This window comes from Acidovorax sp. SUPP3434, from assembly GCF_030159015.1.
Lineage (GTDB): Bacteria > Pseudomonadota > Gammaproteobacteria > Burkholderiales > Burkholderiaceae_C > Paracidovorax.
The window spans coordinates 1-57671 of the sequence record NZ_BQXL01000020.1 but is presented as its reverse complement, the minus strand read 5'-3'; the positions used below and the strand labels follow the sequence as shown (position 1 = coordinate 57671).

General features: G+C 68.5%; 49 protein-coding genes (1 of these 49 running past the window's edge). 16 read left to right on the top strand and 33 right to left on the bottom strand.

Annotation, left to right across the window (positions count from 1 at the left end; genetic code table 11):
• From AVKW3434_RS21605 to AVKW3434_RS21590, 4 genes are all read right to left on the bottom strand, one after another.
• Positions 1–1325: the 5' portion of an ABC transporter substrate-binding protein gene (locus AVKW3434_RS21605; RefSeq protein ID WP_284407463.1), read on the bottom strand. Its footprint begins 295 nt before the window's first position; the window shows 1325 of its 1620 coding nt (coding positions 1–1325); its start codon is at positions 1323–1325; its stop codon lies off the left edge, out of view.
• Between the two features lie 93 nt (positions 1326–1418).
• On the bottom strand, positions 1419–2708 hold the full coding sequence (locus AVKW3434_RS21600) for an NAD(P)/FAD-dependent oxidoreductase (protein ID WP_284407462.1): 1290 nt from the start codon (positions 2706–2708) through the stop codon (positions 1419–1421).
• Positions 2709–2750: 42 nt separating this feature from the next.
• Complete coding sequence (locus tag AVKW3434_RS21595) at positions 2751–3416, bottom strand: haloacid dehalogenase type II (protein ID WP_272568388.1); 666 nt, start codon at positions 3414–3416, stop codon at positions 2751–2753.
• Between the two features lie 215 nt (positions 3417–3631).
• Positions 3632–5125 carry an aldehyde dehydrogenase family protein gene (locus AVKW3434_RS21590; protein WP_284407461.1) on the bottom strand — a complete coding sequence of 498 codons (1494 nt, stop codon included), beginning with the start codon at positions 5123–5125 and terminating at the stop codon, positions 3632–3634.
• Positions 5126–5358: 233 nt separating this feature from the next.
• Here AVKW3434_RS21590 and AVKW3434_RS21585 point away from each other — a divergent pair, with 233 nt between their 5' ends.
• The 7 genes from AVKW3434_RS21585 (at position 5359) to AVKW3434_RS21555 (ending at position 12393) form a co-directional block, all read left to right on the top strand.
• On the top strand, positions 5359–6258 hold the full coding sequence (locus AVKW3434_RS21585; RefSeq protein WP_284398936.1) for a GNAT family N-acetyltransferase: 900 nt from the start codon (positions 5359–5361) through the stop codon (positions 6256–6258).
• 38 nt (positions 6259–6296) lie between these two features.
• The gene (locus AVKW3434_RS21580) at positions 6297–7232 is read left to right on the top strand and encodes a 2-hydroxyacid dehydrogenase (protein WP_284407460.1); all 936 of its coding nucleotides are present in this window, start codon (positions 6297–6299) and stop codon (positions 7230–7232) included.
• Positions 7233–7424: 192 nt separating this feature from the next.
• Positions 7425–8828 (top strand): aspartate aminotransferase family protein, encoded by a 1404-nt coding sequence (locus AVKW3434_RS21575; protein ID WP_284407459.1) that lies wholly within the window; start codon positions 7425–7427, stop codon positions 8826–8828.
• An 88-nt stretch (positions 8829–8916) separates the two neighbouring features.
• On the top strand, positions 8917–9411 hold the full coding sequence (locus AVKW3434_RS21570) for an Lrp/AsnC family transcriptional regulator (RefSeq protein WP_272553201.1): 495 nt from the start codon (positions 8917–8919) through the stop codon (positions 9409–9411).
• Positions 9412–9428: 17 nt separating this feature from the next.
• Positions 9429–9803, top strand: coding sequence for a (2Fe-2S)-binding protein (locus AVKW3434_RS21565; RefSeq protein WP_284407458.1), 375 nt, complete (start codon positions 9429–9431; stop codon positions 9801–9803).
• Positions 9800–11224 carry an FAD/NAD(P)-dependent oxidoreductase gene (locus AVKW3434_RS21560; protein ID WP_284407457.1) on the top strand — a complete coding sequence of 475 codons (1425 nt, stop codon included), beginning with the start codon at positions 9800–9802 and terminating at the stop codon, positions 11222–11224. The genes AVKW3434_RS21565 and AVKW3434_RS21560 overlap by 4 nt, the downstream gene beginning before the upstream one ends.
• Entirely contained in the window at positions 11221–12393 is a 1173-nt protein-coding gene (locus AVKW3434_RS21555; protein ID WP_284398949.1) for an NAD(P)/FAD-dependent oxidoreductase, read from the top strand. Before AVKW3434_RS21560 ends, AVKW3434_RS21555 begins: the two co-directional genes overlap by 4 nt.
• Positions 12394–12488: 95 nt before the next feature.
• On the opposite strand, the gene AVKW3434_RS21550 is transcribed toward AVKW3434_RS21555, so the two are convergent.
• The 13 genes from AVKW3434_RS21550 to AVKW3434_RS21490 all read right to left on the bottom strand — a co-directional run bounded on the left by AVKW3434_RS21550 (position 12489) and on the right by AVKW3434_RS21490 (position 25860).
• The gene (locus AVKW3434_RS21550; protein ID WP_284407456.1) at positions 12489–13028 is read right to left on the bottom strand and encodes a hypothetical protein; all 540 of its coding nucleotides are present in this window, start codon (positions 13026–13028) and stop codon (positions 12489–12491) included.
• 52 nt (positions 13029–13080) lie between these two features.
• Positions 13081–13830 (bottom strand): PoNe immunity protein domain-containing protein, encoded by a 750-nt coding sequence (locus AVKW3434_RS21545; RefSeq protein ID WP_284407455.1) that lies wholly within the window; start codon positions 13828–13830, stop codon positions 13081–13083.
• Positions 13831–13843: 13 nt separating this feature from the next.
• Positions 13844–15385 carry a PAAR-like domain-containing protein gene (locus AVKW3434_RS21540; protein WP_284407454.1) on the bottom strand — a complete coding sequence of 514 codons (1542 nt, stop codon included), beginning with the start codon at positions 15383–15385 and terminating at the stop codon, positions 13844–13846.
• Positions 15378–16496, bottom strand: a complete 1119-nt coding sequence (locus AVKW3434_RS21535) for a DUF2169 family type VI secretion system accessory protein (protein WP_284407453.1) — start codon at positions 16494–16496, stop codon at positions 15378–15380. Before AVKW3434_RS21535 ends, AVKW3434_RS21540 begins: the two co-directional genes overlap by 8 nt.
• A gap of 16 nt (positions 16497–16512) precedes the next feature.
• Positions 16513–18861 (bottom strand): type VI secretion system Vgr family protein, encoded by a 2349-nt coding sequence (locus AVKW3434_RS21530; protein ID WP_284407452.1) that lies wholly within the window; start codon positions 18859–18861, stop codon positions 16513–16515.
• Between the two features lie 251 nt (positions 18862–19112).
• On the bottom strand, positions 19113–19472 hold the full coding sequence (locus tag AVKW3434_RS21525) for a cupin domain-containing protein (protein ID WP_284407451.1): 360 nt from the start codon (positions 19470–19472) through the stop codon (positions 19113–19115).
• Positions 19473–19552: 80 nt separating this feature from the next.
• Entirely contained in the window at positions 19553–20773 is a 1221-nt protein-coding gene (locus AVKW3434_RS21520; RefSeq protein ID WP_284407450.1) for a M20 aminoacylase family protein, read from the bottom strand.
• Positions 20770–21468 carry an HAD-IA family hydrolase gene (locus AVKW3434_RS21515; protein WP_284407449.1) on the bottom strand — a complete coding sequence of 233 codons (699 nt, stop codon included), beginning with the start codon at positions 21466–21468 and terminating at the stop codon, positions 20770–20772. The genes AVKW3434_RS21520 and AVKW3434_RS21515 overlap by 4 nt, the downstream gene beginning before the upstream one ends.
• 206 nt (positions 21469–21674) lie before the next feature.
• Positions 21675–22784 (bottom strand): PA0069 family radical SAM protein, encoded by a 1110-nt coding sequence (locus AVKW3434_RS21510; protein ID WP_284407448.1) that lies wholly within the window; start codon positions 22782–22784, stop codon positions 21675–21677.
• Between the two features lie 185 nt (positions 22785–22969).
• Positions 22970–23230: a hypothetical protein gene (locus AVKW3434_RS21505; RefSeq protein WP_272568362.1), complete on the bottom strand. Its 261-nt coding sequence runs from the start codon at positions 23228–23230 to the stop codon at positions 22970–22972.
• A gap of 340 nt (positions 23231–23570) precedes the next feature.
• On the bottom strand, positions 23571–24644 hold the full coding sequence (locus tag AVKW3434_RS21500) for a S1 family peptidase (protein WP_284407447.1): 1074 nt from the start codon (positions 24642–24644) through the stop codon (positions 23571–23573).
• A 91-nt stretch (positions 24645–24735) separates the two neighbouring features.
• On the bottom strand, positions 24736–24951 hold the full coding sequence (cspE, locus tag AVKW3434_RS21495; protein ID WP_272552015.1) for a transcription antiterminator/RNA stability regulator CspE: 216 nt from the start codon (positions 24949–24951) through the stop codon (positions 24736–24738).
• A gap of 204 nt (positions 24952–25155) precedes the next feature.
• On the bottom strand, positions 25156–25860 hold the full coding sequence (locus tag AVKW3434_RS21490) for a Crp/Fnr family transcriptional regulator (RefSeq protein WP_284407446.1): 705 nt from the start codon (positions 25858–25860) through the stop codon (positions 25156–25158).
• Between the two features lie 265 nt (positions 25861–26125).
• Here AVKW3434_RS21490 and AVKW3434_RS21485 point away from each other — a divergent pair, with 265 nt between their 5' ends.
• From AVKW3434_RS21485 to AVKW3434_RS21475, 3 genes are all read left to right on the top strand, one after another.
• Positions 26126–26380 carry a DUF1488 family protein gene (locus AVKW3434_RS21485; protein ID WP_284407445.1) on the top strand — a complete coding sequence of 85 codons (255 nt, stop codon included), beginning with the start codon at positions 26126–26128 and terminating at the stop codon, positions 26378–26380.
• Positions 26381–26486: 106 nt separating this feature from the next.
• Positions 26487–35015: a glycoside hydrolase family 94 protein gene (locus AVKW3434_RS21480; protein ID WP_284407444.1), complete on the top strand. Its 8529-nt coding sequence runs from the start codon at positions 26487–26489 to the stop codon at positions 35013–35015.
• Between the two features lie 160 nt (positions 35016–35175).
• On the top strand, positions 35176–35580 hold the full coding sequence (locus AVKW3434_RS21475; RefSeq protein ID WP_272568355.1) for a hypothetical protein: 405 nt from the start codon (positions 35176–35178) through the stop codon (positions 35578–35580).
• Positions 35581–35644: 64 nt separating this feature from the next.
• Here the strand turns inward: AVKW3434_RS21475 and AVKW3434_RS21470 are convergent, their stop codons facing one another.
• From AVKW3434_RS21470 to AVKW3434_RS21435, 8 genes are all read right to left on the bottom strand, one after another.
• Positions 35645–36787, bottom strand: coding sequence for an acyltransferase family protein (locus tag AVKW3434_RS21470; protein WP_284407443.1), 1143 nt, complete (start codon positions 36785–36787; stop codon positions 35645–35647).
• A 160-nt stretch (positions 36788–36947) separates the two neighbouring features.
• A complete protein-coding gene (locus AVKW3434_RS21465) occupies positions 36948–37904 on the bottom strand; it encodes an NAD(P)H-dependent flavin oxidoreductase (protein ID WP_284399013.1) in 957 nt (318 codons plus the stop codon).
• Between the two features lie 106 nt (positions 37905–38010).
• Positions 38011–39801: an acyl-CoA dehydrogenase gene (locus AVKW3434_RS21460; RefSeq protein ID WP_284407442.1), complete on the bottom strand. Its 1791-nt coding sequence runs from the start codon at positions 39799–39801 to the stop codon at positions 38011–38013.
• Positions 39802–39880: 79 nt separating this feature from the next.
• Positions 39881–40813 carry an electron transfer flavoprotein subunit alpha/FixB family protein gene (locus tag AVKW3434_RS21455; protein WP_284407441.1) on the bottom strand — a complete coding sequence of 311 codons (933 nt, stop codon included), beginning with the start codon at positions 40811–40813 and terminating at the stop codon, positions 39881–39883.
• Positions 40814–40815: 2 nt separating this feature from the next.
• A complete protein-coding gene (locus AVKW3434_RS21450) occupies positions 40816–41565 on the bottom strand; it encodes an electron transfer flavoprotein subunit beta/FixA family protein (protein ID WP_272568347.1) in 750 nt (249 codons plus the stop codon).
• A gap of 140 nt (positions 41566–41705) precedes the next feature.
• On the bottom strand, positions 41706–43028 hold the full coding sequence (locus AVKW3434_RS21445; RefSeq protein WP_284407440.1) for a mechanosensitive ion channel family protein: 1323 nt from the start codon (positions 43026–43028) through the stop codon (positions 41706–41708).
• A gap of 110 nt (positions 43029–43138) precedes the next feature.
• Entirely contained in the window at positions 43139–43939 is an 801-nt protein-coding gene (locus tag AVKW3434_RS21440) for an enoyl-CoA hydratase (RefSeq protein ID WP_284407439.1), read from the bottom strand.
• A gap of 25 nt (positions 43940–43964) precedes the next feature.
• A complete protein-coding gene (locus tag AVKW3434_RS21435; RefSeq protein WP_272552001.1) occupies positions 43965–44924 on the bottom strand; it encodes a histone deacetylase family protein in 960 nt (319 codons plus the stop codon).
• Between the two features lie 37 nt (positions 44925–44961).
• Between AVKW3434_RS21435 and AVKW3434_RS21430 the strand changes: the two genes are divergently transcribed.
• The 4 genes from AVKW3434_RS21430 (at position 44962) to mltB (AVKW3434_RS21415) (ending at position 50270) form a co-directional block, all read left to right on the top strand.
• The gene (locus AVKW3434_RS21430; protein ID WP_284407438.1) at positions 44962–45882 is read left to right on the top strand and encodes an AAA family ATPase; all 921 of its coding nucleotides are present in this window, start codon (positions 44962–44964) and stop codon (positions 45880–45882) included.
• 79 nt (positions 45883–45961) lie between these two features.
• Complete coding sequence (locus AVKW3434_RS21425; protein ID WP_284407437.1) at positions 45962–47002, top strand: DUF58 domain-containing protein; 1041 nt, start codon at positions 45962–45964, stop codon at positions 47000–47002.
• A gap of 128 nt (positions 47003–47130) precedes the next feature.
• On the top strand, positions 47131–49179 hold the full coding sequence (locus AVKW3434_RS21420; protein ID WP_284407436.1) for a transglutaminase TgpA family protein: 2049 nt from the start codon (positions 47131–47133) through the stop codon (positions 49177–49179).
• Between the two features lie 8 nt (positions 49180–49187).
• Positions 49188–50270, top strand: a complete 1083-nt coding sequence (mltB, locus tag AVKW3434_RS21415; protein WP_284407435.1) for a lytic murein transglycosylase B — start codon at positions 49188–49190, stop codon at positions 50268–50270.
• A 288-nt stretch (positions 50271–50558) separates the two neighbouring features.
• Here mltB (AVKW3434_RS21415) and AVKW3434_RS21410 read toward each other — a convergent pair whose 3' ends face one another.
• From AVKW3434_RS21410 to AVKW3434_RS21400, 3 genes are all read right to left on the bottom strand, one after another.
• Positions 50559–51797, bottom strand: coding sequence for a hypothetical protein (locus tag AVKW3434_RS21410; RefSeq protein ID WP_284407434.1), 1239 nt, complete (start codon positions 51795–51797; stop codon positions 50559–50561).
• Positions 51798–51891: 94 nt separating this feature from the next.
• A complete protein-coding gene (locus AVKW3434_RS21405) occupies positions 51892–52134 on the bottom strand; it encodes a hypothetical protein (RefSeq protein ID WP_272551992.1) in 243 nt (80 codons plus the stop codon).
• Positions 52135–52221: 87 nt separating this feature from the next.
• Complete coding sequence (locus tag AVKW3434_RS21400) at positions 52222–52389, bottom strand: hypothetical protein (RefSeq protein ID WP_284407471.1); 168 nt, start codon at positions 52387–52389, stop codon at positions 52222–52224.
• Between the two features lie 24 nt (positions 52390–52413).
• Between AVKW3434_RS21400 and mltB (AVKW3434_RS21395) the strand changes: the two genes are divergently transcribed.
• Positions 52414–53301 (top strand): lytic murein transglycosylase B, encoded by an 888-nt coding sequence (gene mltB, locus AVKW3434_RS21395; protein WP_284407470.1) that lies wholly within the window; start codon positions 52414–52416, stop codon positions 53299–53301.
• A 59-nt stretch (positions 53302–53360) separates the two neighbouring features.
• Positions 53361–53924 (top strand): histidine phosphatase family protein, encoded by a 564-nt coding sequence (locus AVKW3434_RS21390; protein ID WP_284407433.1) that lies wholly within the window; start codon positions 53361–53363, stop codon positions 53922–53924.
• A 73-nt stretch (positions 53925–53997) separates the two neighbouring features.
• Here AVKW3434_RS21390 and AVKW3434_RS21385 read toward each other — a convergent pair whose 3' ends face one another.
• The 5 genes from AVKW3434_RS21385 to AVKW3434_RS21365 form a co-directional block, all read right to left on the bottom strand.
• Entirely contained in the window at positions 53998–54891 is an 894-nt protein-coding gene (locus AVKW3434_RS21385; protein ID WP_284407432.1) for a hypothetical protein, read from the bottom strand.
• 270 nt (positions 54892–55161) lie between these two features.
• A complete protein-coding gene (locus tag AVKW3434_RS21380; protein ID WP_284407431.1) occupies positions 55162–55473 on the bottom strand; it encodes a hypothetical protein in 312 nt (103 codons plus the stop codon).
• Positions 55474–56174: 701 nt separating this feature from the next.
• Entirely contained in the window at positions 56175–56573 is a 399-nt protein-coding gene (locus AVKW3434_RS21375) for a DUF6258 family protein (RefSeq protein ID WP_284407430.1), read from the bottom strand.
• Between the two features lie 251 nt (positions 56574–56824).
• Entirely contained in the window at positions 56825–57139 is a 315-nt protein-coding gene (locus tag AVKW3434_RS21370; RefSeq protein ID WP_284407429.1) for a hypothetical protein, read from the bottom strand.
• Positions 57136–57671: hypothetical protein (locus tag AVKW3434_RS21365; protein WP_284407428.1), on the bottom strand; the 536-nt coding region annotated here is incomplete at its 5' end. The genes AVKW3434_RS21365 and AVKW3434_RS21370, both read right to left, overlap by 4 nt.

The window sequence follows — 57671 nt, the reverse complement described above, 5'->3', positions numbered from 1 at the left end:
GCACTGGGGCGCGGGTTCACGTTGCCGAAGCCCACCGGGCTGTTGAGCCAGTGGTTGGACCAGTAGCCGTCGGCCGGCATGCGCTTGATGTCCAGGTCCAGGCCGATGCGCTGCCCCGACTGCTGCAGCAGCAGCGCGGTTTCGGTCGAGTACATGGCGGCCGGCGAGGTGACCACGGGCACCTTGCCCGTCACGCCCGACTTCTGCAGGTGGAACTTGGCCTTGTCCAGGTCGAACGTGCGCTGCGGCAGGTCCTTGAAGTAGAACCGGTTGGTCGGGTCGATGGGCTGATCGTTGGCGATGACGGCGTAGTCGAGCGCGATGCTCTTTTTCATCTGCTCGCGGTCGAACAGGTACTTCATCGCCAGGATGAAGTCGGGGTTGGCGCCCGGGCCCATGTCCTTGCGCAGGATGAGGTCGGAGTATTGGCCCGACTGCGTGGTGAAGATGGCGTAGCCGGGCGTGCCCTTGACCCGTGCCACGGCGCGCGGGTTGACCGAGGCCACCAGGTCCATGCCGCCCGACAGCAGCGCGTTCACGCGGGCGCTCTCGTCGCCAATGCCCACGAACTCGATCTCGTCCAGGTAGGGCTTGCCGGGCTTCCAGTAGGCGTCGTTGCGCACCATCAGCGACCGCACGCCGGGCTTGAACTCCTTGAGCTTGTAGGGGCCGGTGCCGATGCCGGCGTTGAAGTCGGTGGTGCCTTCCTTGACGATGTGGAAGTGGAAGGTGCCCAGGATGACCGGCAGGTCGGCGTTGGGCGCGCTCAGCTCGATGGTCACCTCGTTCGGGCCCGAGGCCTTGACGGTCTCGATCTGGTCGGCCAGCACCTTGGCCTTGGAGGCGGTGGCCGGGTCCTTGTGGCGCAGGATGGAGAACACCACGTCGGCCGGAGACAGGGCCTTGCCGTCATGGAAGGTGACGCCCTTGCGCAGGGTGAACACCCAGGTCTTGGCGTCCTGCGTGGCGGACGATTCGGCCAGCGCGGGCTGCGGCGTGAGCGAGCCGTCCAGCACGAACAGGCCGTTGTAGAGCATGGTGCCGCGCGAATAGTCGGTCTGGTTGGACTGCTTGGCCGGGTCCAGCGTGTCGGTGGCCGCGGCCGTGGCGCCGGCCACGCGGATGCGGCCGCCGCGGCGGGGCGTCTGCGCATGCGCGGTGACCGCCATGCCCGCCAGGCCGCCGGCCAGCGTGGCCTGCATGCCGCCCGCCACCAGCATGGCGAGCACGTCGCGGCGCGTGGCGCCCCGCCGCAGCGAGTCCATCACGCGAAGGCTTTCTTGGGGACCGACGAGGGTGTCGAACGGGGTGCGGCTGTCGCTCATGGTGATGCTCCTGTGACGGGTGGCAGTGGGGGGGTGAACGGGGATCTTGGAATGGTGCGAATCAAGGGAAGGTGGCAGGCGCCCGCTGGGACGTCAGGCCAGCCGGTCCTTCAGGCGGTAGTACAGCCCCACCGCCGGCAGGAACCACGGCGGGCCGAAGTGGCCGGGCACGGCGGGCCAGTCGCGGCCGCGCCAGGGATTGGCCTCAGCATCGCCGGCCATCACGGCGGCCATGCGCTCGCCCATGTGCACCGACATCTGCGTGCCGTGGCCGCTGTAGCCCATGGAATAGAACAGGCCATCGCGCTCGCCGGCGTGCGGCAGGCGGTCCTGCGTCATGTCCACCAGGCCGCCCCAGCAGTGGTCGATGCGCACGCGGCCCAGTTGCGGGAAGGTTTCCGCCAGGCCGGCGCGCAGGATCTCGCCGCTGGCGGCGTCCTGCTGCGGGCTGGAGATGGCAAAGCGCGCCCGGCCGCCGAACACCAGCCGGTGGTCCGCCGTGAGGCGGAAATAGTGGTGGATGTTGGCGATGGTGACGTAGGTGCGCCGCTCGGCCAGCAAGGCCTGCGCGCGCGCCGCGCCCAGCGGCTCGGTCACCACGATGAAGCTGCCGATGGGCACGATGCGCCGGCGCAGCCAGCCGAACGTGCCGTAGCCGCCGTGGCGCGAGGCGCCGGTGGCCAGCAGCACCTGGCTGGCCTGCACCGCGCCGCGCGCGGTGTGCAGCCGGTGCACCTGGCCCTGCACGCGCTCGATGCGGTCCACGCAGGTGCCGGTGTGGATCTGTGCGCCCTGACGCTGGGCGGCCAGGGCCAGCCCCTGGGCGAACCGCCCCATGTGCATCTGCGCGCTGCGCCGGTACAGCAGCCCGCCTTCGAACCGGTCGCTCTGCACCTCGGCGCGCACCCGGGCGGCGTCGAGAATCTCCACGTCGGTATCCACCCCGTCGGCGATGAGCCGCTCGGCACTGCGCCGCAGCGCCTCCAGGTGGTGGGGCCGAGTGGCGAGCTTGAGCTTGCCGTGGCGCAGGAAATCGCAGTCGATGGCCTCGTCGCGCACGATGCGGTCCACGGTGTCCACCGCCGCGTCGTAGGCGTGGTACCAGGCCCGGGCCTGCGCCACGCCGACCTTGGCGGCCACCTCGGCATAGTCCACCGCCAGGCCGTTGTTGACGTGGCCGCCGTTGCGGCCCGATGCCTCGGGCGCCACGCTGGCGCCCGCCTCCAACACCGCCACGCTCGCGCCGCGCCGGGCCAGGGCCAGGGCGGCCGACAGGCCGGTGAAGCCCGCGCCGACGATGGCGACATCGACCTGCCGCGGCAGATCGTGCGGTGCCAGCGCCAGCGGCGGGACCGAATCGTTCCAGTAGGACTCGAGCTTCATGGCAAGGGGCGTGCGGGCTGTGGGAAGGAAGGTAAAGATCGCTCAGAGGCCGACGACGCCCGGCAGGCCGCCGATGTCTTCGATCTGCACGTAGTGGTAGGCCGGGTTGCCCGGGCCGTGGCCGCGGTTCACGAACACCTTGTTCTTGATGCCGATGTCGTCGGCCGACATCAGGTCGTAGCGCAGGCTGGAGGACACGTGCAGCACGTCCTGCGGGCCGCAGCCCAGCGAGTCGAGCATGTATTCGAACGCCTTCAGGCGCGGCTTGTAGGCCTGGGCCTGCTGCGCGGTGTACACGCGGTGGAACGGCGCGCCGAGCATGGCGACGTTCTTCTGGATCTGGTCGTCGGAGGCGTTGGACAGGATCACCAGCGGGATCTCCTTGGCGACCTTGGCCAGGCCTGCGGGCACGTCGGCATGCGGGTCCCAGGTGGGAACGGCGTCGTAGAACTTCTGGCCGTCGGCGTCCAGGTACTGGATCTTCCACTGCTTGCACAGGCGGCGCACGGCGTTCTTGAGCACCACTTCGTAGGGCTTCCAGTCGCCCAGCACTTCGTCGAAGCGGTAGGCGCTGAAGTCGGCGATGAACTGCTCCATGCGCTCGGCCGGAATGCGGTCGGCGAAGAGTTCACGCGTCATCTCGCCCATGCGAAAGCGGGTGAGCGTGCCGTAGCAGTCGAAGGTCACGTACTTGGGACGGAAGGTCATGGTCTCGGAATCCTCGGGTTGGGCCGGTCACCGACCGGGGCGGTTCGCAGCGCCTTATTCGGCGTTTGCGACAGTGTCATTACGAAGTGATTGAAGCACGCGGTTTCGCGGGTGTCATAGGGAAATGCAGGGGTGCGGCGCGCGAAAGCTGCGGTTTGCCGGGGGCCTTGCGGCATGCCATGCGGTCTGCACCGCCGGCGTGCGGCAACGCACCGTTAGTGCGCTGCAGCAAAGTCGATGAGCACGCTTTTGAAGCGCAGGTTGGCCTCCACGGCCTGGCGGCCCAGGTCCTTGCCGATGCCCGACTGGTGATAGCCGCCGGTGGGAATGACGAAGTCCGCGCTGCGCCCGTAGCGGTTGATCCAAACCGTGCCCGCGCTGATGCCGCGCATGGCGCGCAGCGCGCGGCCGATATCGGCGGTGTGCACGCCGGCCGCCAGGCCGTAGTGCGCGTGCGCGGCCAGGGCCAGGCCCTCTTCCTCGGTGTCGAAGGTCTGCACCGTGAGCACGGGGCCGAAGATCTCTTCCTGCACGGCGGGGCTGTCGGCCGCCACGCCTTCGAGCAGCGTGGGCTGGAAGTACGCACCGGCCGCCACGCCGCCGGCCACGTCGTCGAACAGCCCCCCGCCGCAGCGCACCTGCGCGCCCGCGTCGCGCGCGCGCTCCACGATGTCCAGGATGCGCGCGGCCTGCGGCGCCGAGATGATGGGCGGCAGCGTGGCGGTGTCGTCCCAGGTGGCGCCGGGCCGCAGCGCGGCGAACCGCGCGCCGATGCGCTCCACCAGCTCCGGCGCGATGCCGCGCTGCACGATGAGCCGCGACCCCGCCACGCACACCTGGCCCGCGTTGCCGGTGATGGCACCGGCGATGAGGCCGGCCAGCCGGTCGATATCGGGTGCGTCGTCGAAGACGAGCTGCGGGCTCTTTCCGCCCAGCTCCAGCGTGACGGGCTTGGGGCCCTGCAGCGCACAGGTGGCCATGATGGCGGCGCCCGTGCGCGTCGATCCGGTGAAGGTCATCTTGGCGATCCGGGGGTGCCGCGTGAGGGCATCGCCGGTGGTGCGGCCATCGCCCTGCACCACGTTGAAGAGCCCGGGCGGCACGCCCGCCTCCACCGCCAGCTGGGCCAGCCGCACGGCGGAAAACGGCGTCATCTCGGACGGCTTGAGCACCACCGCGTTGCCTGCGGCCAGCGCGGCGCCCACCTTCCACGACATCATCACCAGCGGGAAATTCCACGGCGTGATGGCGCCCACCACGCCGTAGGGCTCGGCTACCACCATGCCCAGGTGGTCGTGCCGCGTGGCGGCTACCTCGCCGCCGAGCTTGTCGGCGTACTCGGCGAAAAAGCGCAACCCTTCGGCGGTAAAGGGCACGTCCCACGCAGCGGCATCGCGCACCGGGCGCGTGGAGCACACGGCCTCCAGCGGCGCCAGTTGCGGGCCGTCGGCCTCGATCATGTCGGCCCAGCGGCGCAGCACGCGGGCGCGTTCCCGCGGGGCGCGCCGCGCCCAGTCCGTGGTGCGCCAGGCCTGCCACGCATCCTGCACCGCAGCGTCCACGGTGGCGGCATCGGCCAGCGGCAGGTCGGCATGCCATTGGCCATCGGAGGGGCGCAGCACGGCGATGCGGCCGGCATCGGGCACGAGGTGCCCGCCGATGAAGTGGCCGGCAGGAACGGCGATGGACCGGGGATCGAAAAGCAGCATGGAACGGGGGCGCGCAAGGGGCTGCGCGCAGTTGGAAAAAGGTGCTTCGATGCTAGGCAGGAAGGTCCAGCATTTGTGCCCGTAACGCCCCGCGTCACCGCAGCGAATTGCAAAACGCACGCGCCCGGCAGACGAAGCTTGCAAGTTGCGGGCAAACCCGAATTCGGGGTGGTGCGGCCTGCCGATGTCGTCCAAGATAGACGCCCAATCCCTTCGCAACGAGGACGCCGCCCATGCTCTCCACCGCCCTGCCCGCCACCCCTGCCACCGCCGAGGACGGCGTGCTGCTGCGCCCCATGACGCCCGACGACCTGCCGCAGGCGCAGGCGCTGTCGGCCGAACTGCGCTGGCCGCACCGGCTGGCCGACTGGGAGCAGGTGTTCGCGCATTCCGAGGGCCTCGTGGCCGAGCGCGACGGGCAGACCATCGCCACCGCCCAGCGCTGGAAGTGGGGCGATCGGCACGCCACCATCGGGCTGGTGCTCGTCACCCCGGCCTGCCAGGGCCGCCGCATCGGCCACCGCCTGATGACCACGCTGCTCGACGGCCTGGACGGCCACACGGTGCTGCTGCATGCCACCGCCGAGGGGCGCGGCCTGTACGAGCGCCTGGGCTTCGTGCGCACGGGCGAGGTGCGCCAGCACCAGGGCGTGGCCCGGCCCACGCCGCTGATCGCCCTGCCCCCCGGCTGGCGCCTGCGCCCCTCCGGCCTGAACGAGGCGGCCGCATTGCACCGGCTCGACGCCCAGGCGCGCGGCATGCCGCGCGATGCGCTCATCGACGACCTGCTGGCCCGCAGCGATGCCTGCGTGGTGCTGGACCACGACGGCGAGCAGCGCGGCTTCGCGCTGCTGCGGCGCTTCGGCCGCGGGCATGCCATCGGCCCCGTCGTGGCGCCGGATGCGGAAAGCGCCAAGGCGCTGATCGCCCACCTGGCCGGCATGAACGCCGGCCACTTCACGCGCATCGACATCGATTTCGACAGCGGCCTGGCCGAGTGGCTGGAGAGCATCGGCCTGCTGCGCGTGGACGCGCCCACCACCATGGTGCGCGGCGGCACCCTGCCCACCGCATCGGACGCCCCGCACGGCGCCCCGCGGCTGTTCGCCCTGGTCACCCAGGCGCTGGGCTGAGCCCGCCCCTTCGACGATCCACCCTGCCGGGCCTTGCCGTGACCCCCACCACCTTTCTCTACAAATCCGACCCCGTGCGCGGTCGCCAGTGGGCCGGCGTGTTCCGCGACCGCGCGCCCGAGATCGACTTTCGCATCTGGCCCGACATCGGCGACCCGGCCCAGGTGCGCTTTCTCGCGGCCTGGGAGCCGCCGCAGGACCTGGCCACGCGCTTTCCGCAGCTGCAAGTGCTGTTTTCATCGGGCGCGGGCGTGGACCAGTTCGACTTCGCCGCGCTGCCGCCCGAGTTGCCCGTGGTGCGCATGGTGGAGCCGGGCATCGTGCAGGGCATGGTGGAGTACGTGACGCACGCCGTGCTGGGCCTGCACCGCGACATGCCCCAGTACCGCCGCCAGCAGCAGCAAGGCGAATGGCGCGTGCTGCCGGTGCGCCCGGCCAGCGAACGCCGGGTGGGCGTGCTGGGCCTGGGCTCGCTGGGGCAGGCGGTGCTGGCCCAGTTGCGGGGCTTGGGCTTCGACTGCGCGGGCTGGAGCCGCTCGCGCCACCAGTTCGCCGGCGTGCACTGCTACGCGGACCGGCATGAACTGCCGGCCTTCCTGGCGCGCACCGACATCCTGGTGTGCCTGCTGCCGCTGACCGATGCCACGCGGGGCTTTCTGAACAAGGACCTGTTCGCGCAATTGCCGGCCGGTGCCGGGCTGGTGCACGTGGGGCGCGGGCCGCAATTGATCGACACCGACCTGCTGGCCGCGCTGGCCGTGGGGCAGATCGGCGAGGCGGTGCTCGACGTGACCGACCCCGAGCCCCTGCCGCCGTCGCACGCCTTCTGGCGGCACCCGCGCGTGCAGCTCACCCCGCACATCGCGAGCATGACCCAGCCCCTGAGCGCCGCCAACGTGGTGGTCGACAACCTGCGCCGGTTCGAGGCGGGCGAGCCCATGGTGGGGCTGGTGGACCGCTCGCGCGGCTACTGACGCATGGCGGCGGGCAGCCAGCTTCCCCGGGGGCACCGCACGATCTGCTGCCACCGCGCCAACAACCGCAGCGTGCTGCGCGAAACCCCGCCAAAGCAGCACCACGCGCAGCGGCCCCTGGCCTAACCTTGGGGCCATCGACAGACGCCTCACCACCGCCACCGAACCCTTGGCCCGCGACCGGACCCCGCCATGACCCAACTCACCGACCTGCCCCAGCTCGCCTCGCTCGATGCCATCGACCGGGCGCATTTGATCCACCCCGTCTCGCCCTGGCGAGCGCACGAGCGCCGCGGCCCGACCGTGCTGTCCTCGGGCCGGGGGGCATGGCTCACCGATGCCAGGGGCAACGAGCTGCTGGACGCCTTCGCCGGCCTGTGGTGCGTGAACGTGGGCTACGGCCAGGAGAGCGTGGTCCAGGCCGCCGCCGAGCAGATGCGCCGCCTGCCCTACGCCACGGGCTACTTCCACTTCAGCAGCGAGCCGGCCATTCTTCTGGCCGAAAAGCTGGTGCAGATCACGCCGAAATCGCTGAACCACGTGTACTTCACGCTGGGCGGCTCCGAAGCGGTGGATGCCGCCGTGCGCTTCATCGTGCAGTACCACAATGCCATCGGCCAGCCGGCCAAGAAGCACTTCATCGCGCTGGAGCGCGGCTACCACGGCTCGTCGTCCACGGGCGCCGGGCTCACCGCCCTGCCCGCCTTCCACCGCGGGTTCGACCTGCCGCTGCCCACACAGCACTACATTCCCTCGCCCAACCCCTACCGCGCCACAGACCCGTCGGACGGCCCGGCCATCATCGCAGCCTCGGTGGCGGCGCTGCGGGCCAAGGTGGCCGAGCTGGGCGCCGACAACGTGGCGGCCTTCTTCTGCGAGCCCATCCAGGGCTCGGGCGGGGTGATCGTGCCGCCCCAGGGCTGGCTCAAGGCCATGCGGGAGGCCACGCGCGAGCTGGGCATCCTGATGGTGGTGGACGAGGTCATCACCGGCTTCGGCCGCACCGGCCCGCTGTTCGCCTGCGAGGCCGAAGGCGTGTCACCCGACATCCTCACGCTGGCCAAGGGCCTGACGGCCGGCTACGTGCCCATGGGGGCGACGGTGATCTCGGACGCGCTCTACGCCGGCATCGCCGACGGTGCACCCGAGGGCGCGCCCATCGGCCACGGCGCCACCTACTCCGCCCACCCGGTGAGCGCGGCGGTGGCGCTGGAAGTGCTGCGGCTGTACGAGGAAGGCGGCATCCTCGCCAACGGCCAGCGCGGCGCCGCGCCTTTCGCGGCCGGGCTGGATGCCTTGCTGGCGCACCCGCTGGTGGGCGACTCGCGCCACCGCGGCCTGCTGGGCGCGCTGGAGCTGGTGAGCGACAAGGCGACCCGGCGCGGGTTCGATCCGGCGCTGGGCCTGTCCGAGCGCATCGCGGCTACGGCGTACCGCAACGGCATCGTGTTCCGCGCCTTCGGCGACAACATCCTGGGCTTTGCGCCCGCACTCACCTACACCGAGGACGAGTTCGCCGAAATGTTCAAGCGCCTGCGAAAGACGCTGGACGACGTGCTGGACGCGCCCGACGTGCGCGCCGCGCTCAAGGGCTGAAACCGGCGGCAACGCCCCAGCAACGCCAACACAGCGACCGCGCGCCGCCGCAGAATCGAAGCCTCCTTCACGTCCCGATGCCGCCATGATGAACGAAGCCTTCAAGATCGACCGCCTGGACCTGCGCATCCTCGCGCAGCTGCAGAAGAACGGGCGCATGACCAACGTGGACCTGGCGGACGCGGTGGGCCTGTCGCCCAGCCCCTGCCTGATCCGCGTCAAGCGCCTGGAGCAGGCGGGCTACATCGCCGGCTACGGCGCCCACCTGCGCCTGGAAAAGCTGGGCGACACGCTCACCGTGTTCACCGAGGTCACGCTCACCGACCACCGCCGCGAGGACTTCACGCGCTTCGAGGCCGCGATCCGCGAGGTGGACGAGGTGCTCGAATGCCACCTGGTGAGCGGCGGCTACGACTACCTGCTGCGCTTTCTGACGCGCGGCGTGAACCATTACCAGGAGGTGATCGAGGACCTGCTCGAACGCAACCTCGGCATCTCCAAGTACTTCAGCTACATCGTCATCAAGACGCCGTTCATCAAGACGCACTGTCCCATCGAGCGGCTTTTTCCCCACCAGCGCTGACCGCCCTCCGGACGCCCATGCCCGACACCGCCCACCGCCCGCCGGCCCGCTTCGTGCGGCTGGCCGAGACCGATCGCCCCCCGATCGCCCTGACGATCGATGGCCTGCCTGCCGCCGCGCTCGCTGGCGACACCCTGCTGGTGGCTCTGCTGCAGCACGGGCGGCGGGTGCGCGACAGCGAGTTCGGCGACGGCCCGCGCGCGGGTTTTTGCCTCATGGGCGCCTGCCAGGACTGCTGGGTGTGGACGCCTTCGGGTGATCGGCTGCGCGCCTGCTCCACCCCGGCCGAAGCCGGCATGGAGGTGCTCACCCACCCGCCCGCGGCGCACTGGCCGGTGACGCCGGACCTGCGCGAATCGCTGGCGCGCCATGCGCAAGGGGACGCGGCATGAGCACCCCCACCGCCACCCCAATCACTAACCCTACCGGCTCGCCCCGCATCGTGGTGGTCGGCACCGGCCCGGCCGGCGTGCGCGCCGCCCAGGCGCTGGTGCAGGCCGGCCTGCGCCCCACCGTGGTCGATGAAAGCCGGCGCGACGGCGGGCAGATCTACCGCCGCCAGCCCGAAGGCTTCAAGCGGCCCTACGCCAAGCTCTACGGCAGCGAGGCCGGCAAGGCCCAGGCGCTGCACCGCGACTTCGACGCCCTGCGCGCATCGGTCGATTACCGGCCCGACACCCTGGCCTGGAACGTGACCGCCGGCGAACTGCACGTGGTGCATGCCGGCAAGCCGCAGACGCTGCCGTTCGACGCGCTTCTGGTGTGCTCCGGCGCCACCGACCGACTCATGCCCGTGCCCGGCTGGCACCGCGCCGGCTGCTACAGCCTGGGCGCCTCGCAGATCGCGCTGAAGGCGCAGGCCTGCGCCATCGGCTCGCAGGTCGTCTTTCTGGGCAGCGGGCCGCTGCTGTACCTGGTGGCCTCGCAGTACGTACAGGCCGGCGCGCGCGTGGCGGCAGTGCTCGACACCGCGCCCGCATCCAAACCCTGGGCCGCCATCGCGGGCCTGCTGGCGCGGCCCACGCTCGCGCTGCGCGGCCTGGGGCTGATCCGCGGCCTGCGGGCGGCGGGCGTGCCGGTGCTGCAGGGCGTGGCGCCGCTGTCCATCGACGGCGACGACCGCCTGGGTGTGCAGGCCGTGGCCGTGCGGGATTCGCAGGGCCAGGAACGACGCTTCGAATGCGATGCCGTGGGCCTGGGCTGGCACCTGCGGGCCGAGACGCAACTGGCCGATCTGGCGCGCTGCGCGTTCGCCTTCGAACCCGTGAGCCGCCAGTGGCTGCCCAGCATCGACGCGGACGGCCGCAGCAACACGCCGGGCGTGTACCTGGCGGGCGACGGCGTGCGCATCCTGGGGGCCGACGGGGCCGAGGCCGCGGGCCGCCTGGCCGCCCTGGCGGCGCTGGCCGACCTGAAGCATCCCGCCGGCAGCGCCCGCTACGGCCAGGAGGCGCCCGCGCTGCGCCGCACGCTGGGCCAGATGGACCGCTTTCGCCAGGGGCTGGCGCGGGCCTTTCCCTGGCCGCATGCGCAGGCCGCGGCGCTGCCCGATGCGGCCGTGGTGTGCCGCTGCGAGGCCGTCACCGCGGGCGAACTGCGCCGCTGCGTGACCGAGATGGACAGCCAGGAAGTGAACCGCGCCAAGGCCTTCAGCCGCGTCGGCATGGGCCGCTGCCAGGGGCGCTTTTGCGGCCATGCCGCGGCGGAGATCGTCGCGAGCGCCTGCCACGTTCCCGTGGAACAGGTGGGCCGCCTGCGGTCGCAGGCACCGGTCAAGCCTTTGATGATGAACACGCGCGAGGTGCAGGCATGAACCACGGCAGCCAGAACGCCACGACGCACGACACCGACGTGCTGGTGCTGGGCGGTGGCCTGATGGGCACCACCACGGCCTTCTTCCTGCGCCAGCACGGCCTGTCCGTCACGCTGCTGGAGCGCGAGCTGGTGGGCCGCCAGGCCAGCGGCACCAATTTCGGCAACGTGCGCCGCCAGGGGCGCGAGCTGCACCAGATGCCGTTGGCCAACCGCGCGCGCGCCGTGTGGGGCCGCATCCGGTCGCTGCTGGGCGAAGACGCCGAGTTCGTGCCCTACGGCCACCTGCGCGTGTGCTACACCGAAAAGCAGGCTGCGGTGCTCGAAAAGCACGCGCACGACGTCAAGCCCCTGGGGCTGGATCTGCAGCTGTTCACCGCCGAGCAGTTGCGCCAGCGCTGGGGCATCTTCGCGCCCGGCGTGGTGGCGGGTTCCTACTCGCCCCAGGACGGCCACGCCAACCCCCGCCTGGCCGGCCCGGCCTTCGCCCGCGCGGCGCGGCGTGCGGGCGCGAACATCGTCGAGCATGCCGAGGTGATGCAGGTGGAGCGCGACGCCAACGGCTTCGTCGCCCACACGGCCGATGGCCGGCGCTTTCGCGCCCCGCAGATGCTGGTGGCCTGCGGCGCGTGGTCCAACCGCATGGCCGAGCAGTTCGGCGAGCCCGTGCCGATGGAGGCCCGCGGCCCGCAGATGGGCGTGACCGAGCCCCTGCCCTACGCGCTCGGGCCGTCCATCGGCCTGTCGTCCCCCATCGAGACCGAGGGCCTGTACTTCCGGCAGATTGCGCGCGGCAACATCGTCTTCGGCGGCGGCCTGAAAGGGCCCGCGCATGCCGACCGCATCCGCGCCTATGTGAAGCCCGACAACGTGCTGCGCCAGCTGCGCGAGCTGCGCCGCTTCGTGCCGGCGTTCGAGCACGTGCAGCTGATCCGCGTGTGGAGCGGCATCGAGGGCTACACCCCCGACTGGCAACCGGTGATGGGGCCGAGCGCCAAGGTGGCGGGGCTGCACTACGCCTTCGGCTTCAACGGCGAGGGCTTCGCCATCAGCCCCGGCGTGGGCGAGACCATGGCCGAACTGATCGCCACGGGCCAGACGTCGATTCCGCTGGCGCCCTACTTCATCGGCCGGTTCGCGGCATCGCAGAAGGCGCAGAAGGCGGCTTGACGGAAATCACCTTCATGCCAGGGTAAGCGTCAGCCCCCCGTAACGGGGAACTGCCGCAAAACGCTATAAAATAGATAGCAACACGCCCTAGTGAATCATGCGCTGGAAGCCGATTTTGGCAACAAGGACGCCCCGACCCATTCCCCCACCCGGACCAGGCTCAGGGTCTTCAGCGTCTTGCCCGGCCCGTCGAACACGCATTGCACTGCCCAGGTCTGTCCATCGAAACCCGGCACCCGAAAGCACGCCATGCCCGGCAAGGCCAGCACGGCTTCGTCGTCTTTATCGGCCAGCAAGGCCACCACGTCACCAGCCGTGGCGACGGCGGTATCCAGCCCCCGCGGCCAGTCCCCTTGCCAGGGTTTCGCCGGCCGCGACAGCGGCGTGTGGAAGGTCAGCGCATGCACGCCCCAGAGCTGCTCTTTCTCGGGCAGTGACGGGTCCATGCACTGCAGCATCAAGTCGAGTCCCTGGCTCTCCACACCCACGGGATACGGGTCGATGCCATGGCCCTGGCGCAGGTCCAGGACCGGCGGATCGAGCGACCGCAGCACCCGGTTCAACAGGTGCTGGCGGTTGTATCGCCCGATGCTGCGCAGCAACAAATCGGGCAGGGGGTGGAATCGGGACGGCATCGATGCCCTTTCTTCTTACGTATATCCAGCGCTACCAGCGCTGCCGCCACGCTCACTTCGCCCTGGCCGCATCCACCAGGTCCTTGGGGTAGTAGGGGTTGTCGCGCAGCTTCTCGTCATCGATTCCCAGCACGATGGCGGCGAGCGCAACATCAAAGCACCAGTAGCCAAAATATGCACCATCCGCACCGTTCAAGCTGTCGGACCAGTAGATCGGCTTGATCTTCTTCTTCCATACCTTGGAGAAGGCGAGCAGCTTGGCCGGCCGCTCCGATGGATCGCAGCGCCAGACCTCCAGCAGGGGGTCATAGACCTTGGGGAATTTGCAGGCTTCGGCGACGGGGCGCTGCGCATCGCCCAAGGCTCGCGCTGCTTCGTCGATCAGTGCGTCCTCGCCCGGATGCCCGATGGCGTTGATGAGGCGCTTCATTTCTTCGGGCTTGAAATGCAGGGCTTTGGCGAAGGCCATCATGGTCAGCGCGTCGTACACCGTGTCCAAAGTCACTCTCTCATACATGACCTTGTCCTCGTGCTTTGGTGGAAGTGATGCAAGTACGCGCTGCTGCAGTTCACTAGCTTCAACCCATTGCAAGACGCTCGCCTTGATGGCTTGGTTCTCGTCCCCCGCGCTGTAGCGAAGAATGACGATCTGCAAGGCATAGAGCACTAGGTCGTGCGCCCTCCCCGGGCGCCCCTCGATCCTCGGAAACTGCTCCGTGTCCTGGAAACGCTTCAACATCGCTTTCGTCGCAAAGCTGATGTTGTCGGCAAAGTAATCGGTAGTCTTCTGTGTGTCACGCATGTAGTAGTCCTCGTCATGGGAATCCGGGAACTTTCCCGGCTTTTCCCCTTAGTACATTGCCATTTTTCCCAATCTTGGTGGCAGTGGTTGTTCCATTTTCTTTCACCCGCACCAACCATTTCTCAACCTTGCCCGCATCCATCGCTTCCTTGATGGCATCGGCCTGCTCCTTACCGACTTTGTCGAGTAGACGCTTCTTTACCCACTCGTCGTCCATCTGGTTCGTCCCATCAGCAAGTCCCTTATCCAGCTTTGCAGAGCCGTACTTGTATTCAGCGACCACGTAGTCCGGCGGCGGATTGGGATTCTTGTACACCCCGTCAATGCCGTTCTTTCCGGGTTCGTAGACGCCATCCGTTTTCCCAACGGGCTCCAACTTCTTGTCCACTAACGCTTCGTGCCCCGTCTTTTCGCCGATCGCAGCCTTCTCGTTACTGGTGAGTTGCTTGATCTTGACACCGTTGCCCTTGGCCGCGTCTCCTGCTTTCGCTGCGTCGGCGGCCTCCGCGGCCTTGGCTCCCTCGGCAGCCTTTGCAGCTTCAGCGGCTTTCGCGGCCTCTGCAACCTTGGCTGCCTCCGAAGCTCTCGCGCCGGCGTTCGCTGCTTCCGCCGCCTTGGCGCCTTGGGCGGCCTTTGCAACGTCGCCAATCGCAAAGACGATGCCTCCGATCTCCAGGCCCGCACGGGTCACGGACTCGACGTAGTCGCCCTTCTCCCACGGGTCGGTCACCGGCTTGATGACTTCGTTCACGGCAGCCGCCGCGCCTTCCTTGACCGACGCCAGGCAGACATTGCCCAGCGCGATGTTCTCCCCCAGGATCGCCGCGTCCAGGTTGCTGTGAATCGCGCCCGCCAGGTTGACCTTCTTGCCCACGGTATAGGCCAACTCGCCCAGTCCCAGGCCGATGTCCTTCACGAAGCCCAGCACGCCGCGCAGGGCCTGGGTGCCGTAGTTGCCCGCCTTGGACCAGCCGCCTTCGTTCTTGACGTTGATCGAGGCAATGCCGCCGTCCGCCATCTTGTTCAGGTCTCCGAACCGGACGAACTCGTCCAGCTGGTCCGGATTCATGAAGCTCAGTTCCTCTTTGTACTGCTGCAGCTTCCTGAGCCTGTCGGAGGTCTTGGGCGTGTCGTTGCAGGGCAGCTTGCCGTTCTTGACGGTCCCGGCCGGTTCGCCTTGCTCCGTGACGAGCTTGCCCACCGTGTTCGGGCCACCCGGTCCCACGTTCATCTGCACCACGGTGTCGTGCCGCGCGCAGACCAGGCCGTTCACCTTCACGCTCGTGTTGTCGCCGATCAGCCGGACATGCCCAGGCTGCTGGGAGGTCTGCGACACCACGCCCTGGCCGGCATTCGCCTCGGTCCCGCGGACCCAGTCCGTGAGCCGATACACGGGCTTTCCGCGCGCATAGACATTCGGCGAAGTCCGCAACTGGTTCGACAGATCGCGAAAGCTGTCGAACGGCACCGGCGTGTTGCCCACCTTGCACACGTCGGGCGCGGTGCAGATGGCCCGCCACACGGCCTCCGCGCAGGCGATATGTTTCCTAGCCATTCGCCACCTCGGCAGGGGAATGGCCGCGATGGATGTGAATCCGCTGCTCTGCGCCGCGTTGCGCCGGCCCTGCGGGGATGGCCGCCAGCAAAGCCCTGCGCAGGCCCCATTCCTTGGGCACTGCACGCCGCCAGACCAACTGCACACACTGCGCGTCCAGGTCGATGGTCACCGTGTCCAGCCGCAGCGGCACGGCTTGGGTCAGCCCGCCCTGGTCCGTGAGCAGCGCCAGGAGATCGATGCCCGGCAACCGGGTGTCGATGCGGCCCGTTGGGTCGCAGCCGACCAGGGTGATCGGTTCATCGCCTTTCAGCCAGCCGGGGGCGATCAGGTCGGGCTGCGCGGACTGATAGAACGCGAAATCGAAGTCCGGCGGCAGAAACGGCAAGTACTCCGCGCGCCATGCGTCGTCGTAGGTTCCGGCATAGCGGGCACGCTGCGGGCTCCAGCGCGGCAGGGGACCGAAGCAGACGGGCGCAAGCCGTTCTCGGATGTCGCGCAGCGGCTTCTGCACCTCCTCGATCTGCGGGGCCATGTAGAACTGGGCACGGTCCAGTTCCGCATCGCCCAGATAGCCCCGGCCCACCGGATTGGGCTGATAGGTGTCGAAGGCCTGCTCGTTATGAATGTCGTCGGTGGCCGGGCCGCGGTAGCGAGTCCGGCGAACCGCGCCGCCATATGCCATGCCTGCGTGCAGGGGCACGGCGGTCGTCGGTTCGGGCTTCGTCAGGTGCCAGCCACGCAGCGGCGTCCAGTGCCACGCACGCAAGCCAGTGACCATCGCGGTCTTCAACACCGGCCCCACCCTCACCCCAACGGGCCATTGCGGCAGCGGCTTGCCGTCCAGGGACCGCGCATGGCCGATCAGGTGGATGTCGGTGCGCTGCTTGCCCACCACAAGATGGGTTTCCTCCAGGAAGGGCGTGCTCTCGGGCGCGTCGACGTAGCGGTCGATGCACTGGATGGGCATCTGCTCATCCATGGCCGGCATGGGCTGCCCATGCGTGAGGTTGAAGCTGCCTGCAACGATGACGACATCGAAGTAGCGACCCTTGGTGGTCGCTTTCTCGATGACCATGTGCGGAAATGGGCTGTGGTTTTCGACGTCCATACCGAGCTGATTGACTTCAGTTCAGATGGATGTCTTCGCCGCTGATCACCACGTTGTCGCCCTCGGCAGTGATCTGGATCAGTTTTCCGTTGAGGTTGACGGTGCCGTCATCCTTCATCTCCAGCACCGATTTGCCCACCTTCAGCGTGATGCTGCTTTCGTCCATGACGAGGCTGGAACTCTTTTTCGCGCCACCTCCACCACCGCTGGACGGTGCGGTGATGTTCATGGGCGCGGCGCCGGGCGCGCTGCCACCGCTACCGCTACCGCCCACGGTGAGCGCGTATTTCTTGCCGGCCGTGTGGGTGTGCTCCATGCCAATGGCATCGCTGCGGTTCATGCCCACGTTGGTCATCATCGTGAAACCCACATTGAGGTTGTAGGCCACCCCGACGTTGGCCATCTTGAAGATGCCCGTGGTCTGGATGCAGCCGACACCGATGGTTTCGGTTTTCAGAATACCCACCGTGGTGGTCCAGTTCTTGGCAATGGAGTCGGTTTCGCTTCGCCCCACCGTCTTGCTTCGGTTCCTTCCGATGCGGATGTCTTCGTTGATCCCCACGGTTTCATCGCGGTTGTCGCCGATGTCGATTTTCTCGTTGTGATCCACGCGCTCGGTGCGATTGGAATGGATGGTGATGGTCTCGTCCCCATCGACTTCCTCGGTGCGCCAGCCGTGCACGGTGATCTTTTCGTTGCGGTCCACCGTCTCGGTGCGGTCGCGGTGGATCACATTCGTCTCGTCCCGGTCCACGGTCTTGCGCCGGTCGCGGCCCACCCACTTGTCCTCGTCGTTCTCCACTTCGGTGAGCTGGTCCTTTTGCGCATGCAGCCACAGCTGCTCGGCCCCGGCCTTGTCCTCGAAGCGGATGGCGTTGGCATCGCCCGCGCCGTTCTTCAATCCGTCGCCGAAGGCACCACCCTTGCTCGATTTGGTCTTGATGCCCGACTGCGTGGCGTTGGCCGGCAGCGCCCACGGCGGCATGTTGTCGGCGTTGTAGACGCAGCCGGTGATGATCGGGTAGTCCGGGTCGCCATTCAGGAAATCCACGATGACTTCTTGGTTGATCCGCGGAATGAAGACGGCCCCGAAGCCGGAGCCCGCCCAACTGCTGGACACCCGCACCCAGCAACTGGAGTTCTCGTTCATGGCGCCGATGCGGTCCCAGTGGAACTGCACCTTCACGCGGCCATACTGGTCGGGCCAGATTTCCTCGCCGGGTGGGCCGACGACCACCGCCGTCTGCGGGCCGGTGGTGCGAGGCTTCGGCGTGGTGCGCTCAGGCGTGTACGGCAGGCTGGTGGGCTGGGCTTGCAGGGTGAACTTCTGGAACGAGCCTTCTTCCTGCGGCGTGCCCTTGGGGCCGGGTGCGGCGGCGCTGACCTGGGGGTTTTCCTTGAAGTGGTATTCGATGCCGGTCAGCAGGTACTGCTGGTTCTGGTCCTCGCGCGGGTAGTTCTCCAGCGTGAAGGTGTAGCCGGGGGCGAGCGCCCGGTGGCGCGACTGGCCCCGGACGGTGCTGTGCCCGGTGAGGCTTTCCTGCAGCCGCACCCGGGCATAGGCTTCGCCATCGCCGAATTCGGTGTACCCGCCCGGCCATTCGTAGATTTCGTGGGCGTCGTGCGCGTGCCCCGGCGGGGTCTGGCGCATGTTGGACAGGTCCGCGCGCGGTTTCTGGAAGTCGTAGTCGTCGTTGTAGTGCCGCCCGGAGTGGATCGCCTGGTGCAGTTCCCAGGCGTGGATGTTCTCCTTGTCGGCGACCGCCGCCTTCTCCGGGGGATAGAACGGGATGACCGCCGCCCCCGGTAGCGGGCTGTGCGAGGCGACGATGTCGTCGGCCAGGATCAGCGTGTGCTGGCCCGCGGCATGCTCGAAGTAGTAGTACGCCCCTTCGTGCTCCAGCAGCCGGGACACGAAGTCGCAATCGCTCTCGCCGTATTGCACGCAGTAGTCCCAACTGCGGTAGCTGCGGGTGAGCTTCTTTTGCAGGGGGTAGCCGTATTTGCCCAAGACCTCTTCGACGATCTCCGGCGCGGTCTTGTTCTGGAATATCTTGAAATCGGTCTTGCGGGTCGCCAGCCACAGCCAGGGCTGCAGGCGCAGGCGGTACGAGTAGGAGCGGTGATCCTCGCCCTGCATGCCGAAGCGGGTGACGATGCCGTCCAGGTAGCGCCGGCCGCCGCCTTGCGTTTCCACCACGACCGTGGCGTTCTTGCCCAGGAGTGCCTTCGGGTCGATGCTTTTGCTGTCGCAGAGCAGGTCCAGGTCGAGGCAGAACAACTGGCTGATGGCTTCCTTGCCCTGCAACTGCCGGAACTGCAGTTGCTCTCCCAGGGGCGTTTGGATCGTGACTCGGCGGGTCATGTTTGGCAGGCCCGCGTACCGGGCCGTTACATTGAAATGGCCGCGATCATATATCCGCTGTGCGGAAAGTTTGAAAAAATCTCCAGCTTATTCATGAAAAATTTGCGCAATGGTTGCGTTACTTTTTCGCAATCATGCGAGCAGTGCCCATGCGTGCACCCAATAGGTGACGTGATCGTTTTGGCCCCGTAGCCAGGACCCGTCTCTTTAGCCCAATTCCGGATGCACACCGGAAACAGACCATGGAGGCTTCACCGCTCACCAGCCAGCACCACGAACACCTTGCGCAGCGTTTGCGTCACATGCCACTCGCCCGTCGTGTTCGACGGGAAGAACAGCGTGTCTCCGGCTCGAATGGATTGCGGCTCGCCGCCCGTGGGCGTGAAGGTGCAGGCCCCGGCCAGGATGTGCATGACCTCGGCATTGGCCAACTGGCGCTCGAAGCGGCCGGGAGTGCATTCCCACAGGCCCGAGCGGTTCTCGCCCGCGCCCTGCAGATCGACGTCGATGCCGCTGAACTCGCACGGCGGCAGGGTCAGCGGACGGGCGGGCGTGCCCTGGTGTTCGAAGCCGCCGAGGGTGGCGGACTGGCGCAGCACGGTGATGCTCATGGGATGGTCCCTTGGGTCGATGAAGTGGATGGAAGGAATCAAAGTGCGGCGCCGGGGCGATGCCAGGCTTCAAGCCCGCATCAGGCCGGCGCCAGGGCGCGCGCCGCCACCTCGCAGAACCAGCGCACGCCCAGCGGCAGCGCGTCGTCGTTGAAGTCGTAGCACGGGTGGTGCAGCGCGCGCTCCCCGTCGGGTCCGGGCTCGGCGCGGCCCTGGCCGAGCCACAGGTAGGCGCCCGGGCGGCGCTGCAGCATGAAGGCGAAGTCTTCCGAGGTGAAGGCCGCGCGCGGTGCCACGCCGGCCTGCAGGCCGATGGCGCGTGCAGCCTGCAGTGCCAGATCCGCCTCGGCCGGGGTGTTCACCGTCGCGGGGTAGTAGCGCAGGTAGGTCACCTCCACCTGCGTGCCGCTGGCCAGGGCGATGCCCTCGGCGGTGGCGCGCAGCGCGGCCTCGATGCGGTCTTGCGATGCGGCGTCGAAGCTGCGCACCGTGCCGGTGATCTGCACCTCGGCCGGCAGCACGTTGTGGCTGTGTCCGCCCTCGATGCGCGTGACCGACAGCACGGCCGACTCGCCGGGGTCGATGCGGCGCGCCACGATGGTGTTGAGCTGGGCCACCAGCTGGCTCGCGGCCAGGATGGCATCGGGTGTGTGGTGCGGCTGCGCGGCATGGCCGCCGCGCCCGCGCACGGCGATGTCGAAGCGGTCGGCCGCGGCCATGATGGGCCCGGGCCGGGTCTGGGCGTGGCCCAGCGGCAGGTCGGGCCAGTTGTGCAGCGCGTAGACGCTGTCGCACGGAAAGCGCTCGAACAGGCCGTCCTCGATCATCTTGCGCGCGCCGCCCTGGCCTTCCTCGGCGGGCTGGAAGATGAAGTGCACGGTGCCGCCCCACCCGCGCGTGCGCGCCAGCTGGCGCGCCGCGCCGATCAGCATGCTGGTGTGGCCGTCGTGCCCGCAGCCGTGGTGTGCGCCCGGGTGGCGGCTGGCATGGGCGGCCGTGCCCAGTTCCACCATGGGCAGCGCATCCATGTCGGCGCGCAGGCCCACGCTGCGGGGCCCGCTGCCGCAGCGCAGCGTGCCGACCACGCCCGTGCCGCCGATGCCTTCGTGCACCTCCAGGCCGAGCAGCCGCAGCGACTGCGCCACGATGCCGGCCGTGCGCCGCTCCTGAAAGGCCAGCTCGGGGTGCGCATGCAGGTCGCGCCGCAGCGTGACGAGCTCGGGCAGCAGGTCGGCCACCGGCCGGGCGATGCGCTCCAGGCCCTCCAGCGCCGGCAAGCGCTCGTGGCCGTCCAGGCTCATTGCCCCGCCTCCACCGCGTCGGCCAGCTGGGCCAGCGTGTGGAAGTGGTAGTCCGGCACGGTGTGCTCGGATTCGATGGTGCCGCCCGAGTCCTTCATGCCGTGCCGCCGTTCGATCCAGCAGGTGGTGATGCCCAGCCGCTTGGAGATGCCGATGTCGTGGTACTGGCTCTGCGCCACGTGCAGGTTGTCGGCCTGCCGGTAGCCCCAGGCGCCCTCGTAGCGGCCGCGGGCATAGGCGAAGTAGCGCGCGTCGGGCTTCTCGCACAAGGCGTCGTCGCAGCTCAGCAGCAGGTCGAAGGGCGAGCCCATCGCTTTCTGAAAGTGCTCCAGCGCCCAGGTCTGGGCGTTCGTCATGGTCACGAGCTTGAAATGCCCGCGCAGGCGCTGCAGCGCCTGCGCCGAGTCGGGGAACGCCGGCCAGTCTGCCACCGAGTCGCGCAGGCCGCGCGCCAGCGCCTCGCTGTCGGGCAGGCCAAGCGACGGCGCGATCGCATGCCAGCAGCGCTCCAGGTCGTCGGGATAGGCCCAGGTGTCGCCGCTCTTGCGCGCGGCGCGGTAGGCCGCGAGGAACGCCTCGTCGGTCACCGCGCTGCCGGGTACGGCCCGGCGCAGATAGGCGAGCATGCCGCCCTCGAAGTCGATGAGGGTGCCGACCACGTCGAAGGTCAGCACTTTGAAATCACGCAAGGCCATGGGTCGCACTCCAGACAGCAGGAAATGGCGGAAAGCCGGCCACCGCAGGAAACGGCAGCGGCCACAGAACATTCACGGCCGAGCTTAGAACCGTGGCCGCCCCGCGTGGCACTGAAGCGGGGGCCGGCGACAGCAGCAAGTTGCGTTGTCCGGCGCATTGCGAAAGATTGTTTGCAGCCCCCCCGGCCGCGCCGTCCTTCGCGGCGTCAGAACAGGCTGCCCTGCCCCCGCGCCAGCCCGGGCCGGTACTGCGACAGGTCCAGCTCCACGCGCTGGCGGTTCAGGCCCAGGCGCCGGCACGCGGTGGCGAACCGCTGGCGCACCAGGTCGGCCCACAGCCCCGTGCCCTTCATGCGCGTGGCGAAGTCGCTCTGGTAGCTCTTGCCCGCCGCGCGGGCCTCAGCGCTCAGGCCGTGCAGGTCCTGGATGCGGGCCATCACGCGCGCCGCGCGCTGCGGGTAGTGCAGCGCCAGCCACTCGCGCATGAGCGGCGCCACCTCCCAGGGCAGGCGCACCACGGTGTAGAAGGCGGTCGTGGCGCCGGCGTCACGCGCGGCCTCCAGCACCTGTTCCATGTCTTCGGTGATGAACGGGATCTGCGGCGCCACGCTCACGCCCACGGGCACGCCGGCCTCGGCCAGCGCGCGGATGGTGCGCAGGCGCCGGTGCGGCGCGGCGGCGCGCGGCTCCAGGCGGCGGGCGAGCGCGGCGTCCAGCGTGGTGATGGTCACGTAGGCGGCGGCCAGGTGGTCGCGCGCCAGGGGGGCGAGCAGGTCGAGGTCGCGCTCCACCCCGCTCGACTTGGTGATGACCGAAAACGGATAGCGGGCCTCGCCCAGCACTTCGATCAGCCCCCGCGTCAGGCGCAGCTCGCGCTCCACGGGCTGGTAGCAGTCGGTGGCCGATCCGATGTTGAGCAGCTGCGGCACGTGCCCGGGCCGGGCCAGCTCGCCGCGCAGCACCTCGGCGATGTTGTGCTTGGCGATGATCTGCGTCTCGAAGTCCAGCCCCGGCGACAGGTTCAGGTAGCTGTGCGTGGGCCGCGCATAGCAGTAGATGCAGCCGTGCTCGCACCCGCGGTAGGGGTTGACCGAGTGCTCGAAGAAGATGTCCGGCGAGTCGTTGGCGCAGATGGCGCTGCGCGCGGTCTCCAGCACCACGCGCGTGGCCTGGGGCTCAGCAGCGTCCGGCCCTTCGCCGGGTTCGGCCCAGCCATCGTCGAAGGCGTCGCGCGCATCGCGCAGGAAACGGTGCGGGATCCGCGTCGCGGCGCCCCGGCCCTTGATGGCGTGCAGTGGGATCTGGAATTCGGACATGGACGGCGCCTCGGCTGCGGGCTGGGCCAGGGGCGGCGCCGGTTCGACGCCTGCCTGCGGCCAGCCAAAGACTGTATATAAACACAGATTTTAGCGCCGTTCGCTCGGGATGTCTTCCGCCCCTTCGCCGGGCGCCGTTGGCCCCGATGCCGTGGGCCTGCCCTGGCCCGGGCCGCCGCCCGCGGTCAGGCGGCCAGGGAGAGGCGGCGCAGGAGGCCGCGCAGGTGCATGCGCTGCAGTTGCACATCCAGCGCCTGCAGCGCGCGGCCTTCCTCGGTGAAGCCCGTGATCCGGGCGCAGACCGGGCCGCCTTCCTCCTCCACGGCGGTGGTGCCCGTCAGCAGGCCGGCGGCGCGCAGCAGCTCGAAATGCTGGATTTCCTCGGGGTCGGAGGTGGTGAACGGCAGGGGCTGTTCCGCCACCTTGCCCAGGAACACGACGTTCATATGCGCACTTTCTTCACAGGGCTGGCGCGCGCACCGGCCGGAACTCGGGGATCGAATCCGTGGCGCCAAGGCTGCCGCCCTCAGGGAAGGCACACGGTAGGCGACAACGCGGTGCAGCACAAGCACGGCCGGACAGGAGGTCACGGTGCTGCCCTCGGCAACGGTTTCGGTGTTTTTGGCCTCCAGCACAATCAACACTAGGGCATGTCGCTATTAATTTAATAGCAAAATGAAAAACAGCCGCACCCGGTGGCCTCCTGCTGCGCCCATCCCGTGGCCCCTGCGTTGCGGGCCCGCCACCCCGGGCGTCCTGCCGATGCGCCGTTCGGCGCGCCGTGGCTCAGTCGGCCGCAACGGGCGGGGCGGCCGCCGGCCCCGGGCCGGTGAGCGCCATCAGCACGTCGGCATACCAGGCGCAGTTCAGGCCCAGCGATTCGTCCTGCACCAAGTCGCGGGTGCTCATGTCCATGCGGGTCGAGTGCACGCCCAGCAGCTGCCACGGCAGCGGCACCGGCCCGGCGTCCACGCGCCGGCGCAGCACCGGGGCGCCGCTGCTGCCGCGGTGGGTGCGGGCATCGGTCAGGAAATAGCCCTGCTGCTGGAACCGCACGCCGTAGGCCGAGGCCACCGAGGCCGAGCGCACCACGGGCAGGCGGTGCACCGTGTCGTGAAACCCCAGCGGAAACCCGATCACGACCAGCGCATCGCCGACCTGGGGCGGATCGCCCGCGGCCTGCAGGTGGCTGGCGTCGAACGCCTCGAAGACGCAGCCCTCGGGCATGCGGGCGGTGTCGATCTCGATCGCGGCCACGTCCACCTCGCCCCCGCTGTCCACCGCCTGGCGCCACAAGCCCAGTCCGTCGCGGTACAGCGGCAGCGAGAACACGGCGACGCGCGTGAGGTCCTGCGGATGCAGGTGCAGGTCGATTTCGATGCGGTCCGGAAAATGGGCGCTGGGCGCGTCGGCCAGCACGTGCCGGCTCGTCACTAGGAAAAGCCGCCCGTCGCGCCGAAAGAAGAAGCCGCTCGCGCCCGTCAGCGAGCGCGGCCCGTCGAACGTGCTGATGCGCGTGGTGGTGAGCAGCACGGATTCGGTGGCCGGGGCCTGGGACTGCGCCACGGGTCCGGACTCGGACTCGGACTCGGCCAGCGGCGCCGGCGTGCCAGGCAGCGCGGCGATCACGCCGTGCATGCGGGCGGCGTCGCGCTCGAAGGTGGACAGCACATGGTCGGAGATGGGGGCGTGGAGCATCACGGTCCGGGCCGCTTCGACGTGCGCGTCGAACGACCGCGCCAGCGTGCCCTGCGCTCCGGACGGCAGGGCATCGAGCAGGGCCGGCAGCAGCGCGTCGATGGCGATGAGGCTGCCCTTGAGTTCGCAGATGCGCTCGGTGACGTCTTGCAGGTTTTTCATGGGGATGCGCCTTCCAAAAAAAGAAAACGCGGCCGGGGCCGCGTTTCGGGAGAGGGTGCGGCCGGGGCGGACACCGCCCGGGCCTGGCGCCTTATTCGACGGCGCGGATGTTGGACGCCTGCGGTCCCTTTTCGCCTTGCGTCACTTCGAACTGCACGCGCTGGCTTTCCGCCAGGGTCTTGAAGCCGCTGCCACCCTGGATTTCGCGGAAGTGGGCAAACAGGTCCTTGCTGCCGTCATCGGGAGCGATGAAGCCGAAGCCCTTGCCATCGTTGAACCATTTCACGGTGCCGGTTTGTGTCGTCATATCGATTCCTTTTCAAGTTGCCGCGGCGCGAACGTGCCTGCGGCGCAGAGACGCCAAGAAAATCATCGATGGGATATTCGACAACATCCACCGGCAGGGCGCCGGCGGGCAACTGGGGAGCGACCTAGGGAGTGACGGTCTTGCACATGTCTACGCGACCCATGGTACACCCGTTCCCGCAACCGCCCTGGCACAGCGACGCGCTCACGGCAAAAGCCGCTCGTATTCGCGCTGCACGAGCCGGTGGCATTCGCAGCTTCGGCGCAGCAGTCCATCGATGTCCAGCACGGTGATGCGGCCACGGCGGTAGCGGATCAATCCGGCTTGCTGTAGATTCCCCGCCGCTTCCGTCACCCCTTCGCGGCGAACGCCCAGCATGTGGGCGATGAGCTCCTGGGTCACCACGACGTCCGGGCCCTCCAGGCGATCAAGGCTGGTCAGCAGCCAGCGGCACAGTTGCTGGTCCAGCGAGTGGTGGCGATTGCACACGGCCGTCTGCGCGATCTGCGCCAGGAGCGCCTGTGCGTAGCGCAGCAACTGCCGCTGCCACGCGGCGGACTGCTGCAGCACGTCCAGCAGCGCATGGGCCGGCACGCGCCAGCCGCGGCCTGCGCACTGCACCACGGCGCGGTGGGGCATCGATTCGCCGCCCAGCACGATGCACGCGCCGACCATGCCCTCGAAGCCGACCACGGCGACCCCCGCGCAACCGCCGTCTTCCAGGCGATGCAGCAGCGAAACGATGGCGGTGGTGGGAAACACCGCATGGCCCACGCGCTCGCCCGGCTCGCCGAGCACCTGGCCCACGCCGAGGCTCACGGATTCGAGGTCGGGGTGCAGGCGCTGCCATTCGGCGTCGCCCAGTGCGGCGAGCAGGCGGTTGCGCCGGGGTTCTTCACGGTGGGGCATCGCATTCTCCAGAAAGCCGGATGCATCAGCGATGGAACAGCCACCGGCAACGATTCGCCCGGTTCAGTATAGGGTGCGGCCCGCGCACGGCCTGTGTGTGCCAGCGCACAGACAGGCGGGCGATCCGGCCATAGCCTCGCAGGCCAAGCGGCGCCAAGTCTTTCGCCGCCCTTTTTTGCTTTTCTTGCGCGCTCCCCCCATGCCCGCGCCGGTGCACCCACCGCCCGGCGGCATGCGATCACCCCCCACCTTTTCGGAGTTCCCCATGTCACAGCCTCCCTTTTTCCACGAAGCCTCGGGAACGGTGCGCTTCTGGGTCGAGGTCCAGTCGCAATGGATCGGTGCCAGTGTCGGCAAGGATGCCCTGCACTACCGCTACAGCCCCGGCACCGCGGACGAGGACCCGATGGACACCTACCGCAGCCACGTCCCCGAGATCGAGGCCGCGGCGCGCCGCCGCGTGGACCAGGGCGCCATCGAGCCCGTGATGCTGCGCGAGTTCGACCTGCGCGCGCCCTAGAGCGGCCGGCCGCGCACGCGCGCCCTCCTTCGCCCCGCCTTCCGTTGCCCGATCCGCCGTTCAGTCGCCTGGGCGCACCACCGCCCACAGCCCACCGAAAGGCACCATGACCCCCTTCCTCCAACGCCTCCTGTTTCGCGGCAGCGATGCATCGCTGTGGTCCGGCTCGGCGCCGGTGCGCGGCGAACTGTTCGGGCTGGAGCGCCTGGAGCAGCACGCCCAGAGCCTGGCCGCCGCGCAAGCCGTCAGCGCCAGGCCCCCGGCCGTCGCCCCGCTGCGCCGGCGCCTGGACGACAACGCCCGGGTGCTGCTGGCCGCCTACCGCGCCAGCGCGGCCGAGCTGGAGGCGGGCCGGCGGGTCGTGCCCGCCGCCGAGTGGCTGCTGGACAACTACCACCTCGTCGAAAAGCAGGTGCGCGACATCCGGGGCGATCTGCCGGCCGACTACTACCGGCAGCTGCCCAAGCTCGCATCGGGCCCCTTCGCGGGCTATCCCCGGGTGCTGGGCCTGACCTGGGCCTTCGTGGCCCACACCGACAGCCATGTGGATGCGGGCACGTTGCGGGCCTTCCTGCAGGCCTACCAGCGCGTGCAGCCGCTGACCATCGGCGAGCTGTGGGCGGTGGCGATCACGCTGCGCATCGTGCTGATCGAGAACCTGCGCCGGCTGGTGGACCAGATGACTGTGGGACGCGCCGCGCGGGCCGATGCCGACCGGCTCGCCACGCACCTGATGGCCCTGGGCTCCGCCCGCTCGGCGCTGGACGAGGACATCGCCGCGCGGTCGCCCCTGGCGCTGTCCGAGCTGTTCGCCGCCCAGCTCGCCAAGCGGCTGCGCGACCACGACCCGCGGACCATGCCGGCGCTGGGCTGGCTGCAGGAACGCCTGCAGCAGCAGGGCACCACCATCGACGAAGTGGTGTCGCATGCCCAGCAGCGCCAGGGCGCCTCCAACGTCACCGTGCGCAACGTGATCACCAGCCTGCGCCTCATGTCCGACATCGACTGGGCCGACCTGTTCGAAAGCGTGAGCCTGGTGGACGAGCGGCTGCGCGAAGGCAGCCACTTCGCCGCGATGGACTTTCCCACGCGCAACCTCTACCGCGACGCCATCGAGCAGTTGGCCCGCCGGTCCCGCCATTCGGAACTGGATATCGCCGAGCACGCGCTGGCCGCCGCGAAGGCCGCCGCCAGGGCCCCGGGTGCAGAGCGCAGCGACGGCGCCGACGACCCCGGCTACCACCTCATTTCCGGGGGGCGCAGGGCGCTCGAGCAGGCCATCGGCTTCCATGCGCCGCTGCACTGGCGCCTGGCGCGCCTGCGGGGCGAGCACAGCCTGCGCGGCTACGTGGGCGCCATCGCGCTGACCACGGGTGCGCTGTGCGCCGCGGGCTGGCTCGTGCTGCCCGTGGGCGCGGGCGCGTGGCTGACCGCACTGTGGCTGCTGGGCCTGCTGCTGCCCGCCTCCGAGGTCGCCACCAGCCTGGTGCACCGGCTGGTGGCCTGGCGCCTGGGCGCGGCGCCCCTGCCCGGGCTGGAGCTGGCCGGGGGCATTCCGGCCTCGATGCGCACCCTGGTGGCCATGCCCACGCTGTTCACCAGCGCGGCGGACCTGCTGGAGCAGATCGAGCGGCTGGAGGTGCACTACCTGGCGGGCGGCGAGGGCGACATCGCCTTCGCGCTGGTGGCCGATGGCGTGGATGCGCCCACGCAGGACCTGCCCTCCGATGCCCCCCTCGTCGCACTGGCCGAGCAGGCCATCGCGGCGCTGAACCTGCGCCACGGCCCCGCGCCGCAGGGGCCGCGATTCCTGCTGCTGCACCGCAGCCGCCTGTTCAACGCGGCGGAGAGCACCTGGATGGGATGGGAGCGCAAGCGGGGCAAGCTCCATGAGCTGAACCGGCTGCTGCGCGGCGCGGCGGACACCAGCTTCGTTTCCACCCCGGCCGTGCCGCAGGGCGTGCGCTACGTGATCACGCTGGACGCCGACACGCGGCTGCCGCGCGACGCGGCGCTGCGCCTGGTGGGCAAGATGGCCCACCCGCTCAACCGCCCCCGGTTCGACCCGGTGTCGCAACGCGTCGTGGGCGGCTACGCCATCTTGCAGCCGCGCATCACGCCGTCGCTGCCCACCGGCAGCCAGGGCTCGTTCTACCAGCGGATCTCCTCCAGCCCGGGCGGCATGGACCCGTATGCGATGGCCATCTCGGACGTCTACCAGGACCTCTTTGGCGAAGGCTCGTACACCGGCAAGGGCATCTACGACGTGGATGCCTTCGAGGCATCGCTGCAGGGCCGGGTGCCGGACAACACCCTGCTGAGCCACGATCTCTTCGAAGGCACTTTCGCGCGCGCCGGCCTGGCCTCCGACATCGAACTGATCGAGGAAGCCCCGGCCCGCTACGACGTGGCCGCGCGGCGCCAGCACCGCTGGACCCGGGGCGACTGGCAGCTGCTGCCCTGGATCGCCGGCCACTGGAGCGGGCCCCAGGCCGTGTCCGCCGTGGGGCGCTGGAAGATGATCGACAACCTGCGCCGCTCGCTGCTGGCGCCATCGGCGCTGCTGGCGCTGGGCATGGCCTGGGCGATGCCCACGGCACCCGCCGCCGTCGCCATGCTGCTGGTGCTGCTGGTGCTGGCCATTCCTTCCTGCCTGCCGGTGCTCTCCAGCGCCTGGTCGCACCGGCCGGGCGTGCGGCTGCGCAGCCAATGGCGGGTGCTGGCCACCGATGCGCGGATGGCCTGCGCCCAGACCGTCCTGGCCTGGAGCCTGCTGGCGGACCAGGCCTGGCGCATGGGCGATGCCCTGGTGCGCACGCTGGCCAGAATGTTCGCCACCCGCCGCCACCTGCTGGAATGGACGACCGCGGCGCAGTCCGGCCAGCGGCCCCGGCCGGGCGTCATTGGCTTTTACCGCCAGATGGCCCCGGGCATGGCGCTGGGCCTGGCAGTGGCGGGGGCCGCCATCGCGCTCGCGCCATCGCACTGGGCCGCCACGCTGGCGCTCCTGCTGCCGATGCTGTCGCTGTGGCTGGCGGCGCCCGCCCTCGCCGCCTGGGCCAGCCGGCCGCCGGGCATGGCCCCGCTGCTGGCACTGCAACCGGCGCAGGCCCTGGCGCTGCGCCGGATCGCGCGGCGCACCTGGCGCTACTTCGAGACCTTCGTGACACCGGCGGACCACATGCTGCCGCCCGACAACTTCCAGGAAACGCCCCGGCCCGTGGTGGCGCGCCGCACCTCGCCGACCAACATCGGCCTGTACCTGCTGGCGACGGCCGCAGCGCGCGATTTCGGCTGGGCCGGCACGCTGGAGACGGTAGTGCGCCTGGAGGCAACGTTCGCCACGCTGCAGCAGCTGCAGCGCTTTCGGGGCCACTTCTTCAACTGGTATGGCACGGCGGACCTGCGCGCGCTCGATCCGCCCTACGTGTCGTCGGTGGACAGCGGCAACCTCGCCGGCCACCTGATCGCCCTGGCCAACACCTGCGACGAGTGGAGGGCCCAGGGCGGCCCCTGCGCGGAAGTGCGCACGGGCATCGGCGACGCGCTGCAGCTGGCGCGTGCGGGCCTGCCGGGCCTGGCCAGCGCGCGCGGCGTGCCCCTGGCGCAGCGCATGGGCGAGCTGCTGGACGGCATGGCCGCCCTGATCGATGGCCCCCTGCCCCTTCGGGAACTGGCGCCCGCGCTGGGCCGCCTGGCCGACAAGGCGGCCGGCGCGGCGAAGGAGGCGGGCTCGGTGGACGGCGATCCGGGCGTGGACGAAATGCTGTTCTGGACCCGCGAGATCGCCCGCGTGGCCGCGGCGCACGCCGACGATGCCCTGGCGCCCACCTCGGCGCCGGCCCTGGCCCAGCGGCTGCAGGCGCTGGCCGGCACGGCGCGTGAGATGGCCCTGGCCATGGATTTCGCGTTCCTGATGGACCCGGAGCGCAAGCTGCTGTCCATCGGCTACGCCCTGGCGGAGCAACGCCTGGACGAGAACTGCTACGACCTGCTCGGGTCCGAAGCCCGGCTGGCGAGCCTCTTCGCCATCGCCAAGGGCGATGCACCCACCCGCCACTGGTTCCGCCTGGGGCGTGCTGCCACGCCGCTTGCGGGCGGCTCGGCGCTGATCTCCTGGTCCGGCTCGATGTTCGAATACCTGATGCCCTCGCTGGTCATGCGGGCGCCCGCGGGCAGCCTGCTGGAGCAGACGAACCGCCTGGTGGTGCAGCGGCAGATCGCGTACGGGCAGGCGCTCGGCATTCCGTGGGGCATCTCGGAGTCCGCCTACAACGCGCGCGACCGGGAGTTCACCTACCAGTACTCCAACTTCGGCGTGCCGGGCCTGGGCCTCAAGCGCGGGCTCGGCGACAACCGCGTCATCGCGCCGTACGCCACCGGCCTGGCCGCCATGGTGGAGCCGCGCGCGGCGCTGCTGAACTACGAGCGCCTGGCCGCCCTGGGCGCGCTGGGCCACCATGGCTTCTACGAAGCGCTGGATTTCACGCCCACCCGCCTGCCCGAAGGGCAGCCGGTGGCCATCGTGCGCAACTACATGGCCCACCACCAGGGCATGACCATCGTGGCCCTGCTCAACGTGCTGAAGGACGGCCGCATGCGGGAGCGCTTTCACCGCGAGCCCATGGTCCAGTCCAGCGAGCTGCTCCTGCAGGAGCGCACGCCGCGCAACGTGGCGGTGGACCGGCCGCGCGCCGAAGAGGTCAAGGCCTCCCTGGACGGCGGCGTTGGCCAGCCGCCCACCGTGCGCCGCCTGGCTGCCGGAGCGCCGGGGCCGGTCACGCACCTGCTGTCCAACGGCAGCTACACGGTCATGCTCACGGCCGCCGGCGCGGGCTACAGCCGCTGGCGCGGAGTGGCGGTGACCCGCTGGCGCGAGGACGCCACGCGGGATTCGCACGGCAGTTTCATCTACCTGCGCGATGTGCAAAGCGCCCAGCTCTGGTCCCCCACCACCCAGCCCCTGGGCGCCAGCCACCACCACGGCGACGTGCTGTTCGGCGAGGACCACGCCACGTTCTCGCACCACGACAAGGGCCTGCTCACCACGCTGGACGTGCTGGTGTCCGGCGAGACCGACGGCGAAGTGCGCCGCATCTCGCTGGCCAACAGCGGGCGCCGGGCGCGCGAGATCGATGTGACCTCCTATGCCGAGGTGGTGCTGGCGCCGCAGGCCGCGGACGACGCGCATCCCGCGTTCTCCAAGCTCTTCGTGCTGACCGAGTACCTGCCGGAATTCGGCGCGCTGATCGCCACGCGCCGGCCGCGCACGCCGCACGAGCCGCAGGCATGGGCCGGGCATTTCGCGGTGCTGGAAGGCGAGATCACCGCGGCGCCCCAGTACGGATCCGACCGCGCGGGCTTCCTGGGCCGGGGGCGCGACCCCGCCACCGCCGCCGCCGTGCTGCAGGACCTGCCGCTGTCGGGCGCCGTGGGCACGGTGCTGGACCCGGTCTTCGCCCTGCGCCAGCGGGTGCGCGTGGCACCGGGTGGGCTGGCGCGAATCGCCTTCTGGACGGTGGTGGCATCGACCCGCGCGGGGTTGCTGGACCTGATCGATCAGCACCATGAGCGCAGCGCCTTCGACCGCGCAGCCACGCTGTCGTGGACGCAGGCCCAGGTGCAGCTGCGCCACCTGGGGGTGGACGGCGAGGAAGCCGCCGACTTCCAGCGCCTGGCCGCCCCGCTGCTCTATGCCGACCGCCGGTTCCGCGCCCATCCCGAGACCCTGCTGCAGGGCGCCGGGCCGCAGTCGGGGCTGTGGCCGCACGCGGTCTCCGGCGACCTGCCCATCGTGGTGCTGCGCATCGACGACATCGAGGACATGCCGCAGGTGCGGCAGTTGCTCACGGCCCACGAATACTGGCGCATGAAGCAGCTGAGCGTGGACCTGGTCATCCTCAACGAACGCGCGTCTTCCTACGTGCAGGACCTGCAAGTGGCCATCGAGACCGCGGTGCGCAGCAGCCAGGCGCGCCCGGCCATGGCATCGGGCCTGGCGCAGGGCGCGGTCCATGTGCTGCGGGCAGACCTGCTCGGGGTCCAGGGGCGCGCGCTGCTGCAGTCGGCGGCGCGCCTGGAGCTCGTCGCGCGCCAGGGTCCGGTCGCCGACCGGCTCGCCCGCATGGCGCCGCCCGCCCCGGGCGTGGGACCAGCCCCCGCCAGACCGGCCTGGGCGCCGCCGCCCTCCCAGCTGGCGCCTGGTGCGGCACCCGCCGCAGCGGCATCCGACGACCTGGAGTTCTTCAACGGCCTGGGCGGATTCGCCCTGGACGGGCGGGAGTATGTGGTGCGGCTGGGCCCGGGCCAGGCCACCCCGGCGCCCTGGATCAACGTCATCGCCAATCCGGGGTTCGGGTTCCAGGTGTCCGAGCGCGGCAGCACCTGCACCTGGTGCACCAACAGCCGCGAGAACCAGCTGACCCCGTGGTCCAACGACCCGGTGAGCGATCCGTCCGGAGAAGCGATCTACGTGCACGACGAAGCCACGGGCGAAGCGTGGACCGCCACGGCACAGCCCCTGGGCGACGATGGCGTGTACGAAGCGCGCCATGGCCACGGCTACAGCCGGTTCGCGCACGCGGCACGCGGCCTGGGGCTGGAGTTGCTGCAGTACGTGCCCGGCGAAGACCCCGTCAAGATCTCGCGCCTCACGCTGCGCAACACCTCGGGCAAGGCCCGGCGCCTGACCGTCACGGCCTATGCCGAATGGGTGCTGGGCACCTCGCGCGGCGCGTCGGCGCCGTTCATCGCGACCGCGGTGGATGCCGGCAGCGGCGCCCTGCTCGCCCACAAGCCCTGGGACATGGCCTTTCCCGGCCGGGTGGCCTTCGCGGACCTGCGCGGGCAGCAGACGGCGTGGACGGCCGACCGCACGGAGTTTCTGGGACGCCACGGCGGGCCCGGGGCACCCGCCGCGTTCGCCAGCAACGACCCGCTGTCGGGCCGCACGGGCGCCGGGCTCGACCCCTGCGCGGCGCTGCAGTGCGTGGTCGAACTGGCCCCGGGGGCTTCGGTGGAGGTCGTGTCCCTGCTGGGGCAAGGCGACTCGCTGCAGGCCACGCAGGCGCTCATCGCCCGCTACCGCACCTGCGATCTCGATGCCGTGCTGGCGCAGGTGACCGCAGGCTGGCGGCAGACGCTGGGTGCGGTGCAGGTGCGCACGCCCGACCGGGCCATGGACATCCTGCTCAACGGTTGGCTGCTCTACCAAACCATCGCCTGCCGGCTCTGGGCCCGGGCGGCCTTCTACCAGGCCAGCGGCGCCTACGGGTTCCGCGACCAGTTGCAGGACGGGATGGCGCTGCGCTTCACCCACCCGGAGCAGACCCGCGCGCACCTGCTGCGCGCCGCCGGCCGCCAGTTCCCGGAAGGCGACGTGCAGCACTGGTGGCTGCCGCACTCCGGCCAGGGCGTGCGCACCCGCATCTCGGACGACCGCGCCTGGCTGGCCTATGCGGCGGCGGAGTACGTCGCCACCTCGGGCGATCGCGCCGTGCTGGACGAAGCCGTGCCCTTCCTCGAAGGCCCGGCGCTGCAGCCCGGCGAACACGATGCGTTCTTCCAGCCCATGCCGTCCGGACAGTCGGCCTCGCTGTTCGAGCACTGCGCCCGCGCGCTGGACCAGTGCATGGCGCTCACGGGCCGGCAGGGGTTGCCGCTCATCGGCGCCGGCGACTGGAACGACGGCATGAACCGCGTGGGCGCCGAAGGACAAGGCGAAAGCGTGTGGCTGGGCTGGCTGCTGATCCGCACCGTCGCCCTCTTCGCGCCGCTGGCCGAAGATCGGGACGACGGCCGGGCCGCGCTCTGGCGCGCGCACGCGGAATCGGTGCGTGCCGCCATCGAGGCGGTGGCATGGGACGGCGCCTGGTATCGCCGCGCCACCTTCGACGACGGCACCTGGCTGGGCTCGCAGGACAGCGGGGAGTGCCGCATCGACGCCATCGCCCAGGCCTGGGCCGTGCTGTCGGGTGCCGCCGACCCGGCGCGGACCGCCCAGGCCATGGATTCGCTGGAGCGGCACCTGATCCGCCAGGACGACGGGCTCGCGCTGCTGCTGGCCCCCCCGTTCGACCAGATGCCGCGGGACCCGGGGTACATCAAGGGCTACCCGCCCGGCCTGCGCGAGAACGGCGGTCAGTACAGCCACGCCGCCATGTGGTCCATCCTCGCCTTCGCCCAGCAGGGCGATGGCGACCGGGCCGCCGCGCTGTTCCGGCTGGTGAACCCCATCCTGCACGCCAGCACGCCCGAGCAGGTCGCCCGCTACCGGGTCGAGCCCTACGTGGTCGCGGCCGACGTCTATGCCGTGCCCCCGCATGCCGGGCGCGGCGGCTGGACCTGGTACACCGGCTCGGCCGCCTGGATGTACCGCGCGGGCATCGAAGGCATCCTGGGGCTGCGCCGCGAAGGCACGGCGCTGCGGGTGCGGCCCTGCATTCCTGCGGACTGGCCGGGGTTCGAGGCGACGGTCACCATCGGCACCAGCCACTGCGCGATCCGCATCACCCGTGCCCCGGATGCCGGCGGCCCGCCGCAGGCCTGGCTGGACGGTGCCTCCGTGCCCTGCGAAGACAGCGGCGTACGCGTGCCGCTCGACGGTGGAGGGCACGATTTGCTGCTGACGCTCTGATCGCGGCGCGCCCCGTGCACCGAAGAAAGCCGCCCATACTGTATTTAAATACAGACACTCAGTACACTCTGGCCCACCATGGATTTCGCTCTGTGGCACAGTCGGAGGGCACGCCTGCAGGCAACCCGCCCGGCACTGCGCAGTGAACGCCCCCCAACCCATGAACACCGCTTCTCCCCACGATCCGGAGCCCCCGCTTCCGCCCGATACCGCCCTGACGCAGGCGTCCGATCCCGCCTCCGCCGCGGCCCTGCAGCGCCGCGTCGAGTGCGCACCGGAGTGGTTCTGCGCCTTCCTGGCGGGCAGCAACCGGGAGAAGAACCGCTTCCTTAAGGAGCTGGCCACCATGAAGGGGTCGGTGACATGGCTGGTGCAGCAGCGCCGCCAGGGGCTGTGGACGGCCGAGGAGCGCGACCGGCTGCGCAGCGTGATGCGCTCGGCCTCGTCGGTCAGCCCCTACCTGCTGGTGTGGGTGGTGCCCGGCTCTATGCTCATCCTGCCGTTCATGGCCTGGTTCATCGACTGGCGCCGCCGCGGGCGCGAGGTGGCGAAGGACCCCGCCTGAGCGTCATCCGGCCTGGCATTGCGGGGCCCCGGGCCTGAGCACCCAGGCCCACCGCCGGGCCTGATCAGCCGAAGCGCCCGGCCGCGAACGCCACCACCACGCCGGTGCCCACGAGCCCGGCCTGCCAGCGCAGCGCCACCGTCCACGACGGCACGTGGCGCTCCACCCGCCAGTACAGCAGGCGCCCCGCGGCCAGCGACAGGCCGAAGGCGGTGGCCATGCCCAGCAGGTTCATCGCGGCGGAGTCCCGCCAGGCCTGCTGGAACGCGGCATTCACCAGCAGGCACACGGGAAAGTGCACGAGGAACACCGAATACGACATGCGCCCCAGCCGCTCCAGGGGATGGGGCACGGCACTGGATGCCCCGGCGGGCCAGCGCGCCGACAGCCAGGGCTGCCCCCAGCGCAGCCACAGCACCAGCACCAGCGCGGCCACCCAGGCCACCGCGATGCGTTCGCGGAACTCCACCGCCAGCGCAACTACCCCCAGCGCGGCGATGGCCAGCAACCCCGCCCGGGCACGGGGCGCGCGTACGGTCCAGCACGCCAGCATGCCCAGGCCGTACGACCCGAAGAAGTAGCAGGCCCACATGTCCAGGCCCGCCTCCCGGTTGAGCCACAGCAGGGACAGCGCCGTGCCGGCCAGCACCAGCGCCTTGCCCAGGCGCTCCGCCTGCGGCCGGCTCACTCCCGGCCAGCGGCGCACGGCCGAGAACAGCAGCGCCGCCAGCGCGAAGAGCTGGAAGTCGATGCCCACGTACCAGACCCCGGCGGACAGCGCCTCCTCGCCCACGATGTCCTGGATCATCAGCGCGTTCGCCACCAACTGGGCGGGGCTGGGCTCGCCCGGCACCGAGGGGTGGTCCAGGAAGGGCCGCACCGCGGCGGATGCCAGCACCGCCAGCACCATGGCCACGGCGTAGGGCACGGCCAGCCGCACGAACCGCCGGCCGATCTGCTCGGAGGCGCTGTCGAAGCGCGCCGCGCCGGTGGGCGCCAGGCTGGCCGCGGCGAGGTAGCCGCCGAGGACCAGAAACACCTGCACGGCCATCCGCCCATGCTGGGACAGCCACGCCATCACCTGCGGCATCAGCGGCAGGGCCACATCGGACATGGGGCCGTAGAAAACCAGGTGGTGCGCGACGATGGTCGCGCAGGCCAGGCCCTTGACCGTGTCGATCAGGGAACTGCGGGAGGCGGAGGACATGCGGAAACCGGCGAGGGACGAACCATGGAACGGGCCGCGCGGCAAAGTGCCCGCGGACCCGCAAAAAAGCGCTCCCGGCACTGCCATGCGGCAGCGCCGGGAGCGCGGGGGTCGAAAAGTATAGCGTCCCGGGCCGAGGCAGCCGGCCCGGTGGCGCGGCTCAGAGGACGGCCAGGCGGCCCCGCGCGGCCTGGTACTCGCGGCGCAGACGGGCCACGAGGTCGGCCGCGCCGGTCACCTCGGTGATCGCGCCGATGCCCTGGCCGCAGCCCCAGATGTCCTTCCAGGCCTTCTTGGCGTCGCCGCCGAAATTCATCTTGCTCGGGTCGGACTCGGGCAGGTGGTCGGGGTCGAGCCCGGCCGCGCGCACCGAGGGCGCCAGGTAGTTGCCGTGCACGCCCGTGAACAGGTTGCTGTAGACGATGTCGTCGGAGTTGCCGTCCACGATGGCCTGCTTGTAGGCCTCCTGCGCCCGCGCTTCGTGCGTGGCGATGAAGGCCGAGCCGATGTAGGCGAAGTCGGCCCCCATGGCCTGCGCGGCCAGCACGGCGCCGCCCGAGGCGATCGCGCCGGACAGCGCCACGGGGCCGTCGAACCACTGGCGGATCTCCTGGATCAGCGCGAAGGGGCTCTTGACCCCCGCATGCCCGCCCGCGCCTGCGGCCACGGCGATGAGGCCGTCGGCGCCCTTCTCGATCGCCTTGTGGGCGAACTTGTTGTTGATGATGTCGTGCAGCACGATGCCGCCCCAGCCGTGCACGGCCTGGTTCACGTCCTCGCGCGCGCCCAGGCTGGTGATGACGATCGGCACCTTGTACTTGGCGCAGACCTGCATGTCGTGCTCCAGGCGGTCGTTGCTCTTGTGCACGATCTGGTTGATGGCGAACGGGGCCGAAGGCCGATCGGGGTGCGCCTTGTCATGCGCCGCCAGCGCCTCGGTGATCTCGGCCAGCCAGTCGTCCAGCTGCTCGGCCGGGCGGGCGTTGAGCGCAGGCATCGAGCCCACGATGCCCGCCTTGCACTGCGCGATCACCAGTTGGGGGTTGCTGATGATGAACAGCGGCGAACCGATGACGGGCAGCGAGAGTTTCTGAAGCGCCGGTGGCAACTGGGACATGGACGGTCTCCGGGGTGGGTATTAATGACGAAAAACGGCCCCAGCGCATATTGCTCTAGGGCATTCAGCTATCGATTCAATAGCAATCAAGGCAACCAGAGGGGCATCAGAACGCCTCGGGCGCCAGCGCGGTCACGCTGTCGGCACCTTCCACGATGGCATCGCGCAGGCCGCCGGCCTTGACCAGGATGTGGTCCGCGTAGAACTGTGCGGTGGCGATCTTGGCGCGCAGGAAGGCTTCGTCCTGTCCCTCCGGCAACAGCCGCTGCGCGGCCAGCAGCGCGCGGCCCATCTGCCAGCCTGCCACGAGGTTGCCGGCCAGCATCAGGTACGGCACGCTGCCCGCATAGGCGGCGTTGGGCTGGGCCTTGGCGCTGGCGGCGATGAAATCCACCACCTCCAGGAACGCCGCGCGGGCCTGGGACAGGCGCCGGGCCACGGCGCGGGCGGCGGGCGTGCCGCTGGCGTCGAGTTCGCCCTCGGTCGCCGCGATCTGCGCGGCGATGGCCTTGGCCGTCTGGCCGCCGTCGCGCGCCGTCTTGCGGCCCACGAGGTCGTTGGCCTGGATGGCGGTGGTGCCTTCGTAGATCGTGAGGATCTTCGCGTCGCGGTAGTGCTGCGCGGCGCCGGTCTCCTCGATGAAGCCCATGCCGCCGTGCACCTGCACGCCCAGGCTGGTGACCTCCAGGCTCATCTCGGTGCTGTAGCCCTTGACCAGCGGCACCATGAATTCGTAGAACGCCGTGTTCTGCCGGCGCGTCTCGGCATCGGGGTGGTGGTGCGAGGCGTCGTAGGCGGCCGCGGCCACGGTGGCCATGGCGCGGCAGCCTTCGGTGTAGGCGCGCATGGTCATGAGCATGCGGCGCACATCGGGGTGGTGGATGATGGTGGCGCTGGCCTTCACGCTGCCGTCCACGGGCCGGCTCTGCACGCGGTCCTTCGCGTAGCCCACGGCCTGCTGGTAGGCGCGCTCGGCCACCGCGATGCCCTGCACGCCCACGGCGTAGCGGGCCGCGTTCATCATGATGAACATGTATTCGAGGCCGCGGTTTTCCTCGCCCACCAGGTAGCCCACGGCGCCGCCGTGGTCGCCGAATTGCAGCACCGCGGTGGGCGATGCCTTGATGCCCAGCTTGTGCTCGATGGAGACGCAGTGCGCATCGTTGCGCTTGCCCAGGCTGCCATCGGCGTTGACCAGGAACTTGGGCACCACGAACAGGCTGATGCCCTTCACGCCCTCGGGCGCGCCCTGCACGCGCGCCAGCACGAGGTGCACGATGTTGGCGGCCATGTCGTGCTCGCCATAGGTGATGAAGATCTTGGTGCCGAACACCTGGTAGGTGCCGTCGCCCTGCGGCTCGGCGCGCGTGCGCACCAGCGCCAGGTCCGAGCCGGCCTGCGGCTCGGTGAGGTTCATGGTGCCGGTCCATTCGCCGGTCACCAGCTTTTCGAGGTAGGTGGCTTTCAGCTCATCGCTGCCGGCGGTGAGCAGCGCCTCGATGGCGCCGTCGGTCAGCAGCGGGCAGAGCGCGAAGCTCAGGTTGGCGCTGTTGCACATCTCGATGCAGGCCGCGCCGATGGTCTTGGGCAGCCCCTGGCCGCCGAAGTCGGCAGGGTGCTGCAGGCCCTGCCAGCCGCCCTCGGCGTACTGCCGAAAGGCCTCCTTGAACCCCGGCGTGGTCGTGACCACCCCGTCCTTCCACGACGACGGGTTGCGGTCCCCCACGACGTTCAATGGCGCCACCACGCCCTCGTTGAAGCGGGCGCATTCCTGCAGCACCGCCTGGGCGGTGTCGAGGCCGGCGTCCTCGAAACCGGGCAGCCGGGCCACTTGCTCGATGTTCGCCAGGTGCTCGATCGCGAACAGCATGTCCTTGACGGGGGCGGTGTAACTCATGGAAGAAGTCTCCGGGGGCGAAAAATGTCGGAAAAAAAGGCATCGCAAGCGATGCCTTCCGGGGAACGGGGCCGCGCGATCAGAGCGCCTTGACCAGTTCCGGCACGGCCGTGAACAGGTCGGCCTCCAGGCCGTAGTCGGCCACGCTGAAAATCGGCGCTTCCGGGTCCTTGTTGATCGCCACGATCACCTTGGAGTCCTTCATGCCCGCCAGATGCTGGATCGCGCCCGAGATGCCCGCCGCGATGTACAGCTGCGGCGCCACGATCTTGCCCGTCTGCCCCACCTGCAGGTCGTTGGGCGCGTAGCCCGCATCCACCGCCGCGCGGCTCGCGCCGATCGCCGCACCCAGCTTGTCCGCCAGGGGCGTCATCACTTCGTTGAACTTCTCGCTGCTGCCCAGCGCCCGTCCGCCCGAGACGATGATCTTGGCGGCGGTGAGCTCGGGGCGGTCGCTCTTGGTCACTTCGCGGCCCACGAAACTGCTCTTGCCGGAATCGGCGGCGGCCTCCTGCTTCTCGACGGCGGCCGAGCCCCCGGTGGCGGCCGCGGCATCGAAGCCGGTGGTGCGCACGGTGATGACCTTGGTCGCATCGCTGCTCTGCACGGTGGCGATGGCGTTGCCGGCGTAGATGGGGCGCTCGAAGGTGTCGGGGCTGTCCACCTTGGTGATGTCGCTGATCTGCGCGACATCGAGCTTGGCGGCCACCCGAGGGGCCACGTTCTTGCCGCCCGCGGTGGCGGGGAACAGGATGTGGCTGTAGTTGGCGGCGATGGCCAGCACCTGGGCGGCGACGTTCTCGGCCAGGCCGTCCTTGAGGCTCGCGCCATCGGCCAGGATGACCTTGCTGACGCCGGCGATCTGCGCGGCGGCCTGGGCGGCGGCATCGGCGCCGTTGCCCGCCACCAGCACGTGCACGTCGCCACCGCAGGCCACGGCGGCCGTCACGGTGTTCAGGGTGGAGGGCTTGATGCTGGCGTTGTCGTGTTCGGCAATTACGAGGGCTGTCATGTTCAGATCACCTTTGCTTCGTTCTTGAGCTTGTCCACCAGGGCGGCCACGTCGGGCACCTTGATGCCGGCGCCGCGCTTCGGGGGTTCGGAGACCTTCAGGGTCTTCAGGCGCGGCTTGACATCGACGCCCAGGTCTTCGGGCTTGACGGTATCGAGCTGCTTTTTCTTGGCCTTCATGATGTTGGGCAAGGTGACGTAGCGCGGCTCGTTCAGGCGCAGGTCGGTGGTGACCACGGCCGGCAGCGTGAGGGAGATGGTCTCCAGCCCGCCATCGACTTCGCGCGTGACGTTGACCTTGTCGCCGCTCACTTCCACCTTGGAGGCGAAGGTGGCCTGCGGCAGGTCGGCCAGGGCTGCGAGCATCTGCCCGGTCTGGTTGGCATCGTCGTCGATGGCCTGCTTGCCCAGGATGATGAGCTGGGGCTGCTCCTTGTCCACCAGCGCCTTCAGGATCTTGGCCACGGCCAGGGGCTGCAGTTCTTCGGTGGTCTCCACCAGGATGGCACGGTCGGCACCGATGGCCATGGCGGTGCGCAGCGTTTCCTGGCACTGCGCCACGCCGCAGGAGACGGCGATGACTTCGGTCACCACGCCCTTTTCCTTCAGGCGCACGGCCTCCTCGACGGCGATCTCGTCAAAGGGGTTCATGCTCATCTTCACGTTCGCGATGTCCACACCCGTGTTGTCCGACTTCACTCGGACCTTCACGTTGTAGTCCACCACGCGCTTGACAGGGACCAAAACCTTCATTGCTGCGGCTCCTAGAGTTGTTGATTAATTGACGTTTACGTAAACCGAAACATTCTATTCCGCACCCCTGGCGCATACCCCTGCGCGAGGCAGTGGGATGCCGCCCACCCACAAAAAGAACGATCGTGCTTTTTTGCGAATTATAGGCCAGTGTCTCCGGCCTCCGGGCGCTGCGGTGCGGGTGCTGGCACTTCGGCGACAGCGCCGGCCGGTACCGGGGGCACGGCGTCGCCCCGGATCTGCACCACCCGCTGCGGGTAGGGAATGTCGATGCCCGCCCCGCGCAGGCCCTCCAGGATGGCGATGTTGATGGCCGAGCGCAGGTTGACCGAGCCGGCGGAGGGGTCGCTGATCCAGAAGTTCAGGCTGAACTCCAGCCCGTCGGGCGCGAAGTTGACCAGGTAGGCCACGGGCTGCGGCTCTTTCAGCACGCGCGCCTGCGCGGCGGCGGCCTCGCACAGAATCTGCTGCACCTGGGCCACGTCGCTGTCGTAGCCCACGACGATGTTGGTGGTGACGTTGAACTTGCGATCGGCGTCGGAGAGGTTCTCCACGCGCTGGGTGATGAGGGTCTCGTTCGGCACGATGGATTCGCGGCCGTTGCCCGCGCGGATGAGGGTGTAGCGCGTCTTGATGTCGGTGATGCGGCCCTCGAAGCCATCGACCCGCACGTTGTCGCCGATGCGCAGCGAGCGCTCCAGCAGGATGACGAAGCCGCTCACGTAGTTGGAGGCGAGCTTTTGCAGCCCGAATCCCAGGCCCACGCCCACCGCGCCGCCCAGCACCGACAGCGCGGTCAGGTCCACGCCCACGGCCGACAGGGCGAACAGCATGCCGATCATCAGCAGCACCGCGCGCGTGGCGTTCACCGCCACCTTGCGCATGGACAGGTCATTGACGGCATTGCTCAGCACGCGGCGCTCGAACGTGGACGACACCCACAGCGCCAGCACCATCACCAGCCCCGCCGACAGCACGCCCTGCAGCAGCATCAGCAGGCTGACCTGCGATTTGCCGAAGCTGATGTTGATGTCGGCCAGTTCCTGGCGCACCAGCGGCAGCAGCCCCACGATCCACAGCACGGCCACGCCCCAGGCCACCCACGAGACGATGCGCTCGACCAGCCGCATGGCCGCCGAGCGCGGGAACGCGGCGGTCAGCACCCGCGCGAAGAAGCGGATCAACACCAGCGAGGTCAGCACCGGCACCGCCACGCGCAGCAGGAACACCGGCTGGTAATGCTCCACGCCCACGCGTGCCGCATACACCAGCGCCAGCGAGAGCAGCGGGAACATCAGCCCATCGACGGTGCGCCGCCCGAACCACACCGAATCGGCCGGCTGCTGGCGCCCCACCGCGCGGCTGGCCAGGTAGGCCAGGGCGATACAGGCTGCGAGCACGGCGATCTCCAGCCAGGTGCTGGAGTTGTTGAAGTCGCGCGACAGGGTGTCGAAGATTTCCATCGGCAGTCAGAAGAAGCAGCAGGAGCAGAGGAAGGCGCCACCCGCGGCGGCGCCGGGATGGAAAGAGAGGCGGGGATCGGGAACCGGGGACGGCGGCATGGCCAGCGGGCTCAGCGCGCCGGCTTCCAGGCCGGCGTGCGTTTTTCAGCGAAGGCGCGCGCGCCCTCCTGCGCCGCCGCGTCCATCATGTTGGTGGCCATGGCCTGGCCCGCGAGCTGGTAGGCCGCCTCCACGCCCAGCTCGCGCTGCTGGTAGACCAGGGCCTTGCCCATGGCGACCGCGGCGCGGGGCTTTTCCAGGATGGACTGCACGAGCCGTTCGACCTCGGCATCGAGTTGCGCCTGCGGCACCACGCGGTTCACCAGCCCTTGCGCCTGCGCGGTGCGCGCATCGATGAAGTCGCCCGTCAGCAGCATTTCCATGGCGCGCTTGAGCGGCACATTGCGCACCAGCGGCACGCTGGGCGTGGCGCAGAACAGGCCGTAGTGGATGCCGCTGGTGGCGAAGGTGGCGTCGTCCGCCGCCACCGCCAGGTCGCACTGCGCCACCAGCTGGCAGCCAGCCGCCGTGGCCATGCCCTGCACGCGGGCGATCACCGGCACGGGCAGCTGCTGGATGGCGAGCATCATGCGGCTGCACTGGGCGAAGAGCTTCTGGTACCAGGCCTTGTCGGGGTGGGCGGCCATGTCCTTCAGGTTGTGGCCGGCGCAAAAGGCCTTGCCGCTGGCGGCCAGCACCACCACCCGCGCGGTGTCGTCGCGGGCCACGTCGGCCAGCGCCTGCTGCAGCGCGGCGAGCATGCCGTCGCCCAGCGCGTTGAAGCGCGCGGGGTCGTCCAGCGTGAGGGTGACGACGCCCCGCGCATCGCGCGAAACGGCCAGGGGGTTCGGGGGAGCGGAAGGGGTCGTCATGCGAGGGGGCGGCTAAGGCAGAAGGTCACAGGTCGGCCAGCACGCGCACGTGGGCTTCCACGCTGCGCGCCAGGGCATCCATCATGTAGCCGCCCTCCAGGCAAGAGACGATGCGGCCCTTGGAGTGGCGGCGGGCCACGTCCTTCACGCGCTGGGTGATCCAGGTGTAGTCCTGCTCGGTCAGGCCGAGCTGGCCCATGTCGTCCTCGCGGTGGCCGTCGAAGCCGGCGCTCACGAAGATCATCTCGGGCTTGAAGGCCTCCAGCCGCGGAATCCACAACATCTCGATCAGTTCGCGGATGTCCATGCCGCGCGTGTAGGCGGCCACGGGCACATTGAGCATGTTGGGCGCCGGGTCGCGGTCGCCGCTGTAGGGATAGAACGGGTGCTGGAAGATGCCCACCATCAGCACGCGGTCGTCGCCGGCCAGGATGTCCTCGGTGCCGTTGCCGTGGTGCACGTCGAAATCCACCACCGCCACGCGGCGCAGGCCGTGGCGCTTCAAGGCATACCGCGCGGCGATGGCCACGTTGTTGAAGAAGCAAAACCCCATGGCCTTGTCGCGCGTGGCGTGGTGGCCCGGCGGGCGCACGCAGCAGAAGGCGTTCTCCAGCTCGCCCGCCATCACCGCATCGGTGGCGGCCAGGGCCGCGCCGGCGGCGCGCAGCGCGGCGTTCCAGGTGTGGGTGTTGATGGAGGTGTCGGGGTCGATCTGCGCATGCGCCGGGCCGCCGGCCAGCAGCTCTTCGGCCAGCCGCTCGGACATGCCGCGCAGGGCGTCCACATGGCGGCGGTCGTGCGCCAGCTCGATGTCGGCCAGAGACGCCTCGGGGGCCTGGATGCGTTCCAGCGCGTCGGCCACGCCGGTGGCGAGCAGTCGGTCCTCGATGGCATCCAGCCGCGCCGGGCATTCGGGATGCCCCGGGCCCATCTCGTGCTTCCAGCATTCGCGATGGGTGAAATAGCCTGTCATGCCCACAGTCATTCCCGTAGCCTCGTTCTTTTTCGGATAACGTCGCACCATGCAAGCACAGCACAAAATCAAGTCGCTTCTGGACCAGCTTAACACGGTGATCGTGGGCAAAAGCGCCCAGGTCCAGGACTGCGTGGCCTGCCTTCTGGCCGGCGGCCACCTGCTGATCGAGGACGTTCCCGGCGTCGGCAAGACCACGCTGGCCCACGCGCTGGCGCGCACCTTCGGGCTGCAGTTCTCGCGCGTGCAGTTCACCGCCGACCTGATGCCGAGCGACCTCACCGGCGTCTCGGTGTACGAGCGCGGCAAGGAGTCGTTCGTGTTCCACCCCGGCCCCGTGTTCGCGCAGGTGCTGCTGGCCGACGAGATCAACCGCGCCAGCCCCAAGACCCAGAGCGCACTGCTCGAAGCCATGGAAGAAAAGCAGGTCTCGGTGGAGGGCGAAACCCGCGCCCTGCCCCACCCGTTCTTCGTGATCGCCACGCAGAACCCGCACGACCAGCTGGGCACCTTCGCGCTGCCCGAATCGCAGCTGGACCGTTTCCTGATGCGCATCTCCATCGGTTACCCCGACCGCGCGGCCGAACGCCTGCTGCTGGCCGGGGCCGACCGGCGAGAAATGGTGGACAGCATGCTGCCCCTGCTCTCGGGCGACGAGCTGGCCCAGCTGCAGCAGCAGGTGCTGGCCGTGCACACGGCCGACCCGCTCTTGAACTACGTGCAGGACCTGATGGCCGCCACCCGCTCGGGCCGGTGGTTCCTGCAGGGCCTGTCGCCCCGCGCCGGCATCGCGCTGGTGCGCGCGGCCAAGGCGCAGGCGCTGATCTCGGGGCGCGACTACGTGGCCCCAGACGACGTGCAGGCCGTGCTGCCCCAGACCGTTGCCCACCGCCTGGTGCCCGTGGGCGATGCCGGGCGCGGCGCCGTGGAGCAGGTGCGGGCCATGGTGGATGCCGTGCCGCTGCCCTGAGTCCCCCCTCCGCCGCCGGCCCGCCATCGATCCCCCTTTCCCTGTTCCCCCGACCCCCACCACATCGCCCAGCCCCGCCATGCCGGCCGCCGCCCCGCCCCCGCTCACCCCGCCGCTGCCGCCGCACGCCCCGCGCCCGGCCCCCTGGCCGCTGGCCACCGTGCAGCGGCGCTGGCAGCGCTGGTGGCAGTCGCGCATCAAGCGCACCGACACCGTCACGCTCACCCAGCGCAATGTGTACATCCTGCCCACGGGCGCGGGCTGGATGCTGGCGCTCACGCTGCTGGTGTTGCTGGTGGCGTCCATCAACTTCCAGCTCAACCTGGGCTACCTGCTCACCTTCCTGCTGGCCGGCAGCGCGGTGGTGGGCATCCACATCTGCCACGGCACGCTGCGCGGCCTCACCCTGCACCTGGTGGCGCCGGAGCCGCAGTTCCTGGGCACCAGCACCGCGCTGGAGGTGCAGCTGAGCCACACGCGGCGCACCGCGCGCCACGGCATCGCGGTGGCGGTGCACGGCGCGGGCACGGACACCAAATGGGTCTGGACCGACGTGCCCGCCGAAGGCTCGGCCAGCGTGCAGGTGGCCTACCAGCCGCTGCGGCGCGGGCTGCACGACGCGCCCACGCTCACGGCCGAGACACGCTTTCCGCTGGGCACCTTCCGCGTCTGGACCCTCTGGCGGCCCGCGGCGCAGGTGCTGGTGTATCCCCAGCCCGAGGTGCCGCCCCCGCCGCTGCCCGCGGGCGAGCCGCGCTCGGGCGGCGCGGGCAGCACGCCCACGCAGGGCATCGGCGAGTTCGACGGCGTGCGGGCCTACCGCCGTGGCGACCCGCTCAAGCTGGTGGTCTGGAAGAAGGCCGCCAAGTCGCTGGCCACCGGCACCGACGACCTGGTGAGCCGCGACGCCCAGCAGGCCCAGCGGCAGGAGCTGTGGCTCGACCCGGCCGTCACCGGCCTGAGCGACCCCGAAGCCCGCCTGTCGCGCCTGGCCGCCTGGGTGCTGCAGGCCGACCGGCTGGGCGTGGAATACGGGCTGCGCCTGCCCGGCGGCGAGATCGCCCAGGACAGCGGCGCCGCCCACCGCCGCCGCTGCCTGGAGGCGCTGGCCCTGTGCTGAGCACCCCCACCTTTCATGATCAAAATGCCATCCAGCACAATCAACACTAGGGCATACTGCTACAAAAATAGTAGCAATGCATTGTCGGTGCCGGCCGGCCGCCTGCCGGTGGCGCGGAGCGCCCGCCCATGAGCCTGCGCCAGACGCTCGCCACCCTGCCGCGCGACACCCGCGACACCCTGTTCCTCATCGTCGTCATCGCCTGGGTGATCGCGCCGCAGGCCGCCAACCTGCCCGTGTGGACCACGGCGCTCGCCGCCCTGGTGCTGGCCTGGCGCGGCTGGCTGGCGCTGGAAGGCCGGCCCCTGCCGGGCCGCTGGGCCACTGGCGGGCTGCTGGTGGTGTCGGTGGCGCTCACGCTGGCGTCGCACCGCACGATCGTGGGGCGCGATGCGGGCGTCACGCTCATCGTGATGCTGCTGGCGCTCAAGACGCTGGAGCTGCGCGCGCGGCGCGACGCCATGGTCATCTTCTTCCTGGGCTTCTTCACGATGCTCAGCAACTTCTTCTTCTCGCAGTCGCTGCTCACGGCGACCGCCATGCTGGTCGCGCTGCTGGGGCTGCTCACCGCCCTGGTCAACGCCCACATGCCCGTCGGCCGCCCGCCGCTGGCGCAATCCATGCGCACGGCCGGCAAGATGGCGCTGCTGGGCGCGCCCATCATGCTGGCGCTGTTCCTGCTGTTCCCGCGCATGGCGCCCCTGTGGGGCATGCCCAACGACAACCCCTCGGGGCGCAGCGGGCTGTCGGGCGAGATGGAGATCGGCAACGTCGCCTCGCTGGCGCTGGACGACAGCGTGGCGATGCGCGTGCAGTTCGACACGCCGGGCGGCGAGGCGCCGCCGCAGAGCCAGCTTTACTTTCGCGGCCCGGTGCTCACCGCCTTCAACGGCCGGCAGTGGTTCGCCCTCGGGCAGTCCGGCGCGCCGTCCTCGGCCTTTCGCCCGCCCGCTCCCGCGCGGCTGCAGACCGAGGGCGAGCCCCTGCGCTACGCCGTCACGCTGGAGCCGCTGCGGCGCCCCTGGCTGCTCACCCTGGACGTGGCCCGCGACCGGCCCGAACTGCCCGAGGGCCTGTCGGCCTTCATGACGCAGGAGCTGCAATGGGTGGTCAACCGGCCGGTCAACGAGGTCATGCGCTACCGCGCCGAAAGCTACCCCCGCTTCACCCACGGCCCGGCGCAGCGCACCGGGCAGATGCGCTCCTACGTGGAGCTGCCCGACGGCTTCGACCCACGCACCCGCGCCCTGGCGCAGGAGATGCTCGCCGACCCGCGCCTGGCTGCTGGCGGGCCACCCGCCCTGATCGACGCCGCCCTCGCCCGGCTGCGCACCGGCGGCTACAACTACACACTGGAGCCCGGCGTGTACGGCCAGCACACGGCCGACGCGTTCTGGTTCGACATCAAGGAAGGCTTTTGCGAACACATCGCCTCGGCCTTCGTCGTGCTGATGCGGGCGATGGACATTCCCGCGCGCATCGTCACCGGCTACCAGGGCGGCGAACGCAACGGGGTCGACGGCTACTGGACCGTGCGCCAGAGCGATGCGCACGCCTGGGCCGAAGTCTGGCTCGAAGGCCGCGGCTGGGTGCGCGTGGACCCGACCGGCGCCGTCTCGCCCGGCCGCATCGGCGCCTTCCAGCGCCTGCAGGCCCCGCGCGGCGTGTTCGGCAACGCCATGGACACCATGATCAGCCCCGGCATGGTGCAGCAGATGCGCGCCGTGTGGGAGGCCGTCAACAACGGCTGGAACCAGTGGGTGCTCAACTACACCCAGGGCCGCCAGCTGGACATGCTGAAAGCATTGGGCATCGAATCGCCCAGCTGGGAAGACCTGGCCCGGGCCCTGGGCGGGCTGGCCGCGCTGGCCGCGCTCGCGGGCGCCGGCTGGACGCTGTGGGAGCGCAGCCAGCACGACCCCTGGCTGCGCCTGCTGGCCCATGCCCGCGACCGGCTCGCCCGCGCCGGCCTGCCCCTGCCCGCCACCCTGCCGCCGCGCGCCATGGCCGAGCGCGCCCGGGCGCAGTTCGGCGACGCCGCCAGCGCACCCATCGCCGACTGGCTGCTGCGCCTGGAACACACCCGCTACGCCCCCGAACCGGCCACCGCCCTGGCCGACCTGCGGCGCGACCTGCGCCGCCTGCCCTGGCCGGCGCGCCAGCCGCCGACCCCTTGACCGCTCCCATGCCCTCCTTCGCCTTCCTTCGCCACGCCCTGCTGCTGATCGCCGCCGCCCTCCTGTCCCCGGGCGCCATCGCCCAAAAGCCCGTCAAGAAAAACCCGCCCCGGGCCCCGGCCGCGGCCCCGCAGCCGGCGATCTTCTACGACCAGCGCGCGGACGCCATGCAGTTCGCCGACGACATCGCCGCGCGCCGCGACCTGGACCGCGAATGGGTGCGCCAGGCCATCGGCCAGGCGCGCTTTCTGAGCCAGGTGCCGCGCCTCATGCTGCCGCCGCCGGCCGGCACGCCCAAGAACTGGCGCGTGTACCGCAGCCGCTTCGTCGAGCCCGTGCGCATCCGCGCGGGCGTGCGCTTCTGGCACGACAACGCCGACACCCTGGCCCGCGCCGAGCGCGAATACGGCGTGCCCGCGGAAATGATCGTCGGCATCATCGGCGTGGAAACCATCTACGGCCAGCAGATGGGCAACTTCCGCGTCATCGACGCGCTGGCCACCCTGTCGTTCGACTTTCCCATGGCCCACCCGCGCGCGGCCGAGCGCGTCGCGTTCTTCCGGGGCGAGCTGGAGCAGTTCCTGAGCCTCATGCAGCGCACCAACGCCGACCCGCTGGAGCCACGCGGCAGCTACGCGGGCGCCATGGGCCTGGGCCAGTTCATGCCCTCCAGCTGGGCGCGCTACGCGGTGGACTTCGACGGCGACGGCCGCATCGACCTCTTCAACAGCCCCGCCGACGCCATCGGCTCGGTCGCCAACTACTTCAAGGGCCACGGCTGGACCACCGGCATGCCCACGCACTACGCGGTCGAGTTCGACCCGGCGCGGCTGCGCCTCGAAGACCTGCTGGCCCCCGACATCCTGCCCACCTTCACCGTCGCCCGCATGGCCGAACTGGGCGCACTGGTGCAGGGCGACGGCGCCACCCACCGCGGCCCACTGGCCCTGGTGGAACTGCAGAACGGCGTTGGATCGCCCGTCTTCTACGCGGGCACCGAGAACTTCTATGCCGTCACGCGCTACAACTGGTCGAGCTACTACGCCATGGCCGTGATCGAACTGGGGCGCGAAGTGGCGGCGGCGCGGTAGGGCGACGGGCTATGCGCCCGCGCCTGGACGGCCGGGGTGACCGTGGAACGGCGTGCAGCAGTGCCATCACGGCGCGCTGTGAGATTCGGGCTGCCGCTGAAAACCGAAGAGGTGCGGTTGTTCAGGGCACCGCCCAGGCCGGACAACCACAGGCGCTCGCCGATCAAGGTCATGGATCCGGGCGGCGCGGCGAGCCTTGCCGATACCCGAGCATGCCATGCTAGCAGGAGCAGCCATCCGCTATTCCTGCGTCCACGGAGAACGCACGCGAAACCTTCAACAGATCAGCTATTTCGTTGGGCGCATGGCTGCTGCGTATGACTGCTCGTAGCGGCCGAAGTGACCAGAAGCCTGCGTTTGGGCCAAATTCTCTTGTTCCGACTGGTTACCAGGCTCGATGTGCCCCTGGTCCGTCACCCTGCAATGCCATGCGTTGGGTTGGTTGGCGAGGCCCGCCCGGCGCAGTGTCTGCAGCGCCTCCATGAAGTAAGCCTGAACGTTGCGGCTCGAGTTGTATTCGATCCTTTCTACGGCCTCGGCATATTCGCGGGGGGACATCCGGGTTTCGACCGCCTTGCGATCGCATTGCAGAAATGCACTGCTCAACGAAGCATTGCTCAATTCGAAGGCAAGAACGCCCATTGCCATGGAGGGGTCGCGCGCCATTATCTCCCCCAGTACCACTTGCCTTCGCTGCCCGTCGAAATGCGCAGTGGCCTCTTCGGGATCGACGCGCATCCGTACCGGGCCCTCCGCCTCGATCGTCGCCATGGTCTGCCGGAACGTTGGGGAATCGACGAATACCATGAAAAGATTCTGGACCGCCTGCGCGAGCCGCTCGTCCGCCCCGTCATGTCTCAAGGTGGTGGAGCAAAGCTCCACCCACTCTCGGGCCCGCGCCTCGAGCGCTGGAGCGGCGGAAGGGGTTGGGAAGTGCCCAGAGGCCCGGCCCACGTCGGAACCGGCATGAGCGCCCCAGGCGGGAGACGACCACGCATCGACAGGGGCAGCCGGATATTCACCGCCCGGCGCGCCGTGCCAGTCAGCGGACGAACCATGCCAGCCGCCGTGGTGCTCTTGCCAGCCGCCATGACTCTCGTAGCCGGAAAAGGCTTCCCTTTGCCAACTGGATGATCTGTCCGGTTCGGGAGAAGCTGCGCGGCGCGGAAGAGAGGGCAAAGCTTCGCGCAGTGAATGGGTCGAAAAGGAAGAAGACCCCCTGGGCGACGCCGGTGGCGATTCAGGGGAATGGGCATTGTCGCGATCGACAGTCTGCCGTCGCAGCGCATTGTAAGCAGCGAGGTCGTGGAAGAAATCCATGATGCAATAAGTGAAAACAATCGGCCTCGCATCTTCTTGCCCGACCGACCGGCTTGGATCGGCGTGAGCGAAACAACCGGGCAGTGCGCGAAGAGCCCTTCCAAAAACGATTTGCCGGCCATCCTCAAAGAACCTCCCGCTGCTCTCGCGGCGCTGCGGCAGCGTCACCTGCTCCGCCACGACACGGGATTGCTTTTCCAAAAGCATTCGGTGGACTGTCAACGGGGCAACGGTAAAGAGGTCCGCAATCGGCCGTAGAAAGAAGCGCTGGGAAGACCCATGCGCGTCTTCCACAGAAATCTCAAGGCACGCGGACGATGTGCGGGAAGGTCAGCCCGTAGTTGGCGGCCACGCCGGGCGTCGCGCCGGGATTGCTCAGCTTCACGAACGCGGCACCGATGAGCGGCACGCCCCGGCCGTCCGGCACCGGCAGGTTGGCCCAGCCGTTCGGGAACGAGCCCAGGTACAGCGCCCGCCGGTTCACGGACGACGACAGCGCCGAGGGCACGTCGGCGCCCGCGCCGCCGAAGGACAGCACGGACACCGCGCCGCAGCTTTCATGCTTGGCGGAGGGGTCGAGCGGAGTCTGGCTGCTGACGACGGCGGCGTCGCGGTCGGCGATGCGCAGCGTCTAGGTGCCGGAGGTGCTGCACACGCTCTGGCCGGTTTCGGTGTTCCCCGAGTGGAAATACTGCTCGCCGCCGCCCACCGGCGGCACGACGGAGTAGACCCCCTGGTTGGAGCGGTCGGTCTGGCGGTAGTCGCGCGCCACGCTGTACCGCTTGGTGGGGGTGGCCACCACCCAGTCGGTGCGGGCCGCGACCTGGACCGCGAATGGGTGCGCCAGGCCATCGGCCAGGCGCGCTTTCTGAGCCAGGTGCCGCGCCTCATGCTGCCGCCGCCGGCCGGCACGCCCAAGAACTGGCGCGTGTACCGCAGCCGCTTCGTCGAGCCCGTGCGCATCCGCGCGGGCGTGCGCTTCTGGCACGACAACGCCGACACCCTGGCCCGCGCCGAGCGGGAATACGGCGTGCCGGCGGAAATGATCGTCGGCATCATCGGCGTGGAAACCATCTATGGCCAGCAGATGGGCAACTTCCGCGTCATCGATGCGCTCGCCACCCTGTCGTTCGACTTTCCCATGGCCCACCCGCGCGCGGCCGAGCGCGTGGCGTTCTTCCGGGGCGAGCTGGAGCAGTTCCTGAGCCTCATGCAGCGCACCAACGCCGACCCGCTGGAGCCACGCGGCAGCTACGCCCGCGCCATGGGCCTGGGCCAGTTCATGCCCTCCAGCTGGGCGCGATACGCAGTGGACTTCGACGGCGACGGCCGCATCGACCTCTTCAACAGCCCCGCCGACGCCATCGGCTCGGTCGCCAACTACTTCAAGGGCCACGGCTGGACCACCGGCATGCCCACGCACTACGCGGTCGAGTTCGACCCGGCGCGGCTGCGCCTCGAAGACCTGCTGGCCCCCGACATCCTGCCCACCTTCACCGTCGCCCGCATGGCCGAACTGGGCGCACTGGTGCAGGGCGACGGCGCCACCCACCGCGGCCCACTGGCCCTGGTGGAACTGCAGAACGGCGTTGGATCGCCCGTCTTCTACGCGGGCACCGAGAACTTCTATGCCGTCACGCGCTACAACTGGTCGAGCTACTACGCCATGGCCGTGATCGAGCTGGGGCGCGAGGTGAACGCGGCGCGATAGCAAAACCCGGCGGAACAAAAAAGCGAGCGCTCCCCGCTTCGGGGGCCACAATGGACCGCATGCAACGCCGTCAACTCCTGCGCCTGGGATCGGCCGCCAGCCTGGCTGGCGCCCTGTCCGCCACCGCCTCCTCCTCCTACGCCGCCACCGAACCCGGCACCGTGCTGCTGATGCGGCATGCGCAGACCGATCCCGGCACGGGCGATCCACCCGGCTTCGCCCTGGGCCAATGCAGCACGCAACGCAACCTCAGCGCCGAAGGGCGCGCGCAGGCCCAGCGCATCGGGGCACTGCTGAAGCAGCAAGGCCTGGCGCCCCAGCGAGTGCGCTCCAGCGCCTGGTGCCGCTGCCAGGACACCGCCATGCTGGCCTTCGGCCAGATGGAGCCTTGGGAGGCGTTGAATTCGTTCTTCGATGGCGGGGACACCCAAGGCGCGCAGACCGCGGCGCTGCGGAAAGCGCTGGCGGCGGTGCCCACCGGGCAGGTCGAGGTGTGGGTGACGCACCAGGTCAACATCACGGCATTGACGGGGATTTACCCGGCATCGGGGGAGGTGCTGGTGTTGCGGCGGGGGGATGGGGTGGATGGAGCGCCGATGGTGCTGCGGCGGGTGCGGGGTTGAGCCGCAGGGCCGCCTCCGCTAATCAAAGGCAATGCCATCGCAAGAGCAGCTTCGCCCCGCCCTGCCCCAGCGGTTATCCGAGACCGGCACCAGCGTCAGTCGTCGCATTCAGGCCTGTAACGATGGCATTCGAATAGCTCTGCATATCTGACGATTGCTTCAAAATCATATCGAGAGTCCAGATAACCCCCCCTCCAACGCAACCCATTCCCTCAAAGGTTTGCATTAAGGAGTTGACAGCTGCAGGAGTTTCCGCCGAATCACCTGGAATGATGAATTGATCGGTCTGAAAATTTTCAATTGAATTGGCAATCGTACTTGCCCATTCATCAGGAGAATTTCCATAGCCACCCGAATAGCACTGCAGATTCACCCACTTGACTGAGCCAGGGCTGGAGTCATTGAGTTGGGCAAGAGAACTCACCCAAAAATCCTGCATGGTGTATGGGCAAAAAGTGATCGCAAAACCCAAATCGATGAGCATTCTGCAAAATGCGACGAAGGAGGGCTCATCGTAAGTCTCTTCGCAATCCATATCAACAATGCTTACCGCGGGAAATGTCTTGCGGAAAGCAGCGAAATTCTTCTGCACCGGAGTATTGTCAAAAGAATTGTTGTTGGCTTTGTAGATTTCGGCCAAAGCCTCATAGTCAGACACGCCACCACCGCCTATAGACGCGCAGATGGTGGTCACCGTACCACCCAATATTTGGCCTACCAAACCAGGCCATTCTGGCGCACCGACATAACTTCCATCTGCAATAATTAGAGTGTTATTGAAATAAATATCACCCATGGCTTCTGGCCCTGCCCCAGATTTTCCACTAATGTGAAAAAGGCCAAGAATAGCGGTGGTGAAGCCCGATTTTTTCAACTTTTCAATGGTAGCAGGGACAGGCTTGTCTTTAGGGGCCGAGTCAGGATAAATATAACCCTCGACATATACCGCGACATTCAAACCATTCATGGCATTTCCTCTGTAAAAAATTGAGTAAACGCATTTTGCAATCGGCAGCTGTTTTTAAGTCAATTTTTTTCTGAAACGATCTGAACTGTTCTGAAACCGCTTGGTATCGAAGGGCAACACCGTTGTGGCACGGAGTTGGGTGGCGGTTGGGGGGTGCATGTGCCGCTGGGGATCTATATGATACGTCCGGCGCTACCCCCCAAACCAGTGGCAGCAGGGCTCTCGTGATCATCTAGCGGTGGCATGGCGATATTGTCACCAGCAACCGATTTATTCTATTTTTAAAATCTCACCCACTCCAATTTTTCTCCCCTCCCACAGAAAAAAATCTGCTCCTACTTTTGCGTGCATAAGTACCTCATCCTGCGAAATAAACACCATGGGAATAGGCTCAGCAGTTTCCCCTGGAGATATAGAGCTACCGTACTCAGGCATAAGCAAACGGCAGTCATATCCATGATTAGAGAGAGCTGGAATATTTTCAAAAAAAACCGGGCATCCAAAATTCAGCACAGGGATTGCTTGTGCACGGCCACCATTGATTTTGCTGAAAAGGCTTATTCTTGCAAAAATACGTTTCATGACAATGAGGAATAGTTGAGAACTCTCGTTCGCAATTTGCGCAAGGCAGAAATGGGCATCGGCCCGTTCGCGGTGGGCAGGTAGATGACCTCGGTGATGTCCATCTCGCCCGCAGCTGCCGCGCTGTCGCTGCTCCGCCGGCTGCCGTACGCCCCAGCACGGTACTGCCGATGCCGTCCTCCGCATAGACGGTCTGTGTGGTGATAGCGGGGTTGTTCGCCCCGGACAGCCGCGCATCGCTCTTGAACACCCGCTGGCCCAGGGCGTTGTACGTATAGCTCACGGTCAAGACGATGGCCGGATCAGGGTTCGGCCCCGCCTTGGCGATGCGGCCCTCCACTCCTTAGTGCAGGTGAGCGCCACCTGCTGCGCCACTGTGCTGCTTTGCGTGGGCAGCATGTGTTGCTGGATGATCTGCGCGATGCGTCCGGCGTTGTCCTAGGTAAGTTGCAGCAGGGCGCCGGCGGCCAGTTGGCCCGCGCTGGTGTAGCTGCGCTGCTCGGCCAGCGGCGCGGGGTTGCCGGGGGTCTGCACGAACCCGGGCCATTGCCAGCTGGTGGCTTGACCCAGCGGGCTCCAGGTTATGCCGCTGGACAGGGGCTGGTGTTGCTCCCGCTGGTAGAGACTGCTGGTGGCTTTTTAAGACAGAAAGAGAACGGGGCGATGGTGTCGATGGGCTACGCAATGGCAATTCTTAACCTTCAAGCACACACGCGGGTGCCATCTTTTGTTTCAATTGCAAGACTCTCTGCAATTACGGTTAAAAGCTTTTCGCTGGACATTCCTTGCGAATCAACCAATCCCAAGCTAAAGACAAACTCCCACGCATTATCCTTTTCAGCCAACTGCGTAACAGATACCGGCTCGACCCAATCGTTTGGCAACTGTCCCTTCAATTCCAAGTTGCAACTGGAGACATTTTCGAAGACTAAAAATCCATCATGCACATCTTCAGCACTGTGATAGCTCCATGAATCTCCACGCACTCTAGATATGCAATCCACCTTCAATAAAACTCTCTTTTTAGTGCCTTCTATGCTTATAGATAGGCACAACCGATCCCCAAGATAAATCGTCTTAATAAACTGGTCTGGTGTCATTGTGTTCACCTAATTAAGCGACCAATGTGCCGCGCCGCTATTTGCTGGAACCACATTGCCATTTACATCAACTGATGGGCCTTGCCCAGCCCGTCCAGGCCCAGTTCCCATCTGATGTCCATGCCCATGAGGCGTCGGATTATTTGGATGGCGGCTGGGATTAAGCCGCTGAAAATTTTAGCCATTCGAAAACAATGTATTCTAGTTTTCAGCAGTACGCGCCTTACTGCTCATTTACGACTGTTGCTGCGTTAAATTGGCTCGCAACATTCCGACAGTACTTTGGCAACTGCCACTGGAATCATTCCAGCTGTAAGAATGAGTTGCCCATCACCAGAAACAAGCCTTGGCTCCATCTCTTTTACCAGCGCAAATATTTTCGCAATTTGCCAAACGCCATTTGATCCCTTAGGAGATTCGAATTTAACAAAAACACTAAACAAGTCGTCCACCCCCCCGCTCTCTCTGTAGCAGGTTAATCTAGCATTGGGACTTTTTGTCGGCTCATCAATTAACCAATGCAATTCCGTGACGACACCGGAACGAATTTCTTTAAGATTTTTCATGGCAAGAGATTTCCAGTGAACGCGTTAATATTCATCCGAGAATTGATCTGCTGAAGCAACTGTCCATCTGCTGATCGAGCAGGCCCAATTCCATCGAGTTTTGGCACCCTCATCATCTGATTCGCAAGAGAGTTTGGTATCTCCACCCGCAATGTGAAAACTGCTTCTTTATCAAATGTATAGAACTTTTTACCCCAAGCAGCAGCATCAGTTGCAGACTCAGCAAACCACTTATTCCCCATTGCTCCAGGGCCTGGGCTAAATCCCCCAGATTTAGCCACGCTGTCTAACTCAGCCCGGGAGACCACACGATACAGATCAGTGGTTTCTTTTGCGGCACAGTAGGCCCCTGATTCGATACCGTGAGCAATACCTTGTGCCACTGGACTTAGCCGAGAGACCGTGGTCGGAATCTGCGCCACCAACGGGCTCATCGGAGATACCACTGCGCCGTTGACACCCGATGCCCCAGCAATGAATTCTGTGATAGCTGGGCCATACCGGTAGTAGGCACTTTGTACCCATGCCGCGG

Coding starts and splice junctions, on each gene's coding strand:
- AVKW3434_RS21585 (WP_284398936.1), top strand. CDS start 5,359: ATGCTCTCCACCGCCCTGCCCGCCACCCCTGCCACCGCCGAGGACGGC.
- cspE (WP_272552015.1), bottom strand. CDS start 24,951: ATGACGACACAAACCGGCACCGTGAAATGGTTCAACGATGGCAAGGGC.
- AVKW3434_RS21555 (WP_284398949.1), top strand. CDS start 11,221: ATGAACCACGGCAGCCAGAACGCCACGACGCACGACACCGACGTGCTG.
- AVKW3434_RS21570 (WP_272553201.1), top strand. CDS start 8,917: ATGAACGAAGCCTTCAAGATCGACCGCCTGGACCTGCGCATCCTCGCG.
- AVKW3434_RS21490 (WP_284407446.1), bottom strand. CDS start 25,860: ATGCCCCACCGTGAAGAACCCCGGCGCAACCGCCTGCTCGCCGCACTG.
- AVKW3434_RS21425 (WP_284407437.1), top strand. CDS start 45,962: ATGCCGGCCGCCGCCCCGCCCCCGCTCACCCCGCCGCTGCCGCCGCAC.
- AVKW3434_RS21560 (WP_284407457.1), top strand. CDS start 9,800: ATGAGCACCCCCACCGCCACCCCAATCACTAACCCTACCGGCTCGCCC.
- AVKW3434_RS21530 (WP_284407452.1), bottom strand. CDS start 18,861: ATGACCCGCCGAGTCACGATCCAAACGCCCCTGGGAGAGCAACTGCAG.
- AVKW3434_RS21430 (WP_284407438.1), top strand. CDS start 44,962: ATGCAAGCACAGCACAAAATCAAGTCGCTTCTGGACCAGCTTAACACG.
- AVKW3434_RS21505 (WP_272568362.1), bottom strand. CDS start 23,230: ATGAACGTCGTGTTCCTGGGCAAGGTGGCGGAACAGCCCCTGCCGTTC.
- AVKW3434_RS21500 (WP_284407447.1), bottom strand. CDS start 24,644: ATGAAAAACCTGCAAGACGTCACCGAGCGCATCTGCGAACTCAAGGGC.
- AVKW3434_RS21545 (WP_284407455.1), bottom strand. CDS start 13,830: ATGCGTGACACACAGAAGACTACCGATTACTTTGCCGACAACATCAGC.
- AVKW3434_RS21600 (WP_284407462.1), bottom strand. CDS start 2,708: ATGAAGCTCGAGTCCTACTGGAACGATTCGGTCCCGCCGCTGGCGCTG.
- AVKW3434_RS21465 (WP_284399013.1), bottom strand. CDS start 37,904: ATGTCCCAGTTGCCACCGGCGCTTCAGAAACTCTCGCTGCCCGTCATC.
- AVKW3434_RS21485 (WP_284407445.1), top strand. CDS start 26,126: ATGTCACAGCCTCCCTTTTTCCACGAAGCCTCGGGAACGGTGCGCTTC.
- AVKW3434_RS21380 (WP_284407431.1), bottom strand. CDS start 55,473: ATGAAACGTATTTTTGCAAGAATAAGCCTTTTCAGCAAAATCAATGGT.
- AVKW3434_RS21470 (WP_284407443.1), bottom strand. CDS start 36,787: ATGTCCTCCGCCTCCCGCAGTTCCCTGATCGACACGGTCAAGGGCCTG.
- AVKW3434_RS21515 (WP_284407449.1), bottom strand. CDS start 21,468: ATGGCCTTGCGTGATTTCAAAGTGCTGACCTTCGACGTGGTCGGCACC.
- AVKW3434_RS21450 (WP_272568347.1), bottom strand. CDS start 41,565: ATGAAGGTTTTGGTCCCTGTCAAGCGCGTGGTGGACTACAACGTGAAG.
- AVKW3434_RS21475 (WP_272568355.1), top strand. CDS start 35,176: ATGAACACCGCTTCTCCCCACGATCCGGAGCCCCCGCTTCCGCCCGAT.
- AVKW3434_RS21565 (WP_284407458.1), top strand. CDS start 9,429: ATGCCCGACACCGCCCACCGCCCGCCGGCCCGCTTCGTGCGGCTGGCC.
- AVKW3434_RS21375 (WP_284407430.1), bottom strand. CDS start 56,573: ATGACACCAGACCAGTTTATTAAGACGATTTATCTTGGGGATCGGTTG.
- AVKW3434_RS21480 (WP_284407444.1), top strand. CDS start 26,487: ATGACCCCCTTCCTCCAACGCCTCCTGTTTCGCGGCAGCGATGCATCG.
- AVKW3434_RS21535 (WP_284407453.1), bottom strand. CDS start 16,496: ATGGACGTCGAAAACCACAGCCCATTTCCGCACATGGTCATCGAGAAA.
- AVKW3434_RS21595 (WP_272568388.1), bottom strand. CDS start 3,416: ATGACCTTCCGTCCCAAGTACGTGACCTTCGACTGCTACGGCACGCTC.
- AVKW3434_RS21455 (WP_284407441.1), bottom strand. CDS start 40,813: ATGACAGCCCTCGTAATTGCCGAACACGACAACGCCAGCATCAAGCCC.
- AVKW3434_RS21445 (WP_284407440.1), bottom strand. CDS start 43,028: ATGGAAATCTTCGACACCCTGTCGCGCGACTTCAACAACTCCAGCACC.
- AVKW3434_RS21510 (WP_284407448.1), bottom strand. CDS start 22,784: ATGTCCGAATTCCAGATCCCACTGCACGCCATCAAGGGCCGGGGCGCC.
- AVKW3434_RS21435 (WP_272552001.1), bottom strand. CDS start 44,924: ATGACTGTGGGCATGACAGGCTATTTCACCCATCGCGAATGCTGGAAG.
- AVKW3434_RS21520 (WP_284407450.1), bottom strand. CDS start 20,773: ATGAGCCTGGACGGCCACGAGCGCTTGCCGGCGCTGGAGGGCCTGGAG.
- AVKW3434_RS21420 (WP_284407436.1), top strand. CDS start 47,131: ATGAGCCTGCGCCAGACGCTCGCCACCCTGCCGCGCGACACCCGCGAC.
- AVKW3434_RS21525 (WP_284407451.1), bottom strand. CDS start 19,472: ATGAGCATCACCGTGCTGCGCCAGTCCGCCACCCTCGGCGGCTTCGAA.
- AVKW3434_RS21575 (WP_284407459.1), top strand. CDS start 7,425: ATGACCCAACTCACCGACCTGCCCCAGCTCGCCTCGCTCGATGCCATC.
- AVKW3434_RS21590 (WP_284407461.1), bottom strand. CDS start 5,125: ATGCTGCTTTTCGATCCCCGGTCCATCGCCGTTCCTGCCGGCCACTTC.
- AVKW3434_RS21440 (WP_284407439.1), bottom strand. CDS start 43,939: ATGACGACCCCTTCCGCTCCCCCGAACCCCCTGGCCGTTTCGCGCGAT.
- AVKW3434_RS21390 (WP_284407433.1), top strand. CDS start 53,361: ATGCAACGCCGTCAACTCCTGCGCCTGGGATCGGCCGCCAGCCTGGCT.
- AVKW3434_RS21410 (WP_284407434.1), bottom strand. CDS start 51,797: ATGCTTTTGGAAAAGCAATCCCGTGTCGTGGCGGAGCAGGTGACGCTG.
- AVKW3434_RS21385 (WP_284407432.1), bottom strand. CDS start 54,891: ATGAATGGTTTGAATGTCGCGGTATATGTCGAGGGTTATATTTATCCT.
- AVKW3434_RS21540 (WP_284407454.1), bottom strand. CDS start 15,385: ATGGCTAGGAAACATATCGCCTGCGCGGAGGCCGTGTGGCGGGCCATC.
- AVKW3434_RS21460 (WP_284407442.1), bottom strand. CDS start 39,801: ATGAGTTACACCGCCCCCGTCAAGGACATGCTGTTCGCGATCGAGCAC.
- AVKW3434_RS21550 (WP_284407456.1), bottom strand. CDS start 13,028: ATGCCGTCCCGATTCCACCCCCTGCCCGATTTGTTGCTGCGCAGCATC.
- mltB (WP_284407435.1), top strand. CDS start 49,188: ATGCCCTCCTTCGCCTTCCTTCGCCACGCCCTGCTGCTGATCGCCGCC.
- AVKW3434_RS21370 (WP_284407429.1), bottom strand. CDS start 57,139: ATGAAAAATCTTAAAGAAATTCGTTCCGGTGTCGTCACGGAATTGCAT.